The sequence below is a fragment of the Ferrimonas sediminicola genome, from assembly GCF_005116715.1.
Taxonomy (GTDB): domain Bacteria; phylum Pseudomonadota; class Gammaproteobacteria; order Enterobacterales; family Shewanellaceae; genus Ferrimonas; species Ferrimonas sediminicola.
On record NZ_SWCI01000003.1, the window covers coordinates 56,036 to 113,706 of the forward strand.

The 57,671-nt window shown below is 61.8% G+C and carries 47 protein-coding genes, 1 pseudogene and 2 riboswitches (2 of these 50 running past the window's edge); of the genes and pseudogenes, 30 read left to right on the forward strand and 18 right to left on the reverse strand.

All coding sequences use genetic code 11. The features are described from left to right. On the reverse strand, positions 1-2,170 hold the 5' portion of the coding sequence (gene glnD, locus FCL40_RS06160) for a [protein-PII] uridylyltransferase (RefSeq protein ID WP_136852292.1). 404 nt of this gene lie to the left of the window's left edge; only the first 2,170 of its 2,574 coding nucleotides appear in the window; its start codon is at positions 2,168-2,170; its stop codon lies beyond the left edge, outside the window. 58 nt (positions 2,171-2,228) lie between these two features. Continuing rightward, complete coding sequence (gene map / locus FCL40_RS06165; protein WP_136852293.1) at positions 2,229-3,017, reverse strand: type I methionyl aminopeptidase; 789 nt, start codon at positions 3,015-3,017, stop codon at positions 2,229-2,231. Positions 3,018-3,284: 267 nt separating this feature from the next. On the opposite strand from map, the gene rpsB reads away from it, so the two are divergent. The 19 genes from rpsB to FCL40_RS06260 all read left to right on the forward strand — a co-directional run bounded on the left by rpsB (position 3,285) and on the right by FCL40_RS06260 (position 25,540). After that, positions 3,285-4,013, forward strand: coding sequence for a 30S ribosomal protein S2 (gene rpsB / locus FCL40_RS06170; RefSeq protein ID WP_136852294.1), 729 nt, complete (start codon positions 3,285-3,287; stop codon positions 4,011-4,013). A 119-nt stretch (positions 4,014-4,132) separates the two neighbouring features. Next, positions 4,133-5,008, forward strand: coding sequence for a translation elongation factor Ts (gene tsf, locus FCL40_RS06175; protein ID WP_136852295.1), 876 nt, complete (start codon positions 4,133-4,135; stop codon positions 5,006-5,008). Positions 5,009-5,078: 70 nt separating this feature from the next. Then, positions 5,079-5,804, forward strand: a complete 726-nt coding sequence (gene pyrH / locus FCL40_RS06180; RefSeq protein ID WP_136852296.1) for a UMP kinase — start codon at positions 5,079-5,081, stop codon at positions 5,802-5,804. Between the two features lie 41 nt (positions 5,805-5,845). Then, the gene (gene frr, locus FCL40_RS06185) at positions 5,846-6,403 is read left to right on the forward strand and encodes a ribosome recycling factor (protein ID WP_136852297.1); all 558 of its coding nucleotides are present in this window, start codon (positions 5,846-5,848) and stop codon (positions 6,401-6,403) included. An 89-nt stretch (positions 6,404-6,492) separates the two neighbouring features. After that, positions 6,493-7,251, forward strand: a complete 759-nt coding sequence (gene uppS, locus FCL40_RS06190) for a polyprenyl diphosphate synthase (protein WP_136852298.1) — start codon at positions 6,493-6,495, stop codon at positions 7,249-7,251. 27 nt (positions 7,252-7,278) lie between these two features. Continuing rightward, positions 7,279-8,136: a phosphatidate cytidylyltransferase gene (locus tag FCL40_RS06195; protein WP_136852299.1), complete on the forward strand. Its 858-nt coding sequence runs from the start codon at positions 7,279-7,281 to the stop codon at positions 8,134-8,136. A 2-nt stretch (positions 8,137-8,138) separates the two neighbouring features. Beyond that, entirely contained in the window at positions 8,139-9,329 is a 1,191-nt protein-coding gene (gene ispC, locus FCL40_RS06200) for a 1-deoxy-D-xylulose-5-phosphate reductoisomerase (RefSeq protein ID WP_136852300.1), read from the forward strand. Then, on the forward strand, positions 9,329-10,678 hold the full coding sequence (rseP, locus tag FCL40_RS06205) for a sigma E protease regulator RseP (RefSeq protein ID WP_136852301.1): 1,350 nt from the start codon (positions 9,329-9,331) through the stop codon (positions 10,676-10,678). Before ispC ends, rseP begins: the two co-directional genes overlap by 1 nt. A 28-nt stretch (positions 10,679-10,706) precedes the next feature. Beyond that, positions 10,707-13,196 carry an outer membrane protein assembly factor BamA gene (gene bamA, locus FCL40_RS06210; RefSeq protein WP_136852302.1) on the forward strand — a complete coding sequence of 830 codons (2,490 nt, stop codon included), beginning with the start codon at positions 10,707-10,709 and terminating at the stop codon, positions 13,194-13,196. A gap of 49 nt (positions 13,197-13,245) precedes the next feature. Continuing rightward, positions 13,246-13,743 (forward strand): OmpH family outer membrane protein, encoded by a 498-nt coding sequence (locus FCL40_RS06215; RefSeq protein WP_407644139.1) that lies wholly within the window; start codon positions 13,246-13,248, stop codon positions 13,741-13,743. 5 nt (positions 13,744-13,748) lie between these two features. Further along, positions 13,749-14,786, forward strand: coding sequence for a UDP-3-O-(3-hydroxymyristoyl)glucosamine N-acyltransferase (lpxD, locus tag FCL40_RS06220; protein WP_136852303.1), 1,038 nt, complete (start codon positions 13,749-13,751; stop codon positions 14,784-14,786). A gap of 26 nt (positions 14,787-14,812) precedes the next feature. After that, positions 14,813-15,250: a 3-hydroxyacyl-ACP dehydratase FabZ gene (gene fabZ / locus FCL40_RS06225; protein ID WP_407644142.1), complete on the forward strand. Its 438-nt coding sequence runs from the start codon at positions 14,813-14,815 to the stop codon at positions 15,248-15,250. Positions 15,251-15,254: 4 nt separating this feature from the next. After that, on the forward strand, positions 15,255-16,025 hold the full coding sequence (gene lpxA / locus FCL40_RS06230) for an acyl-ACP--UDP-N-acetylglucosamine O-acyltransferase (protein WP_136852304.1): 771 nt from the start codon (positions 15,255-15,257) through the stop codon (positions 16,023-16,025). A gap of 10 nt (positions 16,026-16,035) precedes the next feature. Continuing rightward, positions 16,036-17,181 carry a lipid-A-disaccharide synthase gene (gene lpxB / locus FCL40_RS06235; RefSeq protein ID WP_136852305.1) on the forward strand — a complete coding sequence of 382 codons (1,146 nt, stop codon included), beginning with the start codon at positions 16,036-16,038 and terminating at the stop codon, positions 17,179-17,181. Continuing rightward, the gene (gene rnhB, locus FCL40_RS06240) at positions 17,174-17,749 is read left to right on the forward strand and encodes a ribonuclease HII (protein ID WP_136852306.1); all 576 of its coding nucleotides are present in this window, start codon (positions 17,174-17,176) and stop codon (positions 17,747-17,749) included. Before lpxB ends, rnhB begins: the two co-directional genes overlap by 8 nt. Positions 17,750-17,752: 3 nt before the next feature. After that, positions 17,753-21,229 (forward strand): DNA polymerase III subunit alpha, encoded by a 3,477-nt coding sequence (gene dnaE, locus FCL40_RS06245; RefSeq protein WP_136852307.1) that lies wholly within the window; start codon positions 17,753-17,755, stop codon positions 21,227-21,229. A gap of 34 nt (positions 21,230-21,263) precedes the next feature. After that, a complete protein-coding gene (gene accA / locus FCL40_RS06250; protein WP_136852308.1) occupies positions 21,264-22,223 on the forward strand; it encodes an acetyl-CoA carboxylase carboxyl transferase subunit alpha in 960 nt (319 codons plus the stop codon). Continuing rightward, complete coding sequence (tilS, locus tag FCL40_RS06255) at positions 22,214-23,539, forward strand: tRNA lysidine(34) synthetase TilS (RefSeq protein ID WP_136852309.1); 1,326 nt, start codon at positions 22,214-22,216, stop codon at positions 23,537-23,539. Before accA ends, tilS begins: the two co-directional genes overlap by 10 nt. A gap of 51 nt (positions 23,540-23,590) precedes the next feature. After that, positions 23,591-25,540: a monovalent cation:proton antiporter family protein gene (locus FCL40_RS06260; protein ID WP_136852310.1), complete on the forward strand. Its 1,950-nt coding sequence runs from the start codon at positions 23,591-23,593 to the stop codon at positions 25,538-25,540. On the opposite strand, the gene FCL40_RS06265 is transcribed toward FCL40_RS06260, so the two are convergent. After that, positions 25,449-26,663, reverse strand: coding sequence for a patatin-like phospholipase family protein (locus FCL40_RS06265; RefSeq protein ID WP_205729101.1), 1,215 nt, complete (start codon positions 26,661-26,663; stop codon positions 25,449-25,451). The two genes, FCL40_RS06260 and FCL40_RS06265, sit on opposite strands and share 92 nt — an antisense overlap. Positions 26,664-26,870: 207 nt before the next feature. Here FCL40_RS06265 and FCL40_RS18665 point away from each other — a divergent pair, with 207 nt between their 5' ends. Continuing rightward, positions 26,871-27,506 carry a TetR family transcriptional regulator gene (locus FCL40_RS18665; protein ID WP_205729102.1) on the forward strand — a complete coding sequence of 212 codons (636 nt, stop codon included), beginning with the start codon at positions 26,871-26,873 and terminating at the stop codon, positions 27,504-27,506. 41 nt (positions 27,507-27,547) lie between these two features. Here FCL40_RS18665 and FCL40_RS06275 read toward each other — a convergent pair whose 3' ends face one another. After that, on the reverse strand, positions 27,548-29,263 hold the full coding sequence (locus FCL40_RS06275; protein ID WP_136852311.1) for a proline--tRNA ligase: 1,716 nt from the start codon (positions 29,261-29,263) through the stop codon (positions 27,548-27,550). 192 nt (positions 29,264-29,455) lie between these two features. On the opposite strand from FCL40_RS06275, the gene FCL40_RS06280 reads away from it, so the two are divergent. Next, positions 29,456-31,033 carry a sensor domain-containing diguanylate cyclase gene (locus tag FCL40_RS06280; protein WP_136852312.1) on the forward strand — a complete coding sequence of 526 codons (1,578 nt, stop codon included), beginning with the start codon at positions 29,456-29,458 and terminating at the stop codon, positions 31,031-31,033. Positions 31,034-31,048: 15 nt separating this feature from the next. On the opposite strand, the gene FCL40_RS06285 is transcribed toward FCL40_RS06280, so the two are convergent. The 4 genes from FCL40_RS06285 to FCL40_RS06300 all read right to left on the reverse strand — a co-directional run bounded on the left by FCL40_RS06285 (position 31,049) and on the right by FCL40_RS06300 (position 33,933). Beyond that, positions 31,049-31,657 carry an acyltransferase gene (locus FCL40_RS06285; protein ID WP_136852313.1) on the reverse strand — a complete coding sequence of 203 codons (609 nt, stop codon included), beginning with the start codon at positions 31,655-31,657 and terminating at the stop codon, positions 31,049-31,051. Next, a complete protein-coding gene (tsaA, locus tag FCL40_RS06290) occupies positions 31,654-32,361 on the reverse strand; it encodes a tRNA (N6-threonylcarbamoyladenosine(37)-N6)-methyltransferase TrmO (RefSeq protein ID WP_136852314.1) in 708 nt (235 codons plus the stop codon). The genes FCL40_RS06285 and tsaA overlap by 4 nt, the downstream gene beginning before the upstream one ends. After that, positions 32,351-32,716 (reverse strand): Rcs stress response system protein RcsF, encoded by a 366-nt coding sequence (gene rcsF, locus FCL40_RS06295; RefSeq protein ID WP_136852315.1) that lies wholly within the window; start codon positions 32,714-32,716, stop codon positions 32,351-32,353. Before rcsF ends, tsaA begins: the two co-directional genes overlap by 11 nt. 818 nt (positions 32,717-33,534) lie before the next feature. Beyond that, positions 33,535-33,933 carry an H-NS histone family protein gene (locus tag FCL40_RS06300; protein ID WP_136852316.1) on the reverse strand — a complete coding sequence of 133 codons (399 nt, stop codon included), beginning with the start codon at positions 33,931-33,933 and terminating at the stop codon, positions 33,535-33,537. Between the two features lie 306 nt (positions 33,934-34,239). Here FCL40_RS06300 and FCL40_RS06305 point away from each other — a divergent pair, with 306 nt between their 5' ends. The 4 genes from FCL40_RS06305 to FCL40_RS06320 all read left to right on the forward strand — a co-directional run bounded on the left by FCL40_RS06305 (position 34,240) and on the right by FCL40_RS06320 (position 38,585). Next, entirely contained in the window at positions 34,240-34,989 is a 750-nt protein-coding gene (locus FCL40_RS06305; RefSeq protein WP_136852317.1) for an electron transfer flavoprotein subunit beta/FixA family protein, read from the forward strand. Further along, a complete protein-coding gene (locus FCL40_RS06310) occupies positions 34,989-35,915 on the forward strand; it encodes an FAD-binding protein (RefSeq protein WP_136852318.1) in 927 nt (308 codons plus the stop codon). The genes FCL40_RS06305 and FCL40_RS06310 overlap by 1 nt, the downstream gene beginning before the upstream one ends. An 89-nt stretch (positions 35,916-36,004) precedes the next feature. Beyond that, positions 36,005-36,202, forward strand: a riboswitch (Lysine riboswitch). Between the two features lie 89 nt (positions 36,203-36,291). Then, positions 36,292-37,872 (forward strand): Na+/H+ antiporter NhaC family protein, encoded by a 1,581-nt coding sequence (locus FCL40_RS06315; protein ID WP_136852319.1) that lies wholly within the window; start codon positions 36,292-36,294, stop codon positions 37,870-37,872. 134 nt (positions 37,873-38,006) lie between these two features. Continuing rightward, on the forward strand, positions 38,007-38,585 hold the full coding sequence (locus FCL40_RS06320; RefSeq protein WP_136852320.1) for a thymidine kinase: 579 nt from the start codon (positions 38,007-38,009) through the stop codon (positions 38,583-38,585). Positions 38,586-38,780: 195 nt separating this feature from the next. On the opposite strand, the gene FCL40_RS06325 is transcribed toward FCL40_RS06320, so the two are convergent. The 8 genes from FCL40_RS06325 to FCL40_RS06360 all read right to left on the reverse strand — a co-directional run bounded on the left by FCL40_RS06325 (position 38,781) and on the right by FCL40_RS06360 (position 48,945). Further along, on the reverse strand, positions 38,781-39,710 hold the full coding sequence (locus FCL40_RS06325; RefSeq protein ID WP_136852321.1) for a LysR family transcriptional regulator: 930 nt from the start codon (positions 39,708-39,710) through the stop codon (positions 38,781-38,783). 332 nt (positions 39,711-40,042) lie between these two features. Beyond that, complete coding sequence (locus tag FCL40_RS06330; RefSeq protein WP_136852322.1) at positions 40,043-41,992, reverse strand: acetoacetate--CoA ligase; 1,950 nt, start codon at positions 41,990-41,992, stop codon at positions 40,043-40,045. Further along, positions 41,989-42,894, reverse strand: coding sequence for a hydroxymethylglutaryl-CoA lyase (locus FCL40_RS06335; RefSeq protein ID WP_136852323.1), 906 nt, complete (start codon positions 42,892-42,894; stop codon positions 41,989-41,991). The genes FCL40_RS06330 and FCL40_RS06335 overlap by 4 nt, the downstream gene beginning before the upstream one ends. Then, positions 42,894-44,846 (reverse strand): acetyl-CoA carboxylase biotin carboxylase subunit, encoded by a 1,953-nt coding sequence (locus tag FCL40_RS06340; protein WP_136852324.1) that lies wholly within the window; start codon positions 44,844-44,846, stop codon positions 42,894-42,896. Before FCL40_RS06340 ends, FCL40_RS06335 begins: the two co-directional genes overlap by 1 nt. Further along, positions 44,846-45,628: an enoyl-CoA hydratase-related protein gene (locus FCL40_RS06345; protein ID WP_136852325.1), complete on the reverse strand. Its 783-nt coding sequence runs from the start codon at positions 45,626-45,628 to the stop codon at positions 44,846-44,848. Before FCL40_RS06345 ends, FCL40_RS06340 begins: the two co-directional genes overlap by 1 nt. A gap of 9 nt (positions 45,629-45,637) precedes the next feature. Further along, the gene (locus FCL40_RS06350) at positions 45,638-47,245 is read right to left on the reverse strand and encodes a carboxyl transferase domain-containing protein (RefSeq protein WP_136852326.1); all 1,608 of its coding nucleotides are present in this window, start codon (positions 47,243-47,245) and stop codon (positions 45,638-45,640) included. Positions 47,246-47,293: 48 nt separating this feature from the next. After that, a complete protein-coding gene (locus FCL40_RS06355) occupies positions 47,294-48,463 on the reverse strand; it encodes an isovaleryl-CoA dehydrogenase (protein WP_136852327.1) in 1,170 nt (389 codons plus the stop codon). Positions 48,464-48,534: 71 nt separating this feature from the next. After that, positions 48,535-48,945, reverse strand: a complete 411-nt coding sequence (locus tag FCL40_RS06360) for a MerR family transcriptional regulator (protein ID WP_136852328.1) — start codon at positions 48,943-48,945, stop codon at positions 48,535-48,537. A 157-nt stretch (positions 48,946-49,102) separates the two neighbouring features. Here FCL40_RS06360 and FCL40_RS06365 point away from each other — a divergent pair. Continuing rightward, positions 49,103-51,031, forward strand: a pseudogene (locus tag FCL40_RS06365) (propionyl-CoA synthetase); the annotation flags it as partial. 72 nt (positions 51,032-51,103) lie between these two features. On the opposite strand, the gene FCL40_RS06370 reads toward FCL40_RS06365, so the two are convergent. Both FCL40_RS06370 and FCL40_RS06375 read right to left on the reverse strand, forming a co-directional pair. After that, positions 51,104-52,792, reverse strand: coding sequence for an NAD-dependent malic enzyme (locus tag FCL40_RS06370; RefSeq protein WP_136852330.1), 1,689 nt, complete (start codon positions 52,790-52,792; stop codon positions 51,104-51,106). A gap of 159 nt (positions 52,793-52,951) precedes the next feature. Then, positions 52,952-53,827, reverse strand: a complete 876-nt coding sequence (locus tag FCL40_RS06375; protein ID WP_136852559.1) for a 1,4-dihydroxy-2-naphthoate polyprenyltransferase — start codon at positions 53,825-53,827, stop codon at positions 52,952-52,954. A 192-nt stretch (positions 53,828-54,019) separates the two neighbouring features. Between FCL40_RS06375 and FCL40_RS06380 the strand changes: the two genes are divergently transcribed. From FCL40_RS06380 to FCL40_RS06395, 4 genes are all read left to right on the forward strand, one after another. Further along, positions 54,020-54,916: an SDR family NAD(P)-dependent oxidoreductase gene (locus FCL40_RS06380; protein ID WP_136852331.1), complete on the forward strand. Its 897-nt coding sequence runs from the start codon at positions 54,020-54,022 to the stop codon at positions 54,914-54,916. Between the two features lie 66 nt (positions 54,917-54,982). Further along, complete coding sequence (gene tesB / locus FCL40_RS06385) at positions 54,983-55,846, forward strand: acyl-CoA thioesterase II (RefSeq protein ID WP_136852332.1); 864 nt, start codon at positions 54,983-54,985, stop codon at positions 55,844-55,846. Between the two features lie 167 nt (positions 55,847-56,013). Then, positions 56,014-56,123, forward strand: a riboswitch (glycine riboswitch). A gap of 99 nt (positions 56,124-56,222) precedes the next feature. Further along, positions 56,223-57,584, forward strand: coding sequence for an alanine/glycine:cation symporter family protein (locus FCL40_RS06390; RefSeq protein WP_136852333.1), 1,362 nt, complete (start codon positions 56,223-56,225; stop codon positions 57,582-57,584). 56 nt (positions 57,585-57,640) lie between these two features. Next, positions 57,641-57,671, forward strand: the beginning of a protein-coding gene (locus tag FCL40_RS06395; protein WP_136852334.1) for a YbaY family lipoprotein. Its footprint extends 359 nt past the window's final position; 31 of the gene's 390 nt are visible here — the first part of the coding sequence; its start codon is at positions 57,641-57,643; its stop codon lies beyond the right edge, outside the window.

A 57,671-nucleotide genomic window follows, 5' to 3' on the forward strand; every position in this document is an offset into this window, starting at 1 on the left:
GGATGATAAAGCTGTCCAGGGCGAAGCCATCCCTAGAGGTGAAGATCTGGGCATCGTGCACCGTGATGTTCTTGCCATCGAAAACCGCCATCAGGGTGGCGAACAGCCCCGCCCGGTCCCGGCAGTAGACGAACAGTTCGGTGCCGCCGCTGGCTTCGTGCTCCACCATCTCCACCAGGGGCTGATCGTCATGGCGGTTGAGCAGTGCCTGGGTGTGGTGGTTCACCTGTGCCGGGGTAAAACGCAGGAAGTAGTCGGCGCTGAACCTTTGCCACAGCGGGGTGACGTCTGCCTCCTCCAGCCCCATCTTGCCCAGCTGGTGCAGCACCTTGTTCTGGTTCTCACGTATCTTGCCTCGGGTGTCTACCGGCTTCTCCAGGCCACCGAGCAGCATGCTGCGGGTACTGTGGTAGAGCTGGCTCAGCAGTGACCCCTTCCAGCTGTTCCACAGATTGTCGTTGGTGGCGCAGATGTCGGCCACCGTCAGGCAGTAGAGGTAGCTGAGCCGGGTCAGATCGCTGACGTTTTCGGCGAACTCCTGCACCACCTCGGGGTCGTTGATGTCCCGCCGCTGGGCGGTCACCGACATCAGCAGGTGGCTGCGCACCAGCCAGGCCACCAGCCGGCCGTCGTGGTCATTGAGGTTGTGCATCTGACAGAACGTCAGCGCATCTGCGGCCCCCAGTTCGCTGTGGTCACCGCCGCGTCCCTTGGCGATGTCGTGGAAGATCGCCGCCAACACCAGCAGCCCCTTCTTGGGCAACTGGTCGATCAGCAGGGAGCCGAGGGGAAAGATCTCCTTGTGGGCCGGATCGGAGAATCGTTCGATAAATAACAGCAATCTGTGGGTGTGCTCATCCACGGTGTAGGCGTGGAACAGGTCGAACTGCATCTGGCCGACGATCTGTTGCCAGGCCTTGAGGTAGCTGGCGAGGATGCCATGGCGGTGCATCAGCGACATCGCCTTGATCCCTCTGGGATGGCGCAGGATCGCCATAAACTGCTCCCGACACTGGGGCAGGTCACTCAGGGGCAGCTTCAGCCGGCGCCGGGCGTTGCGCAGCAGCCTCAGGGTGGGGGCGGCCACCGCCTCGATCTCCTCCTCCTGGGCGGCATGGTGGAACAGGGTCAGGATCTTGTGCGGCTCCTCGAATACCCCCTCGTGGCGCACCGTGATGTAGCGCCCCATCAAGTTGAACTCATCGTCCAGCGGTACCATCGGCTGCTGCACCGCCAACTGAGGCAGCACCTCCCGCTTGAACAGCTGCAGCAGCATCTGATTGAGCTCCCGCACCGCACGGATGGTGCGGTAGTAGCGCTTCATCATCTGCTCCACCGGCAATTGGGTGCCCTGGGTGTAGCCCAGCAGCTGGGCCACCTTGGGCTGGTGGTCGAACAGCAGCTTGTCCTCGGCCCGGCCAGCGGCCAGGTGCAGGGCAAACCTCAGCCGCCACAGGAAGTCGCGGCAGGTGTTGAGCTCCTCCAGCTCCTCCCTGGCCAGGAAACCATGGGAGACCAGCTCGGCCAGGCAGCCGGCATTGAAGTGGCGGATCGCCACCCAGGTGATGGTCTGGATGTCCCTCAGGCCGCCGGGACAGGATTTGATGTTGGGCTCCAGGTCGAAGGCAGAGGATTTGCCGTGGCGCACGCGCTGCTCCTCGCGCTTGGCCAGGTAGAACTGGTCGACCGGCCAGAATTCGGGGTCCTCCAACCGGCCCTGCAACTGGCGAAACAGCTCTCCATCGCCGCAGATCAGCCTCGACTCCAGCAGGTTGGTGGCGATGGTGATGTCACCCTGGGCCTGGATGAAGGTCTCCTCCACCGTGCGTACCGAATGGCCCACATCCAGCTTGGCGTCCCACAGGGTGGTGAGCAGGGTGCCGATCGCCTCCTGGGTCGTTTGGGTACAGCAGTCGCTGGTGAGCACCAGCAGATCGATGTCGGAGTTGGGATGCAGCTCGCCGCGGCCATAGCCACCCACGGCGATCAGCGCCACCGGGCAGCTGCCCAGGCTGAGCGCCTGCCACAGCCGGGTCAGGGCCTGATCGACAAAGGCGGCGCGTTCTGCCAGCAGCACACCGATGGCTTCACCCTCGGCAAACTTCTGTTGCTGGAGCTGTCGATGTTGTTCGAGTTGTTGTTTCAGCTGGGGAAGGGTCAGGGCGTTCATGCCGGTGTGGATCCTGGTTGGGGACCCGCCGCACCGGCGGCGGGTCGGTGGGCGGTGATCAGGCGTGAGAGATGATCCTCTCCAGCTCTTCGTCGCTGCGCAGGGTCAGCACCTCGACGCCATCCTCGGTGACCAGCAGGGTGTGCTCCCACTGGGCGGAGGGTTGGCCATCCTTGGTGGTGACGGTCCAGCCATCCTTCTTGTTCAGCTTGCAGCGGTAGTCACCGGCGTTGATCATCGGCTCGATGGTAAAACACATCCCCGCCTGCAGGGTGAGCTTGGCACGGTTGCGGTAGTGGAGAATCTGCGGCTCTTCGTGGAACTTCTCGCCGATGCCGTGGCCGCAGTAATCGCGAACCACGGAGAACCCCTCCTTCTCGGCGATGGGCTGGATGATGGCGCCGATTTCGCTCATGCACAGGCCGGGACGCACCTGGCGGATGGCGGCGTAGAGGGCATCCTGGGCCACCTGCACCAGCTTCTTGTTGCGTGGCGGGGTCTGGCCAATGATGAACATCCTCGAGGTGTCACCATGGAAGCCGTCCTTGATCACCGTAATGTCGATATTGACGATGTCACCCTCTTTCAGCTTCTTGTGGGAGGGGATGCCGTGACACACCACCTCGTTGATGGAGATGCAGGTAGACTTGGGGAAACCGTGGTAATCCAGTGGAGCCGGGATCGCCTGCTGCACCTCGGTGATGTAGTTATGGCAGAGGGTGTTCAGTTCTTCCGTGGTCACCCCCTTCTTGACGTGGGGCTCGATCATCTCAAGTACCTCGGCGGCCAGTCGACCAGCCACACGCATCTTTTCGATCTGTTCGGGGTTTTTGATAACGATGCTCATTAGTCTACTCTTTCTATCGAATTTCTGGCTGTGGGTGCCCGGCCAAGTTGAGCTTTTCGGCTCAGTATGGTATAAAGCGCGCCGGCTCTGTTGAGTCGTGAACGGACCCTTGACCACCAGGTTTGGGCTCCCAAGCGGACAATGGCGCCATTATATCGTTAAATTTTTATTAAACCACACACGTATCGGCACATGGTCCGGGGTGCCCTCCAGGGGTCGGGTCATGGGATACGTGGAGGCTTAACCCCATATATATTGAGGAATCTCATGGCAACTGTATCTATGCGCGACATGCTGAAGGCCGGTGTGCACTTCGGTCACCAAACCCGTTACTGGAACCCCAAGATGAAGCCTTTCATCTTCGGCGCTCGTAACAAGGTTCACATCATCAACCTGGAATCTACCGTTCCTATGATGAACGACGCCCTGGCTTTCCTGGGTAACGTTGCATCCAAGAAGGGCAAGATCCTGTTCGTTGGTACCAAGCGCGCTGCTGGTCAGAGCATCAAAGAGTCTGCTCTGAAGTGTGATCAGTTCTACGTTGACCACCGTTGGTTGGGCGGCATGCTGACCAACTGGAAGACCGTTCGTCAGTCCATCAAGCGTCTGAAGGACCTGGAAGCTCAGAGCCAAGACGGCACCTTCGAGAAGCTGACCAAGAAAGAGGCGCTGATGCGTACTCGCGAAATGGTTAAGCTGGAGAAGTCTCTGGGCGGTATCAAGAACATGGGCGGCCTGCCTGATGCCATCTTCGTGATCGACGCCGAGCACGAGCACATCGCCATCAAGGAAGCCAACAACCTGGGCATCCCCGTGGTTGCCGTAGTTGATACCAACTCCAACCCAGACGGCATCGATTACGTTATCCCCGGTAACGACGATGCAATCCGTGCTATCCAGCTGTACACCGGCGCTGTTGCCGAAGCCGTAACCGAAGGTCGCAACCAGGACCTGGCTGTTCAGGCTGAGCAAGACGGTTTCGTAGAAGCTGAATAAGCATAATAAGGCGTGAGTTTACTCGCCCCTTATTAACCAAAAGGTTATTGGTTAACAGGGGCCCATTGCGGCCCCTGTTTTTTAAGCATTCAAAGACGCAAGTCATAGAGGAATTGGACATGGCAATTACCGCTGCCCTGGTAAAAGAGCTGCGCGAGCGCACCGGCGCTGGCATGATGGACTGTAAGAAAGCCCTGGTTGAGACCAACGGTGACATCGAGCTGGCCATCGAGAACATGCGTAAGTCTGGTCAGGCTAAAGCCGCCAAGAAAGCCGGTCGTATCGCCGCTGAAGGTGTGATCATCGTTAAGAGCGACGACGGCCTGGCCGCAATGGTTGAAGTTAACTGCGAAACTGACTTCGTTGCCCGTGACGAGAGCTTCCTGGCTTTCGCCAACAAGGTTGCCGAAGTCGCCCTGGCCGGCAAGATCGACTCCGTTGAGGCCCTGAACGCCGCTGAGCTCGACGGCATCACCGTTGAAGAGACCCGTGCCAACCTGGTTGCCAAGATCGGTGAGAACATGGCCGTTCGTCGCGTGGTTCTGGTTGAAGGCGCCAACCTGGGTGCCTACATCCACGGCGGCAAGATCGGCGTAGTGGCTGCCCTGAACGGTGGCGACGCCGAGCTGGCCAAAGACATCGCCATGCACGTTGCAGCTTCCAACCCTCAGTTCGTGAAGCCTGAAGACGTTGACGCCGAAGTGGTTGCCAAAGAGCGCGCTATCCAGGTAGAGATTGCCGTTAACTCCGGCAAGCCTCAGGAGATCGCCGAGAAGATGGTTGAAGGCCGCATGAAGAAGTTCACCGGTGAGATCTCCCTGACAGGTCAGCCCTTCGTTAAGGATCCTTCCATCACCTGTGGCAAGCTGCTGGCTGACAAGGGTGCCGATGTGACCAGCTTCGTACGCCTGGAAGTGGGTGAAGGCATCGAGAAGGCCGAGGAAGATTTCGCTGCTGAAGTAGCGGCTCAGATCGAAGCTGCCAAGAAGGCCTAAGGCCAACGCTTAGTTGATGCAGACCGCGGCCACCTGTCGCGGTCTTTTAATATTCAGGATAGAGAAAAAGATGAGCACCAATCCAAAACCCGCATTCCGACGCATCTTGTTAAAACTCAGTGGTGAAGCCCTTCAGGGCGATGAAGGCTTCGGCATCGATCCCAAGGTTCTTGACCGTATGGCTCAGGAGATCAAAGAGCTGGTTGAGCTGGGTGTGCAGGTCGGTTTGGTGATTGGCGGTGGTAACCTGTTCCGCGGTGAGGGCCTGGCAAAAGCGGGCATGAACCGGGTGGTGGGTGATCACATGGGCATGCTGGCCACCGTGATGAATGGCCTGGCAATGCGCGACGCTCTGCACCGTGCCTATGTGAACGCCCGACTGATGTCGGCCATCCCCCTCAACGGCGTTTGTGATAACTACAGCTGGGCCGAGGCGATCAGCCTGCTGAAGCAGGGGCGGGTGGTGATCTTCTCCGCCGGCACCGGCAACCCCTTCTTCACCACCGACTCCGCCTGCTGCCTGCGTGGCATCGAGATTGAAGCGGACGTGGTCCTCAAGGGCACCAAGGTGGATGGAGTTTACTCAGACGATCCGGTTAGCAATCCGGATGCCGTGAAGTATGATAAAATCACCTACAAAGAGGTTTTGGAGAAAGAGCTGAAAGTCATGGACTTGTCGGCCTTTACTCTGGCTAGGGACCACGACCTGCCTTTGCTGGTCTTTAACATGAATGAGCCGGGCGCCCTGCGCCGGGCGGTGATGGGCGAAGCCAACGGCACCCTGATCACCAACTAAATTTAACGACGCATCGAGTTGACACCGTAAGGAAGTTCACCGTGATTAACGACATTAAGCAAGACGCCGAAGCGCGCATGGAGAAGAGTGTGGATGCCTGCCGCACTCAGATGGCCAAGGTCCGTACCGGCCGGGCTCACCCCAGCCTGCTGGACACCATTACCGTTTCCTACTATGGTGCCGACACCCCCCTGAAGCAGGTGGCCAACGTCTCCACCGAGGACAGCCGCACCCTGGCGGTCACCGTGTTCGACCGCACCATGATCCAGGCGGTTGAGAAGGCGATCATGGCCTCCGATCTGGGCCTGAACCCCAACTCAGCCGGGACCACCATCCGTATCCCCCTGCCGCCGCTGACCGAGGAGCGCCGTAAGGATCTGGTTCGCGTGGTACGCGCCGAAGCCGAGCACGGCAAGGTGGCCATCCGCAACATCCGTCGCGACGCCAACTCCCACATCAAGGAGTTGGAAAAGGAGAAGGAGATCAGTGAGGATGATGCTCGCCGCGCCGAAGACGAGATCCAGAAGTTGACCGACAAGTTCGTCAAGGCCGTCGACGCCGTCCTGGCTGAGAAAGAAGCCGAGCTGATGGAGATCTAAGCAAACGTCCCTGTTTGCTAGCGAATCGACGCCGCGTTTGGATATACTACGCGGCGTTTCTGTTTTCTATTGCCGGGATTAACACCTTCATGCTCAGTAGTCGTGATTCCTCACCAGCGGCGCCTGCCGTGTCTCTGCCGAGACACATTGCCATCATCATGGATGGTAATGGCCGTTGGGCCGAGTCCAAGGGGCGCCCCAGGTTCGCCGGTCACCGTGCCGGAGTCAAGGCGGTTCGCGAAGCGGTACGCGTCTGCCGCAAGCACGGGATCAGGGCGTTGACCTTGTTCGCGTTTTCCAGTGAAAACTGGCGGCGCCCGGAGCGTGAGGTCGCATTATTGATGCGGCTGTTTATGACTGTGCTGTCCCGTGAGGTAAAGTTGCTCAAGGGCAACGACGTGCGCCTGAAGGTGGTGGGGGATGTCTCCGGCTTCAGCCTGGACCTGCAGCAGCGGATCCGCAAGGCGGAGAGGATGACCGCCGACTGCCAGGGCATGGTGCTGAACGTGGCGGCCAACTACGGCGGCCGTTGGGACATGATGCAGGCGGCCCGGCGGCTGGCCGAGGAGGTGAAGCAGGGGCACCTGGATTTGGAGCAGATCTGTGAGGGCACCGTCAGCCGCTATCTGACCATGGCCGATCTGCCCGAGGTGGATCTGCTGGTGCGTACCGGGGGCGAGCACCGAATCAGCAACTTCATCCTGTGGCAGGCGGCTTACGCCGAACTGGTGTTCAGCCCGGTGTTGTGGCCCGATTTCGATGAACGGGCCCTGGAGGCCTGTCTCGACGAGTATTGCGGACGACAGCGTCGTTTCGGCCAGACCAGCGCCCAGGTCACGGCTCAATAACAAGAATTCAACCCAAAGAGGTTTTTTTTGCTTAAGCAACGAGTTTTAACCGCCGTGCTGCTGCTGCCGGCAGCACTGGCCGCCATCTTCCTGTTGTCTTTGGACGGGTTCGCCTTGGCCATTGCCCTGGTGATCCTATTGGCCTCCAAAGAGTGGGGCAGCTTCATTCAGCCGGGGGACCGCCTCATCCAAGCCAGTTTCACCCTCTCCATGGCCGTGCTGATGGGCGCATTTTACTTTATGGTTCCCTCCGATCTGTTGTGGTTGGGCGATGAGCTCCACCCTCTGGCCGAGGGGCTGCTGCAGGTGGGGGGGCTGTGGTGGCTGATCGCCCTGGGACTGGTGGTCACCTATGTCCGCTCTGTGCGGCTCTGGCACCACTCCATGGTACTCAAGGCGGTGTTTGGCCAGCTTACCCTGTTGCCCGCGTTTGTGGCCATGCTGGTGCTGCGCAGCGCCGCCCAGGGGCAGGATCCCCACTACGGTGCCTACCTGGTGCTGGCGGTGCTGCTGATCGTCTGGGGCGCGGATACCGGTGCCTACTTCGTCGGTCGCTCCTTCGGTAAGCACAAACTGGCCCGTCACGTCAGCCCGGGTAAGACCATCGAAGGTCTGGCCGGCGGCTTGCTGGTGTGTGCCCTGCTGGCGGCGGCGGCCTGGAACTATCTGCCCAACAACGGTTTTATTCCTGTGCTGGCGGTGGTGGTTGTGACCGCCCTCTCCTCCGCCCTGGGCGATCTGTCCGAGAGCATGTTCAAACGCAGCGCCAACATCAAGGACAGCGGTCGCTTGTTGCCGGGCCACGGTGGTATCCTTGATCGCATCGACAGCATCACCGCGGCGATGCCGGTGTTTGCCCTGCTGTATCTCTACTGGTGGATCTGACCATGCAAAGACTCGCCCTGTTCGGAGCCACCGGCTCCATCGGCACCAGTACCCTGGATGTGGTGCGGCATCACCCAGAGCAGTATGTCGTTGAGGTGCTGACCGCCAACGGCAACTGGCAGGCGATGCAGAGTCTGTGTGAGGAGTTCGCTCCCGCCTACGCGGTGATGGTGGACCCCGACGCTGCCCTGGCCCTGGAGCGCGCCCTCAAGGGCAAGGTGAACACCCAGGTGCTGGCCGGTGACCAGGCGTTGGTGGAGGTGGCCGAGCTGGACAGTGTCGATGTGGTGATGGCGGCCATCGTCGGTGCCGCCGGCCTGAACTCCACCCTGGCGGCGGTTCGCAAAGGCAAGCGCATCCTGCTGGCCAACAAGGAGGCCCTGGTGGTTTCGGGCCGGCTGTTTATGGATGCGGTCCGTGAACACGGTGCCACCCTGTTGCCGGTGGACAGCGAGCACAACGCCCTCTTCCAGAGCCTGCCGGTAGAGGTGCAGGATACCCTGGGGCACTGCGACCTGGCGGGGAACGGCGTGTCTCACCTTCTGTTGACCGGGTCCGGCGGTCCTTTCCGCACCCGAGTCCTGAACAGCTTTGACGCCATTACCCCGACCGAGGCTTGTGCCCACCCGAACTGGAGCATGGGACAGAAGATCTCGGTGGACTCCGCCTCCATGATGAACAAGGGGCTGGAGTACATCGAAGCGCGCTGGTTGTTCAACGCCGCCCCTGAGCAGATCCAGGTGGTGATTCATCCCCAGAGTGTCATCCACTCCATGGTGCAATATCAGGATGGATCGGTACTGGCCCAGATGGGCCGGCCCGACATGCGTACCCCCATCGCTCACAGCCTTTCCTATCCGGCCCGAATCCACAGTGGCGTGGAACCTTTGGATTTCTTTAAGGTCGGACAATTAACCTTCGAAGCGCCGGATTTCCAGCGTTACCCCTGCCTGAAGCTGGCGATGGATGCCTGCAACGCCGGCCAGGAGGCGACCACGGTTCTCAATGCCGCCAATGAACAGGCGGTGGCCGCGTTTTTGAAGGGACGTATCAGGTTTACCGACATCGCCCGGGTCAATGCCCATTGTCTGGAACGGGCAGACCTGAGCCCCTTGATGACCCTGTCAGCTCTCGGTGAGCTGGACAGGGAGGCCAGAGTGCTGGCCGACAGCTGGATCGCCAGAGGAGCTTAATGTTTCAGTTTTTTTGGAGTCTCGGTGCTTTCCTGGTTGCCCTGGGAATCCTGATCGCCGTCCATGAATTTGGCCACTTCTGGGTGGCCCGCCGCTGTGGCGTCAAGGTGGAGCGCTTCTCCATCGGCTTCGGCAAGGTGCTGCTGCGTCGTCTTGGCAAGGACGGCACCGAGTACAGCTTGTCGATGATTCCCCTCGGGGGCTACGTCAAGATGCTCGATGGCCGGGTCGAGAATGTACCCGAACACCTCAAGGCGCAGGCGTTTGACGCCAAGAGCGTCTGGCAGCGCATCGCCATCGTCGCAGCCGGCCCCCTGGCCAACTTTGTCTTCGCCATCTTCGCCTTCTACCTGATGTTCCTCATCGGCGTGCCGACGGTGCGTCCGGTGGTGGGTGAGATCGCCCCCAACACCATCGCCGCCGAGGCGGCCATCTCCCCGGAGTCGATCATCACCAAGGTGGGTCAGCGGGAAACGGTGGACTGGGAAGCGGTCAACCTGGCGATGGTGGAGTACATCGGTAACCCGCAGATGACCTTGACCCTGGATGAGCAGGGGCGAACCCGTACGGTCGACCTGGACCTGTCCAACTGGCAGGTGCAGCCGGATAAGGAGCCGCTGTTTGTCAGCCTGGGGATGATGCCCTGGCGGCCCCAGGTGAGTAATCTGCTTGGCCTGGTGACCGAAGACGGCGCCGCTTACGAGGCAGGCATTCGCGTCGGCGACAAGCTGATGGCGGTCAACGGTGAGCCCTACTCAGACTGGGAGGCCCTGGTTGAACTGGTGGAAGCCCATCCCGGCCAAGCGATGGCGTTCACCATCCAGCGCGACTTCAACAGCATGATCCTGTCCGTGGTGCCCGATGAGGTGACCTCCGATGACGGCCGGCTGGTGGGCAAGGTGGGGATCTCGCCAACCCTGGAGCCCTGGCCTAAGGCGTACCAGGTGGATCTGAGCTACGGCCCGTTTTCTGCCGTGGGTCCCTCCCTGGAGCGCACCTGGCAGCTGGTTGAACTGACGTTAAAAACAATTGGTAAGCTGTTTACTGGGGACCTTGCGGTGAGTAACCTAAGTGGTCCCATCTCCATCGCACAGGGGGCGGGCAGTACCGCCGGATTCGGTCTGGTCTACTTCCTGGGGTTCCTGGCGCTGATCAGCGTCAATCTGGGGATCATCAATCTATTGCCTCTGCCGGTACTGGATGGGGGCCACCTGCTTTACTTCGCCGTGGAGCTGGTTACCGGCAAGCCGGTGCCTGAACGGATTCAGGATGTGGGGTATCGCGTCGGTTCCGCCTTGGTCCTGATGCTGATGATTATCGCTATCGTCAATGACGTAGCACGACTGTAAGCCCAAGGAATAATAAGAATCTTCGTCTATGAGACTGAATAAAATCATGGCATCGATGGTGTTCATCGGTGCGGCCATTTCGGCACAGGGGCAGGCTGCGAGTTTTGACGCCTTTGTGGTTGACGATATTAAGGTTGAGGGGTTACAGCGGGTCGCTCTGGGGGCTGCGTTGCTGAATCTGCCGATCAAGGTGGGGGATCAGGTGGATACCCTGAGCCTGCAACGGGCGATACGCACCCTCTATGCCTCCGATAACTTTGAAGACATCGCCGTGGCCCGCGACGGCAACACCCTGGTGGTGCAGGTCCGTGAGCGCCCCACCATCAGCGACATCGTGTTCGAGGGCAACAAGGACATCAAGGATGAGCAGTTGCAGGAGAGTCTGGACGGTTCCGGCATCAAGACCGGTGAGCCGCTGGATCGCACCATCCTGACCGAGATCGAGAGCAGCCTGCAGGATTTCTACTACAGCGTCGGCAAATACAACGCCAAGGTTCAGGCACAGGTGATCACCCTGCCGCGCAACCGGGTGGAGCTGAAGCTGAAGTTCACCGAAGGGGATGCCGCCGACATCCACCAGATCAACATCGTGGGCAACACCGTGTTCCCCGATGATGAGCTGATCGGCCTGTTTGAACTGACCGACTACGTGGCCTGGTGGGACTTCTTCGGTGACCGTCGCTATCAGAAGCAGAAGCTGGAAGGGGATCTGGAAACCCTGACCTCCTACTATAACGACCGGGGCTACCTGAAGTTCAAGGTTGAGTCCACCCAGGTGGCCATGACCCCGGACAAGACCGGCCTCTACGTGACCGTCAACGTCGACGAAGGTGAGCAGTATACCATCAAGGAGGTGAACCTCACCGGCGAGCTGCTGGGCAAGGAGGCGCTGATGAAGGCGCTGCTTCCCATCGAGTCCGGCGAGATGTACAACGGCGGCGAGGTGACCTTCACCGAGGAGCTGATTGGCAAGTTCCTGGGGCGTTACGGCTATGCCTATCCCAAGGTGACCACCTATCCCGAGGTGGACGATGAGACCAACGAGGTCTCCCTGAACATCAACGTCAATCCGGGCAAGCGGATCTACGTGCGTTCCGTGGGCTTCTCCGGCAACACCGTCACCAAGGATGAGGTCTTGCGCCGGGAGATGCGTCAGTTGGAGGGGGCCTGGCTCAACAGCCGCTCCGTAGAGCTGTCCAAGGAGCGTCTCAACCGCTTGGGCTTCTTCGAAACCGTCGAGGTGGAAACCACCCCGGTGCCGGGCAGTGATGACCTGGTGGACGTCAACTACAAGGTGAAGGAGCAGCCCTCAGGGTCCTTCAACTTCGGCGTCGGCTATGGCACCGAGAGTAAGCTGAGCCTGCAACTGGGCGTGTCTCAGAGCAACTTCCTCGGCACCGGCAACAACGTGGCCATCAACCTGAACAACAACACCTACCAGAAGAGTGTCAACGCCACCTATCGCGATCCCTACTTCACCAAGGATGGGGTGAGCGCCGGGGTCAATATCTACTGGTCCGAGTTTGATGCCGACGAGTACTACCTGGAGTCCTATAAGAACAACTCCTACGGCGCCGGGGTGGATCTCTCCTGGCCGGTCAACGAATACAATCGTCTGGGCCTGGGCCTGTTCTACCGCCACAACGAGCTGTCGGAGGTGTCGCCCTACCAGCAGGTGCTGAAGTTCTATCAGATCTATGGCGATCCCACCGACTCCAGCAGTACCCTGGCATTCGACAACTTTGAGCTGAACGCCAACTGGACCCGCAGCACCCTGAACCGCGGCACCTTCCCCACTTCCGGTAATAACCAGAAGCTGTATGGCAAGATGACGGTTCCGGGCTCCGACATCCAGTACTTCAAGGTGAGCTTCGACACCAGCTTCTACTTCCCGCTGAACCGTACTCACGACTGGGTGTTCCTGACCCGGGGTAAGGTGGGCTACGGTAACGGCTACGGTGACTACCAGGGACAGGACAACATCCTGCCCTTCTGGGAAAACTTCTACGCCGGCGGTTCCACCGTGCTGCGCGGCTTCAAGACCAACTCCGTTGGCCCGCGCGCCTTCTACCTGACCGGTGACGGCACTCCCTGTATCCCGCAGCCAGGCGGAAACTTCGGAGGCTGTAATTTGCCAGGGGATCCTGATACCGTAGCGGTCAACAGTGGACGCTCCATCGGTGGTAATGCCATCGCCACCCTGAGTGCCGAGCTGATCGTACCGACTCCCTTCCTGGATGAGTCCTACAAGAACTCCGTGCGCACCAGCTTCTTTGTCGACGCCGGTAACGTATGGGATACCGAGTTCGCCTACGACAGCTACCGGACGTTGCCTCAGCCTGAGTTTGACAAGATTCAGGACTACTCCGATCCGAGCCGTATCCGCGCCTCCGCCGGTTTGTCGGTGCAGTGGCTGTCCCCCATGGGCCCCATGGTGTTCAGTCTGGCCAAGCCGCTGAAGGAGTACGAAGGGGATGACAGTGAAGTATTCTCCTTCAATATTGGACGTACTTTCTAAAGAAACGGCGACTTTGGTCGCCGCCTAATAAAGACAGAGGAATTTGAGTTTGAAGAAGTTAATGACCCTTGCCCTGATGATGGTTGCCGTTGCTCCCTCCGCCTGGGCCCAGAAGATCGGTGTTGTGGACATGCGTCAGGTGATGAGCCAGTTGCCGCAGGCCGAAGCGATGATGCAGAACCTGGAGACCGAGTTTGCCGAGCGCGTTGCGGCGGTTCGCAAGCTGCAGGAGGAGCTGAAGGCCCTGGCAGAGAAGCAGCAGAAGGACGCCCTGCTGATGACCGATGCCCAGAAGACCGAGCTGAGCCGTCAGATGGAGAGCCTGAATGCCGACTTCAACCGCAAGGGGCGGAACCTGCAGGAAGATATGCAGAAGCGTCAGCAGGAGGAGCAACAGAAGCTGCTGAAGCAGGTGCAGTTGGCGATCAACGGCCTGGCTGAGAAGGAGCAGTTTGACGTGATCCTGCAGCGTGGTGCCGCCGTGTACGTCAGCGATGCCGCCGATGTGACCAGCAAAGTGGTTGAAGTCGTAGGTAAAGGCAACTAAATACTATGACAAGCAAAACCCTGGTGGCGCTGGCCGAACTGGTTGGCGCCACCGTCAAGGGGGATGGCAGCAAGGTGGTGGCCCGGGTGGCCACCCTTGAAAATGCCGGCCCCGATCAGATCAGTTTTCTGGCGAACAGCAAGTATCGTAAGCAGTTAGACAACACCGCCGCTGGAGCGGTGATTTTGTCTGCGCAGGATGCGGAAAATTATCGGGGGAACGCCCTGATTGCTGCCAACCCCTACGTCTGTTTCGCCCGAATCGCCCAGATCCTGGATACTACTCCGGCAGCCGCAGACCGCATCCATCCCTCCGCGGTGGTCGAACCCAGTGCCCAACTGGGTGAAGGGGTTTGTATCGGCGCCAACGCCGTGGTGGAAGCGGATGCGGTGATCGGTGATGGCGTGCAGATTGGCGCCGGCACCGTGGTGGGCCGCGGCGCCCGCGTGGGCCGTGCCACTCGCCTCTGGGCCAATGTCACCCTGTACCACGGCGTGGTGGTGGGTGAGGAGTGCATCATCCACTCAGGTGCGGTGATAGGCTCAGACGGCTTTGGCTACGCCAACGAGCGTGGTCAGTGGATCAAGATTCCTCAGGTCGGTACCGTGATCGTCGGTGACCGGGTCGAGATTGGATCCAATACCTCCATCGACCGTGGGGCCATCGATGACACCATCATCGAGGAGGGGGTGATCATCGACAACCTGTGTCAGATTGCCCACAACGACGTCATCGGTGCCCACAGTGCCCTGGCGGGCTGCACCGTGGTTGCGGGCAGCACCAAGATTGGCCGCCACTGCATCATCGGCGGCAACAGCGGTATTGCCGGCCACATTGAGCTGGCCGATGGGGTCCATGTTACCGGGATGTCCCGGGTGACCAAGGGGCTGAACAAGCCCGGGGTTTACTCGTCCGGGTCTCCTATTCAGGACAACAAGTCCTGGCGTCGCAACTCGGTGCGCTCGCGCCAGTTGGAAGATATGTATCAGCGCTTGCGTCAGCTGGAGAAGCAGCTGGCTGAGCCAGAGCAAGATAGTGAATAAGTTTGGAGTCCACCTTGTCTGAGCAAATGAACACCATGGAGGTCAATGAGATCCTCCAGTTTCTGCCACACCGTCACCCCTTTATGCTGGTGGACCGGGTTCTCGATTTTGTCCCCGGCGAGTCTCTGCACGCCCGTAAGAACGTGACCTACAATGAGCCCTTCTTCCCAGGACACTTCCCGGCTGCCCCCATTATGCCCGGTGTGCTGATCCTGGAAGCCCTGGCCCAGGCCTCCGCCATTCTGGCGTTCAAGACTTATGGTAAGGGTGAAAACGAGCTGTACCTGTTCGCCGGCATCGATAATGTGCGCTTCAAGCGCCAGGTGACGCCGGGCGATACCCTGGATCTGCACGTCTACTTCCAGAAAGCCAAGCGTGGCATCGGTTTCTATGCTGCCGAAGCCAAGGTCGACGGTAAGGTTGTCTGCTCCGCAGACCTGATGTGTGCCAAGAGAGAGGCTTGATCCCGTGATCCATTCCCAGGCGGTAATCCACCCCGATGCCAAGATTGGCGATAACGTCACCATAGGTCCATTCAGCTACATTGGTGCCGACGTCATCATAGGTGATGACACCTGGATCGGCTCCAATGTGGTGATCAAGGGACCTACCAGCATCGGCAAGGGCAACAAGTTTTTCCAGTTTGCCTCCATCGGTGAGGAGTGTCAGGACAAGAAATACGCTGGCGAGCCCACCCGCCTGGAGATTGGCGACAACAACGTGTTTCGTGAGTGCTGTACGGTGCATCGCGGCACGGTCCAGGATCGGGGACTGACCAAGATCGGCTCCAACAACCTGTTTATGGCCTACACCCATGTGGCCCACGACTGCTTGGTCGGTGACCAGGTGATCATGGCCAACAACGCCTCCATCGCCGGTCACGTACAGGTGGGTGACCACGCCATCCTCGGCGGCATGACCGGCGTGCATCAGTTTGTGAAGATTGGCGCCCACGCCTTTACCGCAGGCTGCTCCCTGGTGCTGCAGGATGTCCCTCCCTACGTGATGGCCTCCGGCCAGAGCGCGGTGCCCCGGGGCATCAACAATGAGGGCCTCAAGCGTCGCGGTTTCTCCAAGGAGGCGATCGCCGCCATCCGCAAGGCGTATAAGATACTCTACCGCTCCAGCCTCACCACCGCCGAGGCGATGCCCCAGTTGAGGGAGCTGGCGGACGAGCACCCAGAGGTGGGGATGCTGGCAGACTTTGTCGAGCAGTCCAGCCGCGGTATCGTACGTTGAGGAGCTTGGCTTGAGCCAGTTGACCATAGCCATCGTCGCCGGGGAACTCTCCGGCGATATTTTAGGTGCCGGCCTGATGAAGGCCCTTCGCAAACGCCACCCCGACGCTCAGTTTATTGGCGTCGGCGGTCCCCGCATGCAGGAAGTGGGGATGGAGAACCTGGCGGACATGGAAGCCCTGGCGGTGATGGGGCTGGTGGAGGTGCTTGGCAGCCTGCCTCGGCTGCTGAAGATCAAGAGACAGCTGATTGCCACCCTGATGGATCGCCGTCCGGATCTCTACATCGGCGTGGACGCCCCCGACTTTAACCTGCGCATCGAAGCGCCGCTGAAGGCCGCAGGCATCCCCACGGTGCATTATGTAAGCCCGTCTGTCTGGGCCTGGCGACCCAAGCGGATCTTCAAGATTGAGAAGGCCACCAACCTGGTGCTGTCCCTGCTGCCCTTCGAAAAGGCGTTCTACGATCGGTATCAGGTGCCCTGCACCTTTGTGGGACATACCTTGGCGGATGAGATTCCTCTGGTCAGCGATCAGGGCGAAGCCAGAGAGGCCCTGAATCTGCCCCGGGAGGGACAGGTGCTGGCGCTGCTGCCCGGCAGCCGCGGCGGTGAGATGAAGCGGCTGAGCCCCACCTTCCTGGAGACGGCCGCCAGGCTCAAGGCGTACCATCCTGAGCTCACCATCGTGGTGCCCCTGGCCAACGAGGCCCGTCGCAGCCAGTTTGATGCCCTGAAGGCGGAACTGGCCCCTGAACTCGAGCTGGTGCTGGTGGATGGTCACTCCCGCACGGTGATGGCCGCCTCCGACGTGATTCTGTTGGCGTCCGGCACCGCCACCCTGGAAGCGATGCTGGTCAAACGCCCGATGGTGGTGGCCTATAAGCTGGCCCCCCTGACCTACCGCATCGCCAAGAGATTGATGAACATAGACAGATACAGTCTGCCCAACCTGCTGGCCGGTCGGGATCTGGTGCCTGAACTGATTCAGGACGCCTGTAACGCCGATGCCCTGGCCGAGCGGGTCAGCGGTTACCTTGACGGGGACAACAGCGAACTTTTGGCCACCTTTACCCGGATGCATGAAGAGCTGCGCCTGGATGCGTCGGAGCAGGCCGCCAAGGCGGTCCTTAACCTGATTGGAGCCGATAATGAATGAGCTGATTGCCGGCGTGGATGAGGTGGGCCGCGGCCCCCTGGTGGGGGACGTGGTCACCGCCGCGGTGATCCTGGATCCCGCCAATCCCATTGAGGGCTTGCGTGACTCCAAGAAGTTGTCTGAGAAGCGCCGCGAAGCGCTCTTCATAGAGATTCAGGAGAAGGCCCTGGCCTGGCACCTGGGCCGAGCCAGTGTCGAGGAGATTGACCGGCTGAATATCCTCCACGCCACCATGCTGGCGATGCAGCGCGCCGTCGCCGGTCTCACCCTGACTCCCACCCTGGTTCGGGTGGATGGCAACCGTTGCCCTGACTTTGGCGGCCTGACGGCGGAAGCCCTGGTGAAAGGGGACGACAAGGAGCCGGCCATCAGTGCCGCCTCCATCCTGGCCAAGGTGGTTCGGGACCGGGAGATGAAGGAGTTGGATCGCCTCTATCCCGGGTACGGTTTCGCCGGTCACAAGGGCTACCCTACGCCGGCTCACCTGGAGACACTGGCCGCTCAGGGGGCGACCCCACACCACCGAACCAGTTTTAAACCGGTGCGCCGTGCACTGGGCCTGGAGTAAACCATGGCCGATCCCAAGTATGTCCACCTGAGGGTACACTCCGATTTTTCCATGGTGGATGGCCTGCAGAAGGTGGGCCCCATCCTAGCCAGGGCGGCGGAGCAGCAGATGCCGGCCATCGGCCTGACCGATCAGACCAACCTCTGCGGCCTGGTGAAGTTCTACGGTGGCGCCCATAAGATCGGCATCAAGCCGATCATCGGCGCCGATTTCTGGCAGATCTGTCCCGAGCTGGACGACCTGCAATGTCGCCTCACCGCCATCGCCATGAATGACGAGGGGTATAAAAACCTCACCCTGCTGATCTCCAAAGCCTACCTGCGGGGCCATGTGAACCACAGGCCGGTGCTCGACCGTGCCTGGTTGGCGGAGCATGCGGAGGGATTGATCCTGCTCTCCGGGGGCAAAGATGGTGACATCGGTCAGGCCCTGACCAAGGGCAACCAGCAGGTGGTGGATCTGCTTACTGAGTTCTATAAGGCGCACTTTCCCGATCGTTACTACCTGGAGCTGCTGCGCACCGGCCGCGCCGGCGAGGAGACCTATTTGCACCGGGCGGTGGAACTGGCGCTGACCTCCGATCTGCCGGTGGTGGCCACCAACGAGGTGGTGTTCCTCAATCCGGAGGATTTCGACGAGCACGAGATCCGGGTGTGCATTCATGACGGCTACACCCTGGATGATGCCCGCCGACCCCGACTCTACTCCCGCGAGCAGTATTTCCGCACCGAAGCGGAGATGCTGGAGCTGTTTGCCGACATCCCCGAGGCATTACAGAACAGCGTGGAGATCGCCAAGCGCTGCAACGTCACCGTGCGCCTGGGCAAGTATTTCCTGCCCGATTTTCCCACCGGCGACATGAAGATCGAGGAGTTCCTGGTCAAGGCCTCGGAGGAGGGGCTGGAGGAGCGTCTGGAGTTCCTGTTCCCCGATCCCGTCGAGCGGGCCGAGCGCCGCCCCGAATACGATGAGCGCCTCAGGGTGGAGCTGGAGGTGATCAACTCCATGGGCTTCCCCGGCTACTTCCTCATTGTGATGGAGTTTATCCAGTGGTCCAAGGACAACAACATTCCGGTGGGGCCGGGTCGGGGCTCCGGGGCCGGCTCCCTGGTGGCCTACGCCCTGAAGATCACCGATCTGGACCCCCTGGAGTATGACCTGCTGTTCGAGCGCTTCCTCAACCCGGAACGGGTCTCCATGCCCGATTTCGATGTGGATTTCTGCATGGACCGCCGGGATGAGGTGATCGAACACACCGCCCAGATGTATGGCCGTGACGCCGTCTCTCAGATCATCACCTTCGGTACCATGGCGGCCAAGGCGGTGATCCGCGATGTGGGGCGGGTACTGGGCCATCCCTACGGCTTCGTTGACCGCATCTCCAAGCTGATCCCGCCGGATCCTGGCATGACCCTGGACAAGGCGTTCAAGGAGGAGCCGGCGCTGCCGGAGCTGTATGACCGGGACGAGGAGGTCAAGAACCTCATCGACATCGCCCGCAAACTGGAGGGGGTGACCCGAAACGCCGGTAAGCACGCTGGGGGGGTGGTGATCGCCCCCACCACCATCACCGATTTCGCCCCCCTCTACTGCGACGACACCGGGGGCAACCCGGTGACCCAGTTCGACAAGAACGACGTGGAGACCGCCGGCCTGGTGAAGTTCGACTTCCTCGGCCTGCGGACCCTGACCATCATCCAGTGGGCGCTTGACATGCTCAATCCGGCCCTGGAGGCCCAGGGCAAGGAGCCGGTGCGCATCGAATCGATTCCCCTGGATGATCAGCCCAGCTTCGACATGCTGCAGCGCTCCGAGACCACCGCAGTGTTCCAGCTGGAATCCCGCGGGATGAAAGAGCTGATCAGCCGGCTGAAGCCGGACTGCTTTGAAGACATGATCGCCCTGGTGGCCCTGTTCCGTCCGGGGCCGCTGCAATCGGGCATGGTAGACAACTTCATCGACCGTAAGCATGGCCGAGAGGAGATCTCCTACCCGGACGCCCAATACCAGCACGAAAGCCTGAAACCCATTCTTGACCCCACCTACGGTATCATCCTCTACCAGGAGCAGGTGATGCAGATCGCCCAGGTGCTGGCGGGCTACACCCTGGGCGGCGCGGATATGCTGCGCCGGGCCATGGGTAAGAAGAAGCCTGAGGAGATGGCCAAGCAGCGGGGCACCTTCCGTGAGGGAGCGGAGAACAACGGTGTCGATGGTGAACTGGCGATGAAGATCTTCGACCTGGTGGAGAAGTTCGCCGGTTACGGCTTCAACAAGTCCCACTCCGCCGCCTACGCTCTGGTCTCCTACCAGACCCTATGGATGAAGAAGCACTACCCCGCCTACTTTATGGCGGCGGTGATGTCTGCCGATATGGACAACACCGACAAGGTGGTGACTCTGGTGGACGAGTGCAACCGCATGGGGTTGCCGGTGTTGCCGCCGGACGTCAACCAGGGCCTGTACAAGTTCAATGTGAACGAACAGGAGCAGATCGTCTATGGTATCGGTGCCATCAAGGGGGTGGGTGAAGGCCCGGTGGAGGCGATCCTCGAAGCCCGTGAGGCCGGCGGCGTGTTCCACGACCTGTTTGATTTCTGCAACCGGGTGGATCTGAAGAGGGTCAACAAGCGCACCATCGAGAAACTGATTATGGCCGGTGCCATGGACAGCCTGGGGCCCCATCGGGCGGCGATGATGGCCACCCTGGATTCGGCGGTCAAGGCCGCCGGTCAGAACGCCCGCAACGCCGCCCAGGGGATGGGGGACCTGTTTGGCGATCTGTGTCCGGAGCCGGGCCAGGCGGAGCATGCCTTTGTCAACGTCCCCCCCTTCCCGGATAAGATCTGGCTGGATGGCGAGCGCGACACCCTGGGGCTCTACCTCACCGGCCACCCCATCAACCAGTATCTCAAGGAGCTCAAGGGCTGGACCTCCGGCCGTCTCAAGGACGTGGTGCCCACCGGCCGAGGCAAGAGCACCCGGGTCGCCGGGCTGGTGATCGCCGCCCGGGTGATGATCACCAAGCGTGGCTCCAAGATGGGGATCCTTACCCTCGACGACAAGAGCGGCCGCCTCGAGGTGATGCTGTTTGCAGAAGGGGTGGAAAAGTACCAAGATCTGCTGGTAAAGGATAAGATCTTGATCGTTGAAGGAGAGGTCAGCTTTGATGATTTCAGCGGCGGCAATAAAATGTCTGCCAAAGAGGTGCTGGACATCAGCCAGGCTAGGGAGAAGTGGGCCAAGGGGGTGACCCTTGACCTCGACGCCCGGGACCTGGACGAAACCAAGCTGGACCGTGTGAAAACCCTCCTGGGTGATTTCAATCAGGGCAGTTGCCCGGTACAGATACGCTACACCCGACCCGACGCCTGCGGGACCCTGCAACTGGGCCCGAACTGGCAGGTCCGTCCCGACGACGAGTTGCTGCTGCAGCTTGAGACCCTGTTCGGGCCGGGCAAAGTGACCATGACTTATTGACGAGTGTCGACAGACACCTTTAGGTGATCAGAGTATGAGCCTGGATTTTTTGGATTTTGAACAGCCCATTGCCGAACTGCAGGCAAAGATTGACGAACTGAAGAACGTCAGCCGCAACAGCAACCTGGATATGGATCTGCAGGATGAGATCGACAAGCTGGAGGAGAAGCGTGAAGAGCTGATCACCAAGGTGTTTGCCGATCTCGGTGCCTGGCAGGTCGCTCAGATGGCCCGCCACCCCCAGCGTCCCTACACTCAGGATTACATCGATCGCATCTTTACCGAGTTTGATGAGCTGTGCGGTGACCGAGCCTTTGCCGACGATCCGGCCATCATCGGCGGTACCGCCCGTCTGGATGGCATGCCGGTGATGGTGATTGGCCACCAGAAGGGACGGGACACCAAGGAGAAGGTGCGCCGCAACTTCGGCATGCCCCGTCCCGAAGGCTACCGTAAGGCCCTGCGCCTGATGGAGATGGCGGAGCGCTTCAAGATGCCCATCATCACCTTTATCGACACCCCGGGCGCCTACCCCGGCGTCGGCGCCGAGGAGCGGGGCCAGAGTGAGGCCATTGCCCGCAATCTCAAGGTGATGGCTGGCCTCAAGGTACCGGTGATCTGCACCGTGATTGGCGAAGGGGGCTCCGGCGGCGCCCTGGCCATCGGTGTCGGTGACCGGGTGAACATGCTGCAGTATTCCACCTACTCGGTGATCTCCCCCGAAGGCTGTGCCTCCATCCTGTGGAAGGACGCCGCGGAAGCCCCTAAGGCGGCGGAGGCGATGGGGATCACCGCCGAGCGTCTGCACGAGCTCAAGCTGGTGGATGCCGTGGTGGCCGAGCCCCGTGGCGGTGCCCACCGAGATATGGAGGCGATGTCGGCCACCCTCAAAGATCAAATTCTGAGCGATCTGACCTTGTTGAAGAAACTGGATCTGGATACCCTGCTGGAACAACGTTACGACCGCCTGATGGAGTACGGTTATTGTCGTTAACCCAGCTTGAGTCCAGCGTACGGGCCGCCCTGGTGGCCCATCTGGACAGTGCCCGCCGCGTAGTCCTTGGCTACAGCGGCGGCATCGATTCGGAGCTGCTGGCCAGCATCCTCAGTCGCCTCCGTCCCGAATTTCCCTCCCGACCCTTCCTGCTCATCCACGTCAATCACGGTCTCTCCGCCTCGGCGGATGAATGGGCGGAGCATTGTCGCCGTCGCGCCGAGCTCTACGGTCTGCCGCTGACGGTGACCCGGGTGGAGGTGGAGCTGGGGCCGAGAATCAGCCTGGAAGCGGCCGCCCGCGAGGCGCGCTATGCCGCCCTGAACCGGCTGCTGCTGCCTGGCGATCTGCTGCTGACCGCCCAGCACAAGGATGACCAGGCGGAGACCCTGCTGCTGGCCCTGAAACGGGGCAGCGGTCCGCTGGGGCTGGCCGGAATGCTGGGGGTTCAGCCCTTTGCCGGTGCGACGCTGCTCAGGCCGCTGCTGGGCCACTCCCGACGGGAGGTAGAGACCGCCGCCGCCGAGCTGGGCCTGGCCCACATCGAGGACGACAGCAATGCCGATCTGCGTTTCGACCGCAACTTCCTGCGCCATGAGATCCTCCCCCTGCTGAAGGCCCGCTGGCCCAGCTTTCATCATTCGGTTCATCGCAGCGCCCAGTTATGCGGTGAGCAGCAGAGTCTGTGCGACGAACTGGCTGCCGAAGACCTGACTCAGCACCAGGTGGCTGGCGGTGGCCTGGGGATCAGTGGTCTGGCCGACCTCAGTGCGCCCAGGCGAAATAATCTGGTAAGGTACTGGTTAAGAAAGCATAATCAATTGATGCCCTCCCAGGCACAACTGCAACAGCTGGAACAGTTCTGGTTGGCCCGGGAGGATGCCCAGCCCACCCTGAAGCTGGGTGAGAGCCAGTTGCGCCGCTTTCGAGATGCCCTCTTCCTGGTGAACCAGGCGCCCTCTCTGGCGGATGAGGTGGAGATGATGATCCCCGGGGTGCGCCAGCAGATGGCCAACGGCGAACTTTGGTGCCTCGAGGAGCGCCTCCAGGGGGAGCGTTTGCGGGCGCCCCGCGCCGGGGAGTCGGTGCTGGTGCGCTATGATCTTCTGGGGACACGCCGGGTCCGTCCGGCAAATCGCAGCGGCTCCCGGCCCCTGAAGAAGGTGTGGCAGGAGCTGGGTGTGCCACCCTGGCTTAGGGGACAGATCCCCATGCTGTTTTTTGGAAACCAACTGGTGGCCGCCCTGGGTTACTGGCTGGAGCAGGAGGCGCTGGAGCCCCTGGGACCGGGGCTGGTTCCCATCCGACAGGAGTAGGCCTGCTGAGCCTCTCCACCCATCAGAGTGTCAGGAGGAGAGGCGAAATCCATGGACCACGGCGGGCTGACCCCCATCTTATTGCTGGCACTGGCGGCCATTGCCGGACTGGTGATCACCCGCCGGCTCAAGCTGCCGGTGATCCTGGCCTGGCTGGTGACCGGCGGCCTGGCGGGCAGCCAGGGGTTTAACTGGCTCGAAAGCGGTCAGATCGCCCTGGTGGCCGAGATCGGCGTTGTGTTCCTGATGTTCTCCCTGGGCCTGGAGTTCTCCCTTCCACGGTTGTGGGCGATGCGTGCCCGGGTGTTTGGCCTGGGCAGCGCCCAGGTGGCCGTCACCCTCATCTGTACTTTCCTGCTGGCCTGGGGCGCCGGGCTGGAGCCCCGGACCGCCTTCGTCTGTGGTGGCGTCATCGCCCTCTCCTCCACCGCCATCGTACTCAAGCAACTGGATGAGCGGGGCTGGATCAACCGCCGTCATGGTGAGCTCTCGGTCAGCATTCTGCTGTTCCAGGATCTGGCGGTGATCCCCCTGCTGATCATCATCCCGTTGCTGGGCTCCGACAGCGGCGGCGTTGCCCTGGCCATGGAGCTCTCCTGGGCCCTGCTGAAGGGGGCTGTCGCCTTCGTGCTGTTGCTGGGACTGGGTGGCTATCTGTTGCCGAAGATCTTCGATGAAGTGGCCCGTTCCCGGTCCGATGAGCTGTTTCTTCTGACCACCCTGGCGGTGGCCCTGGCCACCGGTTTTGTCACCCTCTCTCTCGGGCTCTCCATGACCCTGGGGGCCTTCCTGGCGGGAATGCTGTTGGGGGAGAGCCAGTACCGTCAGCAGCTTGAGGCGGATATCCGTCCCTTTCGGGACCTGTTAATGGGGCTGTTCTTCGTGTCGGTGGGGATGTTGGTGGATCTTTCCCTGCTGTGGGCGCAGCTGCCGCTGCTGCTGGGGTTGTTGACGCTGGTGATGCTGACCAAGGCGATGATCATCTGGATACTGGCCGGCATGACCGGGGAGAAGACCAAGGACGCCCTGGCCACCGGGATCTGTCTGGCCCAGGTGGGGGAGTTCAGCTTCGTGTTGATCGCCCTGGCGGTGAAGTGGCAGGTGATGGAGCGGGACCTGGCTAACCTGCTGGTGATGACCGGGGTGCTCTCCATGGCCCTGACCCCCTTCATGGTGGACAACTGCCTGGTGTTGGCCAAGCGGATTCTGGGGCGGCGGGAGCAGTGGCTGGGGGGGGAGACCGATGCCCCCGAGTTGGTCACCCAGGATCATGTGGTGTTGCTGGGGTATGGCCGGGTGGGGCAAACCATCGCCCGCTTCCTCAAGCGGGAGAAGATGCCCTTCGTGGCGGTGGATCTGGACCCCATCCGGGTGCGGGAGTCCCGGGCCGCCGGAGAACCCGTGGTGTTCGGTGACGGCCGCCGTCAGGAGATTCTCAGGGAGGTGGGACTGCACCGGGCCCGGCTGGTGGTGGTCACCTTTGACAACCGCCGGGACATCTTCAACCTGCTGGACTGCATCAAGCTGATTGCGCCCCATATTCGTACTCTGGTTCGCACCCGGGACGACGCCACCCTTGAGGCGCTGGAGCTGGCGGGGGCGGACCAGGTGATCCCCGAGAGCCTGGAGGGCAGCCTGATGCTGGTGTCCCAGGTGCTCTACCAGTTGGGGGTACCGTTGCCGAGAATCCTGTTGCGCATCGAGCGCGAGCGGCGGGACCGCTACCGGATGCTGCATGGCTTCTTCGGTGGCACCGATCCTGTTCAGGGTAGGGAGCTGCTGCACGCGGTGACCCTCTCGGACAACGCCTGGGCCGTGGGTCACTTCGTGGTGGAGCTGCCCCTCAATCACTGGCGGGTGCAGCTCGATGGTATCAAGCGTGACGGGGCCGCCCTGGAGTTTGTGCCCACTACCCGTCTGCGGCGGGGGGATGTGTTGCTGCTGCTTGGGACACCCCATCAGGTTGAGCTGGCGGAACGGGCCCTGCTTGAGGGGCCTTGAGCTTCTCCAGTTCAAAGAAGATTTTCAACTGTTGCTGCCGGGCAGCGGCGTCCCGGTAGCCTAGCTCGATCAGCTCCTGGCAGTACTCAGACTCGAACATCAGGTAGCTGAGCAGGCTCGATTCCCGCTTGTCGTCTACCCCCATCGCTTTCAGCAGCATCCGGGCGCCCCGGGGCAGTCGCCGGTAGTGTTTTAGGGCGATGGCATCCAGGTTTTCCGATGGTTTGATGGTCATCGTCTCCACGGTGCGCAGCGGCTGCATCACCCGCCGCTCCGGCGGGATCAGCGCCAGCGAGGCGTTGATTCTCGCCACCCGCTCCAGATCGGAGTTGAGGGCGTCGGAGAACACCGCATCCAGCAGGTGGCCTGAGATGCGGCCGCTGTTGGGTGGCTGGGGGTCCGGTCCGGCATCACTGGGGCTCTCCAGGTTGATGATGAAGATGTGTTCGGCCCCCAGGTGGATGGGGGCGCTCAGGGGGGAGAGCTGGTGGATGGCGCCGTCACCGTAGTGCTCACCGTCGATGGCCACCGAGGGAAACACCAGCGGGATCGCCGAGGAGGCCATCAGATGATCCAGGGAGATCTCCGTGGTCTGGCCCCGGCGCCGGAACCGCTGCCAGGGGGCCAGATTGGGCTGTCCCTGGTAGAAGTTGACGCAGCAGGGGTGGGTGTAGCTGGAGGCGGCCACGGTCAGGGCCCGTAAATGGCCGCTGTCGATATGGCGCTGCAGCTTCTCCAGCGGCAGCACCTTTTGCAGCAATCCCCTCAGGGGGCGGTTGTCCAGCAGGCTGGGAGGCAGCTCTGGGTTCTTGCGGTGCCATAGTTGGCGAAGCAGATGGCGGGAGGCGGGCCACAGGTCGGCTCGGTACACCTGCTGGCTGTGGAAGTTGCGCCAGATCCACTCCAGTTTGCGCACCCCCTTGTGGAAGGATCCGGCGTGGCATCCCAGGGTGGTGGCGTTGATGGCCCCGGCAGAGGTGCCGCAGAGGATGGGAAACGGCAGACCGTGGTTGCGGGGATAGAAACTGGCGATCGCCTTGAGCACCCCCACCTGATAGGCGGCCCGGCTGCCACCGCCGCTCAGCTGCAGTGCCCGGTTCTGTGTCTGTTGCGACAGCCTCATGGAATGGCGGCCTCCCCCGAATGCCTAGCGTCATAAGATTCTACTAGAATCATTGAGTTACATTATATCGCGGTGACTTAAGTATAGTTCACGGGATAACCGCGTTGATACAAACTTAAGTGTAGGTATAATCTGCGCCATTCTTTACCCTTTCGAAGTGGTGCTGTTTCCCGGAAGGGGAGGGGAGTGCCCCAGGAGACCCGAATCATGGCGAGAAAAACCAAGGCTGAGGCGGAGAAAACCCGCCAGTTGCTGCTGGACTCGGCGATGAGGCTGTTCAGTGAGAAAGGGGTGGTCAAGACCACCCTGGCGCAGATCGCCGCCGATGCCCAGATGACTCGTGGCGCCATCTACTGGCATTTTGAGGATAAGGCGGATCTGCTGCATGCCCTGTTTGAGCGCTCCATTACTCCGGAGGCGGAGCGGCTGTGGCGCACCATGACCGAGGAGGGGGCCGATCCCCTGGAGTGCCTGTTGAAGGCCAGCCACGCCTTCTGGCTGGAGATGAATAGTGAGTCCACCCTCAAGCAGGTGATGATGCTCTACAACCAGGCGGAGCAGGTGCCCGAGCTGGCGGACAAGCTGGATGAGCTGCACTGCCAGGAGGACTCGCACATGTATCAGGCGCTGAAGATGGCGTCGGAGCGGGGGGCCCTGCACCCGGACATGTCCGTCGAGACCGCCTTTACTCTGTTCCATACCCTGCACGCGGGCATGGTGCAGCTGGTGTGCGGCGCCCGCAAGTGCACCGTAGAGCTGGATAAGGAGAAGATCTTCCGCGAACTGATATTGGGGATCGAGCGCGCGGTCAGTGCTCCGGGGCGGCTGAAGTCACCGAGATAAAAAAAGGGTTGGCACTGCCAACCCTTTCTCTTTACAAGGCCTTAGCCCTTCAGTCTGGCCTGGATCGCCTCGAGGACTGCGTCCATGGCCACATCCTCTTTGCTGCCGTCGGCGCGTATCTTCAGTTCGAAGGCGCCGGCGTCGATGCCACGCTCGCCGATAACCACCGAGTAGGGGATGCCCATCAGTTCGGCGTCGGCAAACATCACCCCGGGACGCTCCTTACGGTCATCGAACAGCACGTCGATCCCCGCGGCGGACAGCTCCTCGTACAGTTTTTCGGCCGCGTCCTGAACACGGTGAGACTTGTGCATGTTCATGGGCACGATCACCACCTGGAAGGGGGCGATGGCTGCTGGCCAGATGATGCCGCGGTCGTCGTGATTCTGTTCGATGGCGGCGGCCACAATGCGGGACACACCGACGCCGTAGCAGCCCATGATCAGTGGACGGGCCTTGCCCTGTTCGTCCAGAACGGTGGCTTTCATCGACTCGGAGTACTTAGTGCCCAGCTGGAAGATGTGACCCACCTCGATGCCGCGGGCGATCTTCAGGGTGCCCTTGCCACAGGGGCTAAGGTCACCCTCGACCACGTTACGCAGATCCTCTACGCGGGGCAGGGCCACGTCGCGTTCCCAGTTGATGCCGAAGTGGTGCTTGCCGTCGATGTTGGCGCCGGCGCCGAAGTCGTTCAGCGTGGCAACGGAGCGGTCGACGATCAAAGGCAGTGTCAGGCCAACCGGCCCCAGGGAGCCGGGGCCGGCACCGATGGCATCGCGGATCTCCTCCTCGGTGGCAAACTGCAGCGGGGTGGCAACTTCGGCCAGCTTTTCCGCCTTGACCTCATTCAGTTCGTGGTCGCCGCGAACCATCAGGGCCACCAGCTTCGCGTCACACTGGTCACTGGCGCGGACAATCAGGGTCTTCACGGTCTTGTCGATGGTCAGGTCGAACTGGGCCACCAGCTCATCGATGGTCTTGGCGTTCGGGGTGTCCACCAGGGTCAGCTCCTGGGTGGGCTCGCCACGCTCGCCCAGGGGCAGGGCTTCCGCCTTCTCGATGTTGGCGGCGTAGTCTCCCTCAGTGGAGAACACCACGGCATCTTCGCCGCTCTGAGCCAGCACCTGGAATTCGTGGCTGAGACTGCCGCCGATAGCGCCGGTGTCGGCCAGTACCGGGCGGAATGCCAGCCCCATGCGCTCGAGGATTCGACAGTAGGCCTGGTACATCGCCTGGTAGGTTTCGTCCATGGTTTGCTGATCCAGGTGGAAGGAGTAGGCGTCCTTCATCAGAAACTCGCGGGAGCGCATCACGCCGAAACGGGGACGCACTTCATCACGGAACTTGGTCTGGATCTGGTAGAGGTTCAGCGGCAGTTGCTTGTAGGATTTCACCTCGTCACGGACGATGTCGGTGATCACCTCCTCGTGGGTCGGCCCCAGGACGAAGTCACGCTGGTGACGGTCCTTGATGCGCAGCAGCTCGGGACCCATGTCGTCCCAGCGTCCGGTCTCCTGCCACAGGTCGGCGGGTTGGACCATGGGCATCAGCGTCTCAACGGCACCGGCGCGGTTCATCTCTTCGCGCACGATGTTTTCAACTTTCTTCAGCACTTTGAGGCCGGTGGGCAGCCAGGTGTAGAGCCCGGAAGCCAGTTTGCGGATCATGCCGGCGCGCAGCATCAGCTGATGGCTGATCACTTCGGCGTCAGAGGGGGTCTCTCTCAGGGTGGAGACCAGGTAACGACTGGTTCTCATCGATAACGTCCGTAAAAATTATGAGGGCGATAGTCTATCAGTCCTGGCCCCCGGGTGTCACTCGGGCCAAGCTTTGTGGAGCGCCGCGGCAGCCGAAACCGCCACCCACTGGCGCACAGGTGTAATATAAGATGATTATCGGTTGTTTCGTATGGAATAATTGTTAAAGGCCTGAAGTCCGACGGAGTGGTGATGAAGAGCGAACGATGGGGTATTACCAGCCTGGTGCTGGTCGGGGTATTGTCCATGACCTGGCTGGCGTTCCGCCTCTACCAGGCGGAGCAGTTTACCCTGGAGCGGGAGTTCGACCACTATGCCAGCAATCAAGCCCGGCAGATCAAGTGGCGCATCGACTCCTCCCTGTCGGTACTGAACTACCTCTCCACCCTCTACCAGGGCAGCTCAAGCGTGACCGCCGAGGAGTTCGAGCTGGTGGCCGACGGTATCCTGGCACGTCAGCGGGAGCTGAAGGCGTTGGAGTGGGTCCCCAGGGTCGAAGAGGGGGAGCGAGAGCGGTATGAACGGGCGATGCGCGACCGCTTCGCCGACTACTCGTTCACCGAGATGGATGGGGGGAAGCGGGTGGTGGCCAAGCGCCGCGCCGAGTATTTCCCCGTCTACTACCTGCGTCCCTTCAGCGGCAACGAGGCGCGTCTCGGAATGGATCTCAGCCAGGATACGGAGCTTTTGGAGGTGCTCCGGAGGGCGATGGAGGGGGGGGAGTTGCTGCTCTCTCCCATGAGCCTGGATGCCTCCTTTGGCAAGGTGGTGGTGGCGGTGATGCCCATCTATCATAGTCAGCCCTTGACCGACGCCAGTCGCAAAAAGCTGCTTAAGGGGTACCTGCTGGGAGTGTTCCAATTGGAGGGGCTGCTGCACGATCTGGTACTGGACGGGCATCGGGCTAACATCGAGTTTCAGATCTGGGACACCACCGGAGACCATCGTCGTCAGCTGCTGGGGGGACCGGTTCACCCCAGGGACATCGGCGACCGCACCAAGGAGTTTGTGTTTGACAATCTCGCCGGCCGCCGCTGGCAGTTGGTGACCATGGCCAACGGCAACTTTTTCGCCGCCAAGCGCAGCCTGGCTCCCTATGTGGTGGGGCTGGGGGGCTCCGTGGCGGTGCTGGCGGTGGGCGGACTGCTGTGGCAGATGCGTCGGCGCAACCATGAGGTGGAGGCGATGGTTCGGGCCCGCACCGAGGAGCTGAACCGGGTGAATCAACAGTTGACCCGGCAGAGCCTGACCGATGGGCTGACCCAGGTGGCCAACCGCCGCCAGTTCGATACCTGGCTCAGCCAGGAGTGGGAGAGTGCCCGCCGTACCGGCAAGCCCATCACCCTGTTCGTTATCGATGTGGACCTGTTTAAAAACTACAACGACCGCTATGGCCATCTGGCCGGCGACCGGGTACTGAAGAAGATCGCCCGGGTGCTCTCCAGCCAGCTGAATCGTCCCCGGGATCTGTTGGCACGCTATGGGGGGGAGGAGTTTGCCGCGGTGCTGCCGGAAACCGGCCGCAAGGCGGTGAAGTTCGCCGACAGCTTACGGGCGATGGTGGAGGCCCTGGGCATCCCTCATGAGGGGTCGGACATCTGCGGTTATGTCACCATCAGTGTGGGAGTGGCCACCGTGGTGCCCGAGGTGGACCAGACCCCGGAGCAGTTCTTCGAGCTGGCGGACCAGGCCCTGTACAAGGCCAAGAGTCAGGGGCGCAATCAGGTGGCCTACCACAACCAGGAGCGGGGTGATCTGAGCCTGGGCTAGGACCCGTCCTGTCAGCTAGGGATCGCGGCGGTCACCGATGATGCGGGCGGGATTGCCGGCGACCTTGGCGTAGGGGGGGACATCCCGGGTGACCACCGCCCCCATGCCCACCACCGCGTGATCACCGATGGTGACCCCGTCGACGATGCAGGCCCTGGCTCCGATCCACACGTCCCGGCCGATCACCACCCCTTGGGAACGGACCCCCTGCTGATAGAGGGGGCGGTCCAGTTCCATGCCGTGGTTAAAGGCATAGATGCTGACGTTGTTGGCCAGCCGGCTTTGATCTCCGATGACGATCCCGGCCCGGCCACCGTCGAGGCTACAACCGTGGTTGATGCTGACCTCGTCCCCCAGGGTGACCGGGCCGTGGATGAAGCTGCCAGTTGCCAGCATACAGCTCTGGCCGATGCGGACCTCGCGGCCGGGTTCGGCGAAGATGGCGCACTCCTCGGCCATGAAACAGTGGTCACCGAACTGGACACATTCGACAGAGCAGAGCTCCCGCTGCAGTGCCTGTTGCCAGGGGGCGGCCCATTCCAGATGCTTGGGCTTCAGGCGGTAGTAGAGCCAGGGCATCCAGTTTAGGCGCCGTTTGTGCTGCTCCCGGTAGCGCTCGGTCATGTCGTCTCCAGCGACACCACGTCCACCACCAGGTTACGCCCCTCCTTCACCTGCCAGCGCAGGTCGAACTGGTGCAACTGAACACCGTAGACCCGCTCCCCCTCCTCCTTCTTGTAGCCGGGTCTGGGGTCCTGGGCCAGCACCTGTGTAGCCAGTGCACGGAAGCCGGGGCAGAGCCGTTCGGCGTAAGCCATGGCGTCCTGGGCCTCGGGGCTGATCGCCATCGCCATGGGCGGTGGAGGCTCCTGGGCGAAGCCTCCGGCGGCGTCGGGCAGGGCATCGGAGTAGGGGATATAGGGCTTGATGTCGTAGACCGGGGTGCCGTCGAGCAGGTCGATCCCTTCGACCTCGATATAGTGCTGGCCCTTATCACAGCCAACCCCCCTGAGCTTGACCGCGGACAAACCCAGGCCGTTGGGCCTGAAGGTCGCCCGGGTGGCAAACACCCCCATGCGGGTGTTGCCACCCAGCCTGGGTGGGCGCACCGTGGGTTTCCATCCCTGGGCCAGATTCTCATGGAAGGCGAATATCAGCCACAGGGTATCGAACTGCTCCAGTCCCCGGTAAAGATCCGGATTGTTGTACTCGCCCTGAAGTTCAAGCCGGCCGATGGCCGCCGGCACCAGCCTGGGCTGGCGGGGGATGGCAAACTTCTGCTTATAGGGGGAGCGGCACAGGGCGACGGGTTCTATCTCAATCTTCATGGTGCACCAGGGCCTGGCCATAACAGGTGATGGCGGTAAGACATTGACTGCTGCCTGGCAATGAAACGCAGCGATTGATCCATAAGGCGTTCCCACCCAGCTCGGCGGTGTTATAACGCAACTGGGTGCGGGCGTCGGCCTCGGTGGCAATGGGATCGGTGCTGCGCTGTTGGCAACTGGTGGCCTCCAGCCATCCCAGTCCTCTCCCCGGTGGCGGTGCCTCTCCCTGGTAGAGGGTAACGCTGCCAGCTTTGAAGTAATTCTGGGCAGCCTGGGAATCCAGGTTGCTGTTGAATTCGAAATGGGCACCGCAGCCGCTTAGCAGCAACAGGGTGATTGGAGTGGCTAATCTCATCGTTTTCTCTATACCGCCATTGTGGCCTTAGTGTAACACAGGGCGGCATTGCTCGATTTGGTCGGAGTGGCCCGGCATCGGGATATCATCCATGGACTCTATAACCAGTGCAGAGTAAAGAACAGAGCGCCTGGTGCAATTTTAATCAATTGTTGGCGTTGTCTTAGCTAAAGATATCGCCATACAGATTAAGGTGAGTGACAGCCTCTTCAAATACGGTAGGGAGCCTGAACAAAAATAGCCAAACAATCAAGTATTCTCTCTGCGGCCACACCGACGTGGTTAACATTTGGTTACTTATAACTCATCTGTAGCTTAAGCTCAGGTCCAAATAGCCTTAATCGGAGCGAGGTGGAGCCGGGGGTTAAGTTCTCACTGAGCCGGGCGGTTTCAAAGGCATACGATCGCGAGCGCATTCTGATTTTGGTGCTCATTGCCTCGCACAATCAGCATAACCCCGGGGGGAGTGTGGTCTATATTTTGCCACAGGGGGTAATTAGGATTCACATATTCAGCCCATGTTCAGCCTTCCTTTACCCTGGCCGAGTGCTGTAAATTGAATTGTCATGCCTGGTTTAGAATTGCGCCAGGGAATCGATATTTATGGGCTGAATTGCCAATCCTGGATGTCAGTAAGGCACGGGCCGGGCGCCGGAGTACAGGGGCATCCTTAGAATTAACTCATAATAATTAGATGTTTATAAACTGGTTGCAGGGGAGGGAGCGTTGTCTGGGGGGGCGTGCTGCGCCTGGCCGCCTCTGGCCAGGGCAACAAAAAACGGCCGCCATTGGCGACCGTTCTAAACGGCAATCTCAGATTACTGTTCGATCAGGAACTCTTCCAGGGAGTGGCCTTGATCCAGCTTCTCCTTGATCGCTTTAGGAGTACGACCTTGACCGGTCCAGGTAATCATCTCGCCATCTACTTCAATTTGATATTTAGGCGGGCGAGGGGCTCGTTTGCGGCGAGGAGTGGCTCCTTCCAGCGCATTCAGCTCATCGACACTAATACCGTCTTCTTCCAGCTGCTTGCGAATAGCTTCTATTTTAGCCAAACGCTCTGCTTGAGCGGCTTCCTCAGCTTCAGCTTCGGCTTCACGCTCTTCAGCAATCTTCTGCAGCTTGGCAATTACGTCTTTCAGTTCATCCAGCTCCAGCTCTTTAACTTGAGCCTTCAAGCGGCGACCGTGAGTCAAAATTTCCAGGAAATCAGCCATCGTTGAATCAACCTAATTTGAGTGTGCTAATAGATCAGTGTTTAGACTAGCATGCAAAATAATACTTGTCTGCAAAATATTCTGGTTCATCTGGGTATAAAATAGAATTTTGCATTCTTCAATGATGACTTTTTTACTTGGTTTAAGTTCATTGTCGATTTAAAAACTCTTTTCTCTCCATTGTTGGGGGCGGTGCCTGTCCGCTGTCGGGGCGATCAGCCTTCATGTTGACGTTTACGTCAACAGTAATTAGAGTGGAGGCAGTGTGAGGCAAAGTCGATTCCGGCGCGAGACAAAGGACGTACTATGAAGATTCTGGTTCCCATTAAGCGGGTGGTCGACCCCTACGTTAAAGTAAGGGTGAAGGCCGACGAGACGGATGTCGAGTTGGCGAATCTGAAGATGGCGATCAACCCCTTCTGCGAAATCGCAGTGGAGGAAGCGGTGAGGCTGAAGGAGAAGGGCCACGCCGAAGAGATTATTGTTGTTTCCATTGGACCCAAGGCGGCCCAGGAGCAGCTAAGGACCGCCATGGCCCTCGGGGCCGACCGGGGGATTCTGGTGGAGCATGATGAGGCGTTGGAGCCTCTCTCCATTGCCAAGGTGCTGAAGGCGGTCATCGACAAGGAGCAGCCCTCCCTGGTGCTGTTCGGCAAGCAGTCCATCGATGGCGACAATAACCAGACTGCCCAGATGACCGCCGCCCTGGCGGGAATGGGGCAGGCCACCTTCGCTTCCTGCGTGGAGCTAGAGGGAGACCAGGTTAAGGTGGCCCGTGAGATCGACGGTGGCATTCAGACCCTGAGCATCAAGCTGCCGGCGGTGGTCTCCGCAGACCTGCGCCTGAATGAACCCAGGTACGCCTCCCTGCCCAATATCATGAAGGCCAAGCGTAAGCCGCTGGAGACGGTGACGGTTGCCGACTTCGAGCTGCAGCTCAAGCCTCATCAGAAGGTTATTAAGGTCGCGGCGCCAGCCGAGCGTAGCGGCGGCATCATGGTGGGCTCAGTGGAAGAGCTGGTGGACAAGCTGAAGAATGAAGCGAAGGTGGTGTAATGGCGATCCTTATTATTGCAGAAGTAGATAAGCAGGGACTGGGGCCGGAGTGCGCCAAGGTTGTCGGTGCAGCCTCCGCCCTGGGACAGGAGCTTCACCTGCTGGTGGCGGGCCAGGGGGTTGGCTCGGCGGCGGAGCAGGGAGCCAAGCTGGCGGGGGTCACTAAGGTACTGGTGGCCGACAGTGATTGCTACGAGCATCAACTGGCCGAACCCCTGGCCGATCTGGTGGTGGAGATCGCCGATGAGTACAGCCACATCCTGGCGGCCGCCAGTGCCAAGGGTAAGGATCTGCTGCCCAGGGTCGCGGCGTTGCTGGACGTGGCTCAGCACTCCGACGTGATTGCCATTGTGTCTGCCGACACCTTCGTGCGTCCCATCTACGCCGGCAACGCCCTGGCAACGGTGCAGAGCCTGGATGACAAGAAGCTGCTGACCATCCGTACCAGTGCCTTCGATGCCGTGGCCGATCAGGCGCCGGCCGAGATCCACGTCCTTGGCAATACCCAGGCCAATGATTTGAGCCGGTTCATCGGTGAAGAGCTGGTGGTGTCCGAGCGTCCCGAACTGGGTGCGGCGCGGGTGGTGATCTCCGGTGGCCGGGGGCTGGGCAGTGGTGAGAACTTCGCGCTGATCGAGAAGCTGGCCGACAAGCTGGGAGCTGCCATCGGGGCCTCCAGGGCGGCGGTGGATGCCGGGTTCGTGGCCAACGACCTGCAGGTAGGCCAGACGGGCAAGATTGTTGCTCCGGAGCTCTACATTGCCGTGGGCATCTCCGGTGCCATTCAGCATCTGGCAGGGATGAAGGAGTCCAAGGTGATCGTGGCGATCAACAAGGATCCGGACGCGCCCATCTTCCAGATTGCCGATTATGGCCTGGAAGCGGACCTGTTTGAGGCTATCCCTAAGCTCACGGAACTGTTATAAATGTGACTTGGCTCACATAATGGCGGCATCTGCCGGACAAGTGAGGGACACTTGCGGTTAGAATGCCGCCTTCGCTTTATGCGAGTACCGATTTAGGTAGAGGCGCATCGCCTATCAGTACGCCGGTCGAGGTTGATACCCGAAGACACCGTCGGAAAGGAGTCGATGCCGAAGTGGTTCGGGCATCATCCCTGACCGCTGGGGCTGCTTTTAACAGGAGCAGCACTGCCATAGTAAATTCCGAGAGGAGCTCGGAGCAATTTTTACTATGGAGCGCTACTGAAAGGACGGCGGGTTTCTATTCTTTGCATATCCCTCCCTCGACGCACAGTCGTGTCAGTTGCCTCCATCGCTAATCCAAAACGATAAGATAACGATGGCCTTAATTAGTTACGCCGATTCGGCACTCTCTCTTCTGCCTCCCCTGGTTGCGATCGGGATGGCAATCATCACCCGCAAGGTGTTGCTTTCTCTTGGGCTGGGCATTGTCCTAGGCACCCTGATGCTGGTGGACTTCGCCCCAGGTGCCGCCGTCACTGAGCTGTCTGCGCGAGCCCTGACCCTGGTGTGGGAGGAGGGTGCCCCCGCCGCCTGGAACCTGCATACCCTGGGCTTCCTGGTGCTGCTGGGGATCATGACCGCGTTGATCTCCGTTTCCGGGGCGACCCGGGCCTTTGCCGCCTGGGCCAGGCAGCGGATTCGCAGCGGCCGCGATGCCAAGCTGATGACCATGGTGCTGGGGGTGGTGATCTTCATCGATGACTACTTCAACACCCTGGTAGTGGGCTCGGTGGCTCGTCCCGTGACAGACCATTACAAGGTGTCCCGGGAGAAGCTGGCCTACTGCATCGACTCCACCTCGGCGCCCATCTGCGTGATCTCGCCCATCTCCTCCTGGGGGGCCTACATCATCGCCCTGATCGGCGGATTGCTTTCCACCCATGGCATGAGCGACATCGGCTATCTGAGCGCCTTTATCCAGATGGTGCCGATGAACTTCTATGCCATCTTCGCCTTCCTGCTGCTGCTGGCGGTGGTCTGCTTCGGCCTGGACTTCGGTGCCCTGGCCCGTGCCGAACAGCGCGCCCGTGCCGGCCAGCTATGGGACGAATCCCGTGGTGTGCCTGCCGGCGAGGAGCTGGATCTGCCTGAGGCGGACAACGGTCGGGTGGCCGGCCTGGTGGCGCCCATCGCCTTCCTGATCGCCATCACCGTGGGCCTAATGCTCTACTCGGGCAACCAGGCACTGGCAGCCGACGGCAAGGCGTTCAGCGTCATCGGCGCCTTCGAGAACACCGACGTGGCCTGGTCCCTGTTCTACTCCGGCCTCGGAGGAGTGATCTTTACCCTGCTGTTCAGCCTAATGCAGGGGGTTCCGGTCTCCTACATGGCCAAGGCGGTGATCAGTGGCTCCAAGTCGATGCTGCCTGCCATCTACATCCTGCTGTTTGCCTGGACCATCGCAGGGATCATCAGCGACCTGAATACCGGCGAGTTCATGGCCTCCCTGGCCCAGGGCAGCCTGCCACCCTGGTCCCTGCCGGCGCTGCTGTTTGTGCTCAGCGGCTTCGCAGCCTTCGCCACCGGTACCAGTTGGGGCACCTTTGCCATCATGCTGCCCATCGCCGCCAACATGGCGGAAGCGGTGGATCTGGCCCTGATGCTGCCCATGCTCTCCTCGGTCCTGGCCGGTGCGGTGTTCGGTGATCACTGCTCGCCCATCTCCGATACCACCATTCTCTCCTCCACCGGCGCGGGCTGTCATCATATCGATCACGTCACCACCCAGCTGCCCTACGCGCTGCTGACGGCGGTGATCTCCCTGGCCGGCTACCTGGTGCTGGGGATCACCGGCTCCGTGGCCATGGGGTTTGCCGCTGCCACCCTGGGATTGGTGCTGGCGGTGGTGGTGCTCAGGCGCCTGTGTGCACCCGCGGCGGCGACCGCCCTGGAGTAACGCCGCACAGCCCCGCCTGGCGGGGCTTTTTTCTGGCACCGGCGGCGAGCCTGCGCACAGTTTCCACCGGCGAACTCTGGTTCAGATCCGGCCTTTTCGATAGACTGGGCGGGAGTTTTTCAGGGGGAAGAATTTTGGCTCAACTCTACTTCTACTACTCGGCAATGAATGCCGGCAAATCCACTTCTCTGCTACAGTCCGCCTACAACTACCGTGAGCGGGGCATGGAGGTGCTGGTGATGACGGCTGGCCTGGATGACCGTTACGGGCTAGGCAAGGTGACCTCCCGCATCGGCCTCTCTTCCGACGCCCTGATCTACCGTCGCGAGGATGACCTGCTGGCGATGGTAAAGGAGCGCAACGCGCAGCAGCCGGTCAACTGTCTGCTGGTGGATGAGTGCCAGTTCCTCACCAAGGCGCAGGTTCGTCAGCTGACCTACCTGGTGGACAAGCTGGATATCCCGGTGCTCTGCTATGGCCTGCGGACCGACTTCCAGGGGGAGCTGTTTGAAGGCTCCCACTACCTGCTGGCCTGGGCCGATAAGTTGGTGGAGCTGAAGACCATCTGCCACTGTGGCCGCAAGGCTAATATGGTGGTGCGAATGGACGGTGAGGGCAACCCGGTGCGCAATGGTGATCAGGTGCATATTGGCGGCAACGACAGCTATGTCTCCATGTGCCGCACCCACTACCGGGAGTTGGCCTGGGATTGAGGGTGACCGTCCCAGTCAGGACTCAGCAGCTTCGGCTGCTGTTTTTTTTTAGGGGACGGCTGCGACTGGCAGCATGCCCGCAGAGTGCTGGAGTGAGTGTTCGGGTAAGGGCGAGAGGTTAGTGTAGGGTGTTCACCGGTGACTGCCGGCTTTTTTGTTTGGAGGGGAGGGCAGGAGTCCTTTCCTGCGGAGAGATCAGCGAATCTTGCTGAGGGTCTCTTTCACCTGGTCACGCAGCCAGCGGTTGGCCTTGCTGTCTTCCATCTTCTTCAGGTAGGTCAGGTAGAGGGGCACCTTGGGGATCTCGAAGGAGGTCTTGACCTCGGCCAGTTCAAACTGATGACCATACTTCTCCCACAGCCAGCGGGAGACGGTGACCAGGGCGTCGGTCTCCTGGGCCATCACCATGGCGTTGAAGGGGTTATTGGTGTCCAGGAACACCTCGCGCTCATCCACATAGCCCAGGTTTAGGGCGTTACCCATCTTGTAACCAATCTGGCCCACGGCGTAGCGCACGTGCCTCTGCGCCAGATAGGTGTCCATGTCGATCACCTCTTTGGTCAGGGGGTTGTTGCGACAGCCCAGAACCACCATCTCCTCCTCCAGTAGCTTCTCCTGAACGATGGACTTCATATCCACCTTCAGGGCCACCAGGCACAGGTCGTTGTTGTCGATCTGCAGGCTGTCGATGATCTTGGACTCCTCCTCGACCAGGTTGTTGACGCTGATCTTCAACTGGCCGTTAAAGGACTCCACCCGGCGGGTCAGGGGGTGCAGCACAATCAGATCCAGGATGTGGTTGGCGGCGATGCGGAAGCGGCGCTTGCTGTTGGCGGCGTCAAAGTCGCTCAGGCTCTCGACGCCGTCCTGCAGCAGGTCCAAGGCGGAGTTAACGTAGCCATAGAGCTCCATGGCAAAGTCTGTGGGCTCCAGGCCGTTGCTGGTACGGGTGAACAGGGGGTGGCTGAAGTACTTACTCAGCTTGGACAGAGACTGGCTGACGGCGCTGGGGGTTACGGAGAGCTTTCGAGCGGCTTTGCTCAGGCTGCCGGTAAACACCACGGCGCGGAAGACGATCAGCAGCCGTATATCGATGGAATCAAAGTCCCGCATTAAAACTGGCATGGCACCTTCCAAGTAAAGAAAACTAATTTCGTCTTGTTAGTGAATCTTAGTCAAATTCTGATAACTGTCTGGGCGCGGAATCTAACATGCGCTAACGATTTTGCGCAATAGATCGACTTTGGCGGCAGTTCACACTTTTCATTTGCAAGGTTAAGCGGTTGATTTAAGAGGGGCTTTATTTCCCGTTTTTATTAAAAAAGTATTTTAAGTTATGATTGCATTGCCCGCTGATTTCCCTCGTTTTGAGCTTCACTTAGTGTATAAGTTTTTGAATGGAGTGAAAAAACGCGACCATTCCTGTTGTGGGGCGGTAATGGTCGCGTTCCGCGGTGTTAACTGGAGAGTTCTGGAATGTTGATGAACTGTTTCAGGGATTCCGGATTGGCCAGGGCATCGGTGTTGTTCACCTCCTCCCCGTGAACCACTTTGCGCACCGCCAGTTCCACCAGTTTGCCTGAGAGGGTTTTGGGCAGATCGGACACCTGAATGATCTTTGCCGGCACATGACGAGGGGTGGTGTTGGCCCTGATGGTGCGGCAGATAGTGTGCTTCAATGTTTCGTCCAACTGTAATCCGCTTTTAAGAACCACGAACAACACCACCCTGACATCATCTTGCCACTGTTGGCCGATGGCCAGACTCTCCTGTATCTGCGCCACCTTTTCCACCTGGCGGTAGATCTCGGCGGTGCCGATGCGTACCCCTCCGGGATTGAGTACGGCATCACTGCGACCATGGATGATCAGCCCCCCCTGTGGGGTGGTTTCGGCGTAGTCGCCATGGGCCCAGACGTTGTCGAAGCGGCCAAAGTAGGCATCGCGGTAGCGGCTGCCATCCTCGTCATCCCAGAAGCCGACCGGCATGGAGGGGAAGGGTGTGGTGCACACCAGCTCCCCCTTCTGACCCCGGATGGCGTTACCCAGCTCATCGAACACCTGCACGTCCATCCCCAGCCCCAGGCACTGCAGCTGGCCACGATAGACCGGTTTGGCCGGGTTGCCCAGGGCGAAGCAGGAGACGATGTCGGTGCCACCGGAGATGGAACTGAGGCACAGATCCTGTTTGATCTCGCGGTAGATGAAGTCGAACCCTTCGTGGGCCAGTGGGGAACCGGTGGAGAGCAGGGCCTTGAGGTTATCCAGCCTGTGGTGGCGGGCGGGACAGTACTCGGCCTTCTCCAGGGCGGCGATGTACTTGGCGCTGGTGCCGAAGACACTGACCTCCTCCTGTTCCGCCAGTTGCCACAGTACTTGTGGACCGGGGGCGAAGGGGCTGCCGTCGTAGAGCACCAGGGTGGCGCCCACCGCCAGGCCACTCACCAGCCAGTTCCACATCATCCAGCCGCAGGTGGTGAAGTAGAACAGCACATCCTCCCGGGCCAGGTCCGTGTGCAGCCGGTGCTCCTTCAGGTGCTGCAGCAGGGTGCCGCCGGCACCGTGGACGATGCACTTGGGTTTGCCGGTGGTGCCGGAGGAGTAGAGCACGTACAGGGGGTGATCGAACGGCAGGGCCTCGAAGCTGAGGCTGCGCGCCTCATTCGATAGGGCCTCGCTCCAGTCGATGGCCATGGGGGCGTCCACGCCGCCGGTGTCATCGAAGGCCGGTACCACGATCAGCTGCTCCAGGGAGTCGATGGCCCGGGCGATCTCGGTCAGTTTTTCACTGCAGTCGATCACCTTGCCGTTGTAACGGTAACCGCTGGCGCCCACTAGCACCTTGGGGCGGATCTGGCCGAAGCGGTCCAAAACGCCGTTGAAGCCAAAATCGGGTGAGCAGGAGCTGAAGGTGGCTCCCACGGCTGCGGCGGCCAGCATGGTGACCACGGTTTCGATGCGGTTGGGCATAAAGGCGGCGACGCGATCGCAGGGGGTCAGGCCGAGACCACGCAGATGGGCGGCGAGTTTGGCGACCTCGTGATAGAGCTCGTTGTAGGAGAGGGCCACCCGGTTGGCGGCCTCGTCCCGGAACACCAGTGCGATGCGGTCGTCACGGTAGCGCAGCAGGTTCTCGGCGAAGTTGAGCTTGGCGTCGGGAAAGAAGCGGGCGCCGGGCATCCGGTCACCGTCGGCGAGCAGGGTCTCGCCCATATCGCCAATCACCCTGAATCGCTGCCAGATCTCACGCCAGAAGGGGCCGGGTCGGGTGACGCTCCAGCGGTGCAGGTCGTCGTAATCCTCCAGGTCCAGTCCCAAATCCTCATTCAGCCCCAGGCGGAACTGTTCCATCTGAGTGGCGCTGAGCCGCGCCTTTGAGGGTTGCCACAGTGGGTCGCGGTTACTCATCCCTGGGTCTCCTTGCGCTTAGCCAACCAGGCCTGGGCGACCCGGCTGGTGGGTGATTTGTTCAGGCCGTGGCAGATCTGCTCCCCGGCCCGCACCAGGGCGTCCAGGTTGACGCCGGTTTCCACGCCCATCCCCTCCAACATATAGACCAAATCTTCCGTGGCCAGGTTGCCGGAGGCGCCGGCGGCATAGGGGCAGCCCCCCAGGCCCGCCACGGCGCTGTCGAAGGTGGTGACCCCAAGCTCCAGGCAGGCCAGGAGATTGGCCAGCGCCTGGCCATAGGTATCATGGAAGTGCAGCGCCAGGGCGGAGATGGGCACTCGCTCGGCCACGGCCATCACCATAGCCCGGGCCTTGGCCGGGGTGCCCACCCCGATGGTGTCGCCAAGGGAGATCTCGTAGCAGCCCATCTGATAGAGGGTTTGGGCCACCTCGGCCACCCTGGCTACCGGAATCTCCCCCTCGTAGGGGCAGCCCAGGACACAGGAGACATAGCCGCGCACCGGAACATCGGCGTCGCGGGCGGCGGCCATCACCGGCTGGAAGCGCTCCAGGGACTCGGCCACCGAGCAGTTGATGTTGCGTTGACTGAAGCTCTCCGAGGCGGCACCAAACACCGCCACCCCGTCGACACCGGCGGCCAGGGCCGACTCCAGCCCCTTGAGGTTGGGGGTCAGCGCGCTGTAGCGCACCCCCGCCTTCCGCTGGATTCGGGCAAACAGCCGATCGGCATCCGCCATCTGCGGAACCCATCTGGGGGAGACGAAGCTGCCGGCCTCGATCTCCTTCAATCCGGTCTCCGACAGGGCGTCAACTAACTGAATGCGTTGCTCCAGGGTGACGCCGGCTTCGTTCTGCAGGCCGTCCCGCGGCCCCACCTCGACGATCTTGGCTTGGGTCATCACTCCTCCAGGGCTTCCAGGGCCACCAGGGCGGCGCCGTCATTGACCTGCTGACCGGGAGAGAAGGGCAGGGCGGTCACCTTGCCGGCGTAGGGGGCGGTGATGGTGTACTCCATCTTCATCGCCTCCATCACCAGCAGGGATTGTCCCGCTTCCACCTGCTGCTCCAGGTCGCACAGCAGCGCCACTATGGTGCCGTTCATCGGTGCCTTGAGGGCATCTTCACCGGCCTCCCCCTCTTCACTGCTGCCATGGCGAACCTGGGTAAAGCGCAGCGGCCCATCGGGCAGGAATAGGGTCACCGCCTCGTGGCAGCGTTGGTAGGGCCAGTGGCACAGGTGGCCATCCAGCTCCAGGCGCACCTGCTCATCGTCCAGGCTGGCGACCACCCTGTGCTCCTGGCCATCCAGCTGGACCCGGAAGGTTGGCCACAGCCCCCTGAGTTCCAGGGTGTAGCGCTCGCCATGTTCATCCTCCAGCTGGTGGCCCAGGTGGGCCGCCTGGTTGAGGCGGAATCCCACGGCGCTCTGCCAGGGGACCTGGCCCGGCTTCGGGCGGCTGGCCACCAGGGCGGCAGCGATGGCGGCCCGCTGGCGAAGATCGTCTGCCTTGGTCAGGGTGTGGTAATGGCGCTCGATGAAGCCGGTGTCCAGCTTCGCCCGTCTGAAATCTTCATGGGCGACGATGCGGGCCAGGAACGCCAGGTTGCTGGTAACCCCGGCCAGCTGGGTCTGGCGCAGGCCGCGAACCATCTGGGCGATCGCCTGGTTGCGGTCCTCGCCATAGCTGATCAGCTTGGCGATCATCGGGTCGTAATGGGCGCTGATGGTGTCGCCGGTGATCACGCCGCTGTCCAGCCGCAGGCTGTCGGGCACCCGGAACCGGGTCAGGGTACCGGTGGCGGGCAGGAACTCCCTCTGGGGATCCTCGGCGTAGAGGCGCACCTCGAGGCTGTGGCCTTTCACCGTTATCTGAGACTGGGACAGGGGCAGGGGATCGCCGGCGGCCACCCGCAGCTGCCACTCCACCAGATCCTGGCCGGTGACCATCTCGGTGACCGGGTGCTCCACCTGCAGCCTGGTATTCATCTCCATAAAGTAGAAACGCCCCTGCTCATCCAGCAGAAACTCCACGGTGCCGGCGCCGACGTAATCGATGGCCTGGGCCGCCCGGCAGGCGGCCTGCCCCATCTCGGCGCGCAGGGCGTCACTCAGTCCGGGCGCCGGGGCCTCCTCCACCACCTTCTGATGGCGACGCTGGATGGAGCAGTCTCTGTCGGACAGGTAGATACAATTGCCCTGGGTGTCGGCGAACACCTGCACCTCCACGTGGCGAGGGGCGGCCAGATAGCGCTCCAGCAGCAGGGTGTCGTTGCCAAAGGCGGAGGCCGCTTCCCGGCGGGCGGTGGCCAGGGCCTGGGGCAGTTCATCGGCGCCATTGACAATGCGCATCCCCTTGCCGCCACCGCCGAAGGCGGCTTTGACCAGCAGCGGGTAGCCGATCTTGCTGGCCTCGGCAGTCAGGCAGGCATCGCTTTGATCCTCACCGTGGTAGCCCGGCAGCATGGGCACACCGGCGTCGGCCATGATCGCCTTGGCGGCGCTCTTGGATCCCATCTTGTCGATGGCGTCGGCGCCGGGGCCGATAAAGCGAATGCCGGCGGCCTCACAGCCGCGGGCGAACTGCGGATTCTCCGACAGGAAACCGTAGCCCGGGTGGATGCCATCCACCCCATGGGCCCTGGCCAGCTCGAGGATGGCCTCGCCCTTGAGGTAGGACTCAGTGGCGGGGGCCGGACCGAGCAGCAGGGCCTCATCGGCCATCAGCACGTGCTGGGCGCCGCGATCGGCCTCCGAATAGACCGCCACCGTGGCGATGCCCAGGGTGCGGCAGGTGCGGATCACCCGGCAGGCAATCTCGCCTCGGTTGGCAATCAGTACTTTGGTCAGCATCAGTTCTCTCCTTGCCAACTGGGCGGGCGCTTGTCGAAGAAGGCGCCCAGCCCCTCCTGCCCCTCCTTCGACACCCGGATGCGGGCTATGGCCTCGGCGGTCAGCTGCGCCAGGGCCTCATCGAAGGGGTGGTGTTCTATGGTGTGCAGCAGCGCCTTGCAGGCCTGCATCGCCTTGGGGCCGTTGCCGGTGAGGGTGGCGATCATCGCCTCCCCCTCGGCGGCCAGGTCGTCGCATACCTGGTGCACCAGGCCGAGACGGAAGGCGGTGTCGGCGTCGAACTGCTCGGCGCTGAGCATAAAGCGGCGGGCCTGTCGCTGGCCCATGGTCCGGGCGACGAAGGGGCAGATCACCGCCGGGATCAACCCCAGCTTCACCTCGGAGAGGCAGAAGCGGGCGCGGCGGGAGGCCAGGGCGACGTCGCAGCAGGCGATCAGCCCCAGGGCTCCGCCGAAGGCGGCGCCGTCTACCAGCGCCAGGGTGGGGCTGGGGAAGCGGTCCAGGCTGTGCATCAGCCGGGCCAGCTCACGGGCATCAAGGAGGTTGCTCTGCTCATCCAGGTTCACCTGGCTCTTCATCCAGGCCAGATCGGCGCCGGCGGAGAAGTGCTTGCCGTTGGCGGCGAGCACCAGCACCGTCGGCGGCTCCTTGGCCAGCAGGGCCAGGGCCTGGTTCAGTTCGGTGATCATGGTGTCGCCAAAGGCGTTGTGCTTGTCTGGCCGGTTCAGGGTGAGGCGGGCGACGCCCCCCTGCTGGCTCAGGGTCAGAAACTGAAATTCCATGGGCTCTCCTTACATGCGGAACACGCCGTAGCGGGTCTCTTGGGCCGGGGCGTTCATGGCGGCGGTCAGGGCCAGGCCCACCACTTCCCGGGTCTGGGCCGGATCGATGATGCCGTCGTCCCACAGCCGGGCGCTGGCGTAGTAGGGGTGTCCCTGTCGCTCATACTGCTCGACGATGGGCTGCTTGAAGTTGGCCTGGGCCTCTTCGCTCCAGCTCTCCCCCTTGCGGGCCAGGGCGTCGGTGCGCACCTGGGCCAGCACGTTGGCCGCCTGCTCGCCCCCCATCACCGAGATGCGGGCGTTGGGCCACATCCACATCATGGTGGGGTCGTAGGCGCGGCCGCACATGCCGTAGTTACCGGCGCCGTAGCTGCCGCCAATCACCACGGTGAACTTGGGCACCCGGGCGCAAGAGACCGCGGTCACCAGCTTGGCGCCATGTTTGGCGATCCCCTCGTGTTCGTACTTCCTGCCCACCATGAAGCCGGTGATGTTCTGCAGGAACAGCAGCGGGATGTTGCGCTGGCAGCACAGTTCGATGAAATGGGCGCCCTTGAGGGCGGACTCGGAGAAGAGGATGCCGTTGTTGGCCAGGATCCCCACCGGTTGGCCATAGAGACGGGCAAAGCCGCACACCAGGGTGGCGCCGTAGCCGGCCTTGAACTCGTCGAAGTCGGAGTCGTCCACCAGCCGGGCGATCACCTCGCGCACCTCGAACGGCTGTTTGAGGTTGCTGCCGACGATGCCGTAGAGCTCATCGGCGGGGTAGCGCGGCGGAAGGATGGCACTGTCTGCCAGGGACTGGCGGCGCTTATGGTTGAGGCGGGCTACCGCCTGGCGGGCCAGCTGCAGGGCGTGTTCGTCGTTCTCAGCCAGGTGGTCGGCCACCCCGGAGATCTGGGTGTGGACGGCGCCGCCCCCAAGCTCCTCTGCGGTGACCTCCTCGCCGGTGGCCGCCTTCACCAGCGGCGGCCCACCCAGGAAGATGGTGCCCTGTTCGCGGACGATGATCGATTCATCGGCCATGGCGGGCATGTAGGCGCCGCCGGCGGTGCACAGGCCCAGCACCACGGCGATCTGCGGGATCCCCTTGGCGGACATGTTGGCCTGGTTGTAGAAGATGCGGCCGAAGTGGTCCTTGTCCGGGAACACCTCATCCTGGCGGGGCAGGAAGGCGCCGCCGGACTCCACCAGGTAGAGGCAGGGCAGGTGGCACTTCTCGGCGATCTCCTGGGCCCGCAGGTGCTTCTTGACGGTGAGGGGGTAGTAGGTGCCTCCCTTTACCGTGGCGTCGTTGGCGACGATCATGCATTCCACCCCGGCGACCCGGCCGATGCCGGCGATCACCCCGGCGGCGGGGACGTCGTCCTCGTAGCAGCCGTGGGCGGCTAACTGGCTTAACTCCAGGAAGGGGGCGCCGGGGTCGAGCAGTCGCTCGACCCGCTGGCGGGGCAGCAGCTTGCCCTGACCCAGGTGTTTACTGCGGGCACGCTCGTTGCCCCCGGGAAGGATGGCGTCCAGGGTGGCCTTCAGGTCGGCCACCAGATCCGCCATGGCATGGTGACGGGCCACAAAGCCCGCGTCCTGCCGATTGATGCTGGAACGGAGTATGGTCACGGTAGTCAGTCCTTAACTGGCGGGGCCCAGGGGCCCCGCGCCATGGGATCAGGCGGTTTCGTTGAACAGTTCGCGGCCGATGAGGAAGCGGCGGATCTCCGAGGTGCCGGCGCCGATCTCATACAGCTTGGCGTCACGCAACAGCCGGCCGGTGGCGTACTCGTTGATGTAGCCGTTGCCCCCCAGCAGCTGGATGGCGTCCAGGGCGAGCTGGGTGGCCAGTTCGGCGGAGTAGAGGATGGCACCGGCGGCGTCCTTGCGGGTGGTCTCCCGGCGGTCGCAGGCCTGGGCGACGGCGTAGACGTAGGCGCGGGCAGCGTTGGAGCGGGTGTACATGTCCGCCACCTTGCCCTGCACCAGCTGGAACTGGCCGATCGCCTGGCCGAACTGCTCGCGTTGATGGATGTAGGGCACCACCTGGTCCAGGCAGGCGGCCATGATCCCCAGGGGACCGCCGGAAAGGACGACCCGCTCGTAGTCGAGGCCGCTCATCAGCACGTTGACCCCTTTCCCCACTCCCCCGAGGACGTTCTCCACCGGGACAGGTGCATCCTGGAACACCAGCTCACAGGTGTTGGAGCCGCGCATCCCCAGCTTGTCCAGCTTCTGGGCCTGGGTGAACCCCGGGGTGCCGCGCTCGACGATGAAGGCGGTGATCCCCTTGGGGCCGGTATTCAGGTCGGTTTTGGCGTAGATGACGTAGGTGTCGGCGTCTGGACCGTTGGTGATCCACATCTTGTTGCCGTTGAGAATATAGTGGTCACCCTCGAGGCGGGCGGTGAGCTTCATCGAGACCACGTCGGAACCGGCGTTGGGCTCGCTCATCGCCAGGGCGCCCACATGATCGCCGCTGACCAGCTTGGGCAGGTACTTGGCCTTCTGCGCCTCGGTGCCGTTGCGGTGAATTTGATTGACGCACAGGTTGGAGTGGGCACCGTAGGAGAGGCCGACCGAGGCGCTGGCCCGGGAGATCTCCTCCATGGCGATGACGTGGGCCAGGTAGCCCATGTTGACGCCGCCATACTCCTCGGAAACGGTGATCCCCAGCAGCCCCATCTCGCCCATCTTCTGCCATAGCTGGCTGGGAAAGGTGTTGCTCTGGTCTATGTCACTGGCCAGAGGGGCGATCTCGGCCTGGGCAAAATCCCGTACCGAGTCTCGCAGCATCTCCAGCGTATCGTCCAAGCCAAAGTTGAAATTGGTTTGGTAAAGGCTCATATCTTCTCCCCTTGGGTCCTTGTGGGCAGCAAGACTGGCGGCGCTCCGGCCGCAAAAAGAGGGACCGCTTGTTATGTACTTTCTGCGGTTAGCTCTTCCAGTGCCTGCTTGCATTGCTGTTCGGCGGAGCTGAGTTCCATCATCACCACCTTGATATCGTCCATCTGTTGCTGAAGGTCTGCCTTCTTGGTCTCGATCAGTTCCAGCATGGTTTGCAGCTGGGTGCCACTGCTCTTGTCGGCGTCGTAGAGATCAAACAGGCGACCGGTTTCCGCCAGGGAGAAGCCCAGGCGTTTGCCCCTGAGGATCAGCTTCAGCCGCACCTTATCCTGCAGGCTGTAGATGCGGGTCTGCCCCCTGCGCGCAGGGCTGAGCAGGCCCTGGTCCTCGTAGAAGCGGATGCTGCGCGTGGTGATGTCGAACTCACGGGCCAGATCGCTGATGGAGTAGGTGACACCGCTCTTTTCGTGTTTCTGAGTCATGCTGGTACCGGTCTAAAGTTGCTTGAGTTCACCATATAGGAAGTTTACGTAAAGGTAAAGTTGTTAACGGGGTGTTAGCCCTTGGTCGAATGGGGCAAGCCGTCGCCATCTGATACAAATTCAAGGGTGATGCCTTGAGAATTCGACCAGGGAGGCGAAGATGCCGTTAGATAAGGTCAGACAGATGCAGCAGCAGGCGTGGCAGGATCCCCAGGGGTTCTGGAGCCAGGCTGCCCAGACAATTTCATGGATGAAGCCGGTGGAACGGGTGTTGGACGACAGCCAGGCCCCCTTCTATCGCTGGTTTCCAGGGGCGACCCTGAACACCTGCTACAACGCGGTGGACCGGCATGTGGAGGCGGGATTCGGAGAGCAGACGGCGATCCAGTACGTCAGCCCGGTGACCGGCAGCGAGCGCGCCGTCAGCTATGGCGAGCTGCAGCAGCAGGTGGCCACCTTTGCCGGGGCCCTCAAGGGACTGGGCATCGGCAAGGGGGACCGGGTGGTGATCTACATGCCGATGATCCCCGAGACTGCGGTGGCGATGCTGGCCTGTGCCCGGCTCGGGGCGATCCATTCGGTGGTGTTCGGCGGATTTGCTCCGCCGGAGCTGGCCAGCCGCATCGACGATGCCCAGCCCAAGCTGGTGATCTCCGCTTCCTGCGGCATAGAGCCTTCCGGGGTGATCCCCTATAAGCCGCTGCTGGATGCGGCGCTGGAGCAGTCCCAGCACCAGGTTCAGGGCACGGTGATCTTTGCCCGGCCCCAGTGCCAGGCGGAGTTAAAGGCGGGCCGGGACCACGACTGGCAGGCGCTGGTGGCGAATGCCGAGCCCGCCGGTTGTGTCGAGGTGGCCGCCGATGACCCCCTCTACATTCTCTACACCTCGGGTACCACCGGCCGGCCCAAGGGGGTAGTGCGGGACAATGGCGGCCACGCCGTGGCCCTGGCCTGGTCGATGAAGGCGATCTACAACATCGACGCTGGCGACGTGTTCTGGGCCGCCTCCGACGTGGGTTGGGTGGTGGGCCACTCCTACATCGTCTATGGGCCACTGCTGGCCCGGGCCACCACCCTGCTCTACGAGGGCAAGCCGGTGGGCACCCCGGATGCCGGTGCCTTCTGGCGTATCATCGACAAGTTCAAAGTGAAGTCCTTCTTTACCGCCCCCACCGCCATCCGCGCCATCAAACGGGTGGATGCCGACGCCAGCCTGCTGCAGGGGGTGGACATCGGCTCGCTGCAGGCGCTGTTCCTGGCCGGTGAGCGCTGCGATCCCGATACCCTGAACTGGGCGGCGGAGATGCTCAAGGTACCGGTGGTGGATCACTGGTGGCAGACCGAGACCGGCTGGTCTATCTGCGCCAACCCCATGGGCATCGCCCCCCTGCCGATCAAGGCGGGCTCGCCGGCATTGGCGGTGCCTGGCTACCAGGTGGAGGTGCTGGATGAGGAGGGGACCCCGGTGGCACCCAACCAGAGCGGGGCAATCTCCATCAAGCTGCCCCTGCCCCCGGGCACCTTGATGACCCTGTGGAACAACGACGACCGCTACCGCGACGGTTATCTGGCGCGCTACCCGGGATACTACCTGACCGGCGACGCCGGCTACATGGATGAGGAGGGCTATCTCTATGTGATGGGGCGGGTGGATGACATCATCAACGTGGCGGGCCACCGCCTCTCCACCGGTCGTTTCGAGGAGGTGCTGTCCCACCACAACGCCGTCGCGGAAGCGGCGGTGATCGGCATCAACGACAGCCTCAAGGGACAGTTGCCGCTGGGGCTGGTGGTGCTTAAGCAGGGGATGGACAGAGATCTGGAGACCATCAAGAGTGAGCTGGTGGCCCTGGTGCGCGCCGAGGTGGGCGCGGTGGGTGCCTTCAAGCTGGTGGGGGTGGTGGAGAAGTTGCCCAAGACCCGTTCCGGCAAGATCCTGCGAGGTACCATGCGCAAGATCGCCAACGGCGAGGCGGTCAATACTCCGGCCACCATCGAGGATCCCCAGGCGCTGCTGGTGATCAGCCAGGCGTTGGCGCAGATGGGGCTCAACACACCGGAGCAGCCGGTACTGGACCTCTCCTGAGGCTCGTTAGGGAGCGGACAGAAAAGAGGTGCCAACAGGCACCTCTTTTTGTTTGCTGCCGCTGGACCGGGTTCAGAAGCTGGTGCGCTTGTAGCTGCGGTACTCCGGCTGCCAGAACATCGCTTCGATCTCCTCTTTCAGATCGACGTTCTTCATCAGCTTGGCCACGCCATCGCGCATGGCGGCCTGGGCCACGGCGAAGGCGATCTGTTTGCTCACCTCCTGGATCTGTTCCAGCGGCGGCAGCAGGGAACCCTCGCCGTCGTTGGCCAGGGGAGAACACTCTGCCAGGGCGCGGCTGGAGGCCATCAGCATGTTGTCGGTGACCCTTTCCGCCTTGCAGGCCAGCACCCCCAGGCCGACGCCGGGGAAGATGTAGCTGTTGTTGCACTGGGCGATGGGGTAGGTGGTCTCCTCCAGTTCAACGGGGTCGAAGGGGCTGCCGGTGGCCACCAGCGCCTGGCCGTCGGTCCAGCGCAGGATATCCTCCGGCATCGCCTCCACCCGGCGGGTGGGGTTGGACAGGGGGAAGACAATGGGGCGCGGGCAGTGTTTGTGCATGGTGCGGATCACCTCTTCGGTGAACAGCCCAGGGGCGCCACTGACGCCGATGAGGATGGTGGGTCTGGCGTGTTCCATCACCTGCAGCAGGGAGACGCCGCTTCCCTCCTCACTCCAGTCCTGGGTCTTCTCCAGGCTCTGGGTCAGTCTCTGCTGGAACGGCAGCAGGTTGGGCATCCCCTCCTGTAGCAGGCCCCAGCGATCCACCATATGCACGCGGGCGCGGGCGTCGCCGTCCTCCAGCCCCTCGGAGACCATCTGGGCGATGATCGCCTCGGCGATGCCGCAGCCGGCAGAGCCGGCGCCGAGGAAGGCCACGGTCTGATCCTTGAGCTGGGTGTCTGCGGCCTTACAGGCGGCCAGCAGGGAGCCGACGGTGACCGCGGCGGTGCCCTGGATGTCGTCATTGAAGCAGCAGAGTCGCTCCTTGTAGCGTTCCAGCAGCGGCATGGCGTTCTTCTGGGCAAAGTCCTCGAACTGCACCAGGGCGTCGGGCCAGCGACGCTGGATGGCGCTGAGCACCTCCTCGACGAAGGCGTCGTACTCCTCTCCGGAGATGCGCTTGTTGCGCCAGCCCATGTAGATGGGATCGTTCAGCCGTTGCGGATTGTCGGTACCCACATCCAGCACTATGGGCAGGGTGTAGGCGGGGCTGATACCACCGCAGGCGGTGTAGAGGGAGAGCTTGCCGATGGGAATGCCCATGCCACCGATCCCCTGGTCGCCGAGACCGAGGATCCGCTCGCCGTCGGTGATGACGATCACCCGCACGTTGTGACGGGTGGCGTTGTTGAGGATGTCGTCGATCTTGTCCCGGTTGGGGTAGCTGAGCATCAGCCCCCGGGCACGGCGGTAGATGTTGGAGAACTGTTCACAGGCCTCGCCAACGGTGGGGGTGTAGATGATGGGCATCATCTCGCTGATGTGGTTGTTCACCAGCCGGTAGAACAGGGTCTCGTTGGTGTCCTGGATGTTCCTCAGGTACACGTGCTTGTCCATGTTGTTGGTGAAGTGCTGGAACTGCTGGTAGGCCCGTTCCGCCTGCTCCTCGATGGTTTCGATGGCGTGGGGCAGCAGGCCGTCGAGGTTGAAGGCTTCCCGCTCCTCTTCACTGAAGGCGGAGCCCTTGTTCAGCAGGGAGGTCTCCAGCAGCACCGGTCCGGCATAGGGGATATATAGGGGGCGTTTATTGTCTTCCATCGGCATGATTTTGTTTGTTGTTTTAGACCTCCCTGAGTGTATCAAATCTCAGGGCCAGGCGTGACCCAGATCACTGCTTATCGGAAAATAAAACCTGGCGGGGGTGGGGCAGCCGATAAAAAGGGGCTACCAGGAGCCCCTTGCCACTGTCCTTGCTCCTCAGAGGGCCAGCAGCAGGCCGCCCGAGGCCAGTCCAGAGAAGATCATGGTCAGCTTGGCGGTGCGCCCCAGCAGGGGGTTGAGGGCGGCGCCCTCGGTGCTGGCGAACTCCATGGCCAGGGCTTTGGCCATGGGAATCGACACGGCGCAGGCGGCGACGGTGGCGCCGGGCAGCATTCCCATCAGCCAGCCCAGGGTCACCATCAGGTAGGGGGCGGCGATCAGCATCTGGTACAGCAACTGGGAGCGCTCCAGCCCCAGGCGTACCGCCAGGGTGTGCTTGCCCGCCTTGATGTCGGTGGTGCGGTCCCGGGTGTTGTTGACCAGCATGATGGCGGCGTTGAGCAGGCCGACGGCGCTGGCAAGCAACCAGGCGCTGGCGTCGGTGGTGCCGGTCTGGATGAAGTAGCAGCCCACCACCGCTACCAGGCCGAAGTAGACGTAGGCGGCGATCTCGCCCAGGCCGTGGGACGCCAGGGGGTAGGGGCCGCCGGAGTAGCACAGGGCGCCGGCCAGGGCGAACAGGGCCAGCAGGGCGATGGGCCAGCCGCCAATGAAGATCAGGTACTGGCCGATGAGGGTCGCCACCGCGAGGGAGAGGATCATGCCGTTGCGCACCGCCCCGGGGGCCAGCAGCCCCTGCTGGGTCACTCGGGTGGGCCCCAGGCGCTCATCGGTGTCCACGCCGGATTTGAAGTCGAAATAGTCGTTGGCCAGGTTGACGCCGATCTGCAGCAGTACGGCGCACACCATGGAGGCGACCGCCACCAGGGCTGAGAAGTCCTGATGATAAAAAGCCAACACGTTCCCCACCAGGATCGGCCCGATGGCGGCGGGCAGGGTGCGGGGACGAATGGCCATCATCCAGTAACTCAGATTCATAGGGTCTCTTGCTTTGGTTATGACCGCATTATTGTACCTCTAAAGCGAGGAGATTCATCGTTTGAGACAGGGGGGTGTGATCCCGGTAGAAAATCGGATTTCGGAGACGGTTTTACACTGGCAAATGGTCAGGGATTAACCCATTGTTTTTAAATAGGAGTAACTCGCTAATTTGGGAGGTCAGGGATGAAGGAAACAGGTTCAATTCGCTTTGATGATCAGGTGATCGCGGTTACCGGCGCCGGCCGAGGCCTGGGACGGGCCTTTTCCCTGGCGCTGGCGGAGCGCGGAGCCAGGCTGCTGCTGCTGGACAACGGCTGTGATGCCCAAGGCCAGGGGTGCGATGACAGCTTGGCTCAGGAGGTGGCGGGCCTGATCCGTAACCTGGATGGCGAGGCCCTGCCGCTGTGCGTGGACGTCACCGATTATTCGGCCCTGGCCGATGCCCTGGCGACCGGGGTGGCGCATTTTGGCCGCATCAACTCGGTGGTGGCCTGCGCCGGCATCCTGATTCCCCAGCAGGTCCGCTGCGATCTCGGCGAATACCGGCGGATGATGGAGGTGAACCACTTCGGTACCGTGAATCTGGTGCACGCCGCCATGGAGCAACTTACCGAGCAGCAGGGGCACATCGTCGTCTGCAGCGGCTTCTCCGGGCTCTACGGAGACCGGGATCTGGGGGGCTTTGGGGCCAGCATGATGGCCAACCGCGGTTTCATGCTGTCCGTCGCTCAGAGGATGGAGGAGGCGGGGATCCGCTGCAATGCCCTGTGTCCGTCGGCGTCCACCCGGATGGTGGACAAGCTCTACAGCGATGAGCAACGTCAAAAACTGCAGATCAGTGCGGTGGTGCCGGCCCTGCTCTACCTGCTCTCCCGCGATGCCCCCAACGGCGCCACCCTGACCGCCGCCGCCGGCCAGTTTACCCTGGCCCGGACCGTCGAGACCCACGGCATCCGCCTCAAGCCGGAGAACCTGAGGCCGGAGGAGCTGTGCCTGGCCTGGGACGAGTTGGACTCCGAGTCGGTGGTGACCCCCTACGCCTCATTCCGGGAGCGGATTCGGCGGCTGCTTCAGCGCTAGAGCCGTTGCCCTGGGACGGGGCCTTGGGTACCCTGTGGCCTTTGTCACAGATTTTGGGACCCACCTATGTCCAATTCTCTCGATAACCTGCTGCAGGTGATGGACCTGGAGCCGTTGGAGGAGGGGCTGTACCGGGGCCAGAGCGAGGACCTGGGCTTTGGTCACCTGTTCGGTGGTCAGGTACTGGGCCAGGCACTGGCCGCCGCCACCCGCACCGTGGACGCCGAACGGGCTATCCACTCCTTCCACTCCTACTTCCTGCGTGCCGGCGACCTCAACCGTCCGGTGATCTACGAGGTGGAGAACATGCGCGATGGCCGCACCATCAGTACCCGCCGGGTCAGCGCCATCCAGCATGGCCGCCCCATCTTCCATCTGACCGGCTCCTTCCACCACCTGGAGCCCGGGTTTGAGCACCAGTCGGCCATGCCCCGGGTCCCCGGCCCGCAGACCCTGGCCAACCAGTTTCAGCTGGCGGAAGCGATGCGGGGCAAGGTGCCGGACAGGGTGCTGGACATCTACCTGAAGAACACCTCCATCGAGATTCGCCCGGTGGATCCGGTGGATCCGCTGAACCCCACGCCCAGGGAGCCGGTGCGCCATGTGTGGATGCGGGTCAACGGCGAGCTGCCCCAGAACCCGGTGCTGCACAGCCATCTGCTGGCCTACGCTTCGGATCTGAACTTCCTGATCACCGCCGCTCAGCCCCACGGAGTTTCCTTCCTGACCCCAGGGGTGAAGATGGCCACCATCGATCACTCCATGTGGTTTCACCGGCCGGTGGCGTTCGACCAGTGGCTGCTCTACTCGGTGGACTCCCCCAACGCCATCAACTCCCGGGGATTGGTGCGCGGGCAGATCTTCAATCAGGCTGGAGAGTTGCTGGCCTCCACCGCCCAGGAGGGGCTGCTGCGACAGAAAGCCCGATAGTGTGAGTTGTCTCACCAAAAAAGCGCGCCTTGATGGCGCGCTTTTTGATAGAGTGGCTGTTTCCGCGAGAGCGGAATCCCGGATGAAGGTAATAGGAGAGTGACGCTCTGCGTCCGCCGAAGAAGTAAATCTTTCAGGCGCCGGCTTGGCCGGCATGGACTGTTACTGGACGGGCCTCTGGAGAGTTCCATTGACTTGGACGCCGAAGGCGCAAGCCCCGTACTCCCCCTCGGGAGGCGGTGGTCAAACGCTCAGGCAAAAGGACAGGGTGCAAGATAAACGCTTTACCTCCTTTCTCAGGACGGATCGCTGATCCGCCCGTCAAGCATGGCTCTCCTCTGTGTATTTAGGTTGTCGCACCGAGGAAGAGATCAAAATGAACGAACTACATACCGCCCTCTCCACCCTCAGCAGCTGGGTTTGGGGTCCACCACTGTTGCTCCTGTTGGTGGGAACCGGGGTTTATTTCACGTTAAGACTGAGACTGATGCAGGTACGTCGCCTGCCCATGGCCATCGGCCTGATGCTCAAACCCAGAGACGGCCAGGGGGACATCAGCTCCTTCTCCGCCCTGTGTACCGCCCTGGCCGCCACCATAGGAACGGGCAATATCGTCGGCGTGGCCACCGCCATCAAGCTGGGCGGGCCCGGGGCGCTGTTCTGGATGTGGATGGCCGGCTTCGCCGGTATGGCCACCAAGTACGCCGAATGCATGCTGGCGGTGAAGTACCGCCGCCAGGATCAGCGCGGCCAGCAGGTGGGCGGCCCCATGTACTACATCCTCCACGGCACCGGCAAGGTGTGGCTGGCGAAGATGTTTGCCCTGTTTACCCTGGGGGTGGCGTTCTTTGGCATCGGCACCTTCCCCCAGGTGAACGCCATCGTCGACGGGGCCCGCATCGCCTTCTCCGTGCCTGACTGGCTCTCCATGAGCCTGCTGGCGGTGCTGGTGGCCATGGTGACCCTGGGCGGTGTGCGCCGCATCGCCGCGGTGGCCACCGCACTGGTGCCTACCATGGCGCTGTTCTACGTGGTGGCCTGTGTGATGTTGCTGGGCCTCAACTGGCAGGCGGTGCCGGCGGCGGCGGCCCTGGTGGTGGAAGCGGCCTTTACGCCTCAGGCGGCGGGAGGCGGTTTTGCCGGTGCCACCGTGATGATGGCGATCCAGTTCGGTATCGCCCGCGGGGTGTTCTCCAACGAGTCGGGACTGGGCAGTGCGCCGATGGCGGCGGCGGCGGCCCGCACCGACTCGCCGGTGGAGCAGGGGCTGGTCTCCATGACTGGCACCTTCTTCGACACCATCATCATCTGCACCCTCACCGGTCTGGCCCTGGTGGTGACCGGTGCCTGGCAGGGGGAACTGGCCGGGGCGGCGATGACCTCCTCCGCCTTCACCTCCGGCCTGTCCGCCACTGTCGGCCAGCAGGTGATCACCCTGGCGCTGCTGTTCTTCGCCTTCACCACCATCCTGGGGTGGAACTACTATGGTGAGCGGGCGGTGCTGTTCCTGTGGGGCGAGCGCGCCCGTCTTCCCTACCGCTGGGCCTTCGTGGCCCTGGTGGCCGTCGGCGGCCTGCTGCAGCTGGATATGATCTGGCTGTTGGCGGATGTGGTGAACGGTCTGATGGCGATTCCCAACCTGATTGCCCTGCTGCTGCTGCGTAAAGAGGTGATTGGCGATACCCTGGCCTATTTCGAGGCCCGCAAGCCGATGGCGGTGCAGACCCAGGCAGGCTAAATGGCTTAGGGTCAAGGGATTTGGTATAAAGGCTCCTGATACAAGGAGCCTTTTTTATGTTGCGAATTCTCACTGTTTTGCTGTTTT

Bases quoted from the DNA above. Each gene is read 5' to 3' on its own strand.
- map (WP_136852293.1), bottom strand. From the start codon at position 3,017: ATGAGCATCGTTATCAAAAACCCCGAACAGATCGAAAAGATGCGTGTG.
- rpsB (WP_136852294.1), top strand. From the start codon at position 3,285: ATGGCAACTGTATCTATGCGCGACATGCTGAAGGCCGGTGTGCACTTC.
- tsf (WP_136852295.1), top strand. From the start codon at position 4,133: ATGGCAATTACCGCTGCCCTGGTAAAAGAGCTGCGCGAGCGCACCGGC.
- pyrH (WP_136852296.1), top strand. From the start codon at position 5,079: ATGAGCACCAATCCAAAACCCGCATTCCGACGCATCTTGTTAAAACTC.
- uppS (WP_136852298.1), top strand. From the start codon at position 6,493: ATGCTCAGTAGTCGTGATTCCTCACCAGCGGCGCCTGCCGTGTCTCTG.
- ispC (WP_136852300.1), top strand. From the start codon at position 8,139: ATGCAAAGACTCGCCCTGTTCGGAGCCACCGGCTCCATCGGCACCAGT.
- rseP (WP_136852301.1), top strand. From the start codon at position 9,329: ATGTTTCAGTTTTTTTGGAGTCTCGGTGCTTTCCTGGTTGCCCTGGGA.
- bamA (WP_136852302.1), top strand. From the start codon at position 10,707: ATGAGACTGAATAAAATCATGGCATCGATGGTGTTCATCGGTGCGGCC.
- lpxD (WP_136852303.1), top strand. From the start codon at position 13,749: ATGACAAGCAAAACCCTGGTGGCGCTGGCCGAACTGGTTGGCGCCACC.
- fabZ (WP_407644142.1), top strand. From the start codon at position 14,813: ATGAACACCATGGAGGTCAATGAGATCCTCCAGTTTCTGCCACACCGT.
- rnhB (WP_136852306.1), top strand. From the start codon at position 17,174: ATGAATGAGCTGATTGCCGGCGTGGATGAGGTGGGCCGCGGCCCCCTG.
- dnaE (WP_136852307.1), top strand. From the start codon at position 17,753: ATGGCCGATCCCAAGTATGTCCACCTGAGGGTACACTCCGATTTTTCC.
- accA (WP_136852308.1), top strand. From the start codon at position 21,264: ATGAGCCTGGATTTTTTGGATTTTGAACAGCCCATTGCCGAACTGCAG.
- FCL40_RS06260 (WP_136852310.1), top strand. From the start codon at position 23,591: ATGGACCACGGCGGGCTGACCCCCATCTTATTGCTGGCACTGGCGGCC.
- FCL40_RS06265 (WP_205729101.1), bottom strand. From the start codon at position 26,663: ATGAGGCTGTCGCAACAGACACAGAACCGGGCACTGCAGCTGAGCGGC.
- FCL40_RS18665 (WP_205729102.1), top strand. From the start codon at position 26,871: ATGGCGAGAAAAACCAAGGCTGAGGCGGAGAAAACCCGCCAGTTGCTG.
- FCL40_RS06275 (WP_136852311.1), bottom strand. From the start codon at position 29,263: ATGAGAACCAGTCGTTACCTGGTCTCCACCCTGAGAGAGACCCCCTCT.
- FCL40_RS06280 (WP_136852312.1), top strand. From the start codon at position 29,456: ATGAAGAGCGAACGATGGGGTATTACCAGCCTGGTGCTGGTCGGGGTA.
- FCL40_RS06285 (WP_136852313.1), bottom strand. From the start codon at position 31,657: ATGACCGAGCGCTACCGGGAGCAGCACAAACGGCGCCTAAACTGGATG.
- tsaA (WP_136852314.1), bottom strand. From the start codon at position 32,361: ATGAAGATTGAGATAGAACCCGTCGCCCTGTGCCGCTCCCCCTATAAG.
- rcsF (WP_136852315.1), bottom strand. From the start codon at position 32,716: ATGAGATTAGCCACTCCAATCACCCTGTTGCTGCTAAGCGGCTGCGGT.
- FCL40_RS06300 (WP_136852316.1), bottom strand. From the start codon at position 33,933: ATGGCTGATTTCCTGGAAATTTTGACTCACGGTCGCCGCTTGAAGGCT.
- FCL40_RS06305 (WP_136852317.1), top strand. From the start codon at position 34,240: ATGAAGATTCTGGTTCCCATTAAGCGGGTGGTCGACCCCTACGTTAAA.
- FCL40_RS06310 (WP_136852318.1), top strand. From the start codon at position 34,989: ATGGCGATCCTTATTATTGCAGAAGTAGATAAGCAGGGACTGGGGCCG.
- FCL40_RS06315 (WP_136852319.1), top strand. From the start codon at position 36,292: ATGGCCTTAATTAGTTACGCCGATTCGGCACTCTCTCTTCTGCCTCCC.
- FCL40_RS06325 (WP_136852321.1), bottom strand. From the start codon at position 39,710: ATGCCAGTTTTAATGCGGGACTTTGATTCCATCGATATACGGCTGCTG.
- FCL40_RS06330 (WP_136852322.1), bottom strand. From the start codon at position 41,992: ATGAGTAACCGCGACCCACTGTGGCAACCCTCAAAGGCGCGGCTCAGC.
- FCL40_RS06335 (WP_136852323.1), bottom strand. From the start codon at position 42,894: ATGACCCAAGCCAAGATCGTCGAGGTGGGGCCGCGGGACGGCCTGCAG.
- FCL40_RS06340 (WP_136852324.1), bottom strand. From the start codon at position 44,846: ATGCTGACCAAAGTACTGATTGCCAACCGAGGCGAGATTGCCTGCCGG.
- FCL40_RS06345 (WP_136852325.1), bottom strand. From the start codon at position 45,628: ATGGAATTTCAGTTTCTGACCCTGAGCCAGCAGGGGGGCGTCGCCCGC.
- FCL40_RS06355 (WP_136852327.1), bottom strand. From the start codon at position 48,463: ATGAGCCTTTACCAAACCAATTTCAACTTTGGCTTGGACGATACGCTG.
- FCL40_RS06360 (WP_136852328.1), bottom strand. From the start codon at position 48,945: ATGACTCAGAAACACGAAAAGAGCGGTGTCACCTACTCCATCAGCGAT.
- FCL40_RS06370 (WP_136852330.1), bottom strand. From the start codon at position 52,792: ATGGAAGACAATAAACGCCCCCTATATATCCCCTATGCCGGACCGGTG.
- FCL40_RS06380 (WP_136852331.1), top strand. From the start codon at position 54,020: ATGAAGGAAACAGGTTCAATTCGCTTTGATGATCAGGTGATCGCGGTT.
- tesB (WP_136852332.1), top strand. From the start codon at position 54,983: ATGTCCAATTCTCTCGATAACCTGCTGCAGGTGATGGACCTGGAGCCG.
- FCL40_RS06390 (WP_136852333.1), top strand. From the start codon at position 56,223: ATGAACGAACTACATACCGCCCTCTCCACCCTCAGCAGCTGGGTTTGG.